Below are 56,027 nucleotides of genomic sequence, written 5' to 3'. Positions count from 1 at the left end.
GCTCGAATTCGGGCGTGGACCGCGCCAGATCGGTATCGTCGATCCGCAGCACGAACTGCCCCCCCTGCCCTTTCGCAAACAGCCAATTGACCAGGGCGGTGCGGACATTGCCGACATGCAACTTGCCGGTCGGGGATGGAGCGAAACGGACCTTGACGGACATAGGCAGACGACCTCGAAAGCGAGGCGCGTAGGTCGGTCAGCCGACGGGTGAAGTCAAGGCGCGGTCGAAAGACAGTCAGTCGTCGCGGTGGACGCGCTCTCGGCGCTCGTGACGTTCCTGCGCCTCGACCGAGAGAGTGGCGGTCGGCCGCGCTTCCAGCCGCCCCAGGGTGATGGGCTCGCCGGTTTCCTCGCAATAGCCGTAGGAGCCGTCCTCAATCCTCCGCAACGCTTCCTCGATCTTGGAGATCAGTTTGCGCTGTCGGTCCCGCGTGCGCAGTTCCAGAGCCCGGTCGGACTCGGACGACGCTCGATCCACCAGATCGGGATGGTTTTCCGTCTCCGCCTTCAGATTGACGACCGTCCCACGCGACTCGCGCAGGATGTCTTCCTTCCAGGACAGAAGCTTGGCCTTGAAATAGGCCAGCTGACGCTCGTTCATGAAGGGCTCGTCGTCCGACGGGCGATAGCCCGTCGAGTCTTCGGCCACCACTGACGCCAATGCGTTCATCGCACTCACGCTCATCCGTTCGCGCCCCCCAGTGACGCTGCGATGCCTATAGGCAGGGTCACGAGTCGCGGCAACAAAGCATTTGAGAACACGTCCCGGTTAAGCTTCATTAACGTGGGGCGCGTGACATTTCTCCATCACCTCCCCTATTCGGGGCATGATTTCAGCGCCGTTTCCGTGACTTATGTTGCAGTGCGGCGAACTTCTGCCTTGGCCAGTTCCACCGCCGCACGCAGTTCGATCTGGTCCAGAACTCCTGCCAGGTCGGGCTGGAGGTCGGTCGGCCGATCGTCCGAAATGCTCCGGGACAGTCGACCCAGAGCGGCCTCTCCTGCATCGCCCGCCAGCAGAGCCAGTTTCAGGTCGTCCAGGCGATCCAGCAGGCCAAAGCCCCGGCGCACCGCCCGTCGACGACGTTCGGTCGCATCCTCGACCCCCTGCAGGGCCATCAGGGCCGAAATGTCACCGACACCAGATGCCGGTGCACTGGCTGCGGCGGCACCGGCGGCACCTGTCGAACCCGCCTGAGGCAGAGCAAAGCCCGTTGCGCCACGGGCGGGGCCACGGACGCTCTGGGACGTGGGGGCTGCGGGCCCTGAGACCTTCATCAGCGTGAACTCCGGATCATGAGCCACCATCGACCGACGACCCTGAGTGTTTGGTTAACGCGCAGGCAAAACTTGCCGCCCATCGCATGGCGCGCCCACTGATCGGCATTGAAAGTTATAGGCTTTTTCTCGGCACGGTTTTGGCACCGCATCGTGGACCCCAGCGTTCGGATGCCCGGTCATGTCTTTTCGCCTCCCTGCCCTTCTCGCGCCTCTCGCCCTGGCCGGCGCGATCATCGGCCTGGCCGACAGCGCCAGCGCACAGTCGCGGATCAAGGATATTGCGGTGGTCGAGGGGGTTCGATCGAACCAGCTGGTCGGATACGGGCTCGTCGTCGGCCTGAACGGGACCGGGGACTCCCTGCGGAACTGCCCTCTGACGCGTCAGTCCCTGGAGGGCATGATGGAGCGCCAGGGCGTCAATATTCGCGGCGCCACGGCCAACACCAAGAATGTCGCCGCGGTGATGATCACGGCCGAACTGCCGGCCTTCGTCACGCCGGGCGCGCGGATCGACGTCACTGTCTCGACGCTCTGCGACGCCAAGAGCCTGCTGGGCGGCACGGTCCTGGTCACGGCGCTGCAGGGAGCGGACGGTCAGGTCTATGCGGTAGCCCAAGGCTCGGTTCAGACCGGCGCCGTGTCGGGCAGCGGCGCTTCCGGCTCATCGGTGACGCGGGGTGTGCCCACCTCTGGCAGGATCGCCTCCGGCGCCGTGGTCGAGCGCGAGACCGGCTATGATCTCGGCGCTCAACAAACCGTTCGATTGACCCTGCGCAATCCCGACTTCACGACGGCCCAGCGGGTCGCGGGCGCGGTCAACCAGCTCTACCCCAACACAGCTTTTGCCGAGAACGGCACGGTCGTGGCCCTGCGCCCCCCGCCCGGCGTCGGCATGGCCGGCTTCATCGGCCGCATCGAGAACCTGCCGGTCCAGGTTGATGCCCCGGCGCGCGTCATCATCGACGAGGTCAATGGCGTGATCGTGATGGGTGATGCGGTGCGTGTCTCGACCGTCGCCATCGCCCAGGGCAACCTGACCGTCTCGGTTCAGGAAACGCCCCAGGTCAGCCAGCCGGAGCCCTTCAGCCGGGGCGGCGAAACGGTCGTGGTGCCTCAGTCCAGCGTGACCATCGAAGAGGACGTTGGCACCCAGATGAGGATCGTCGGCGGCGGAACGTCCCTGTCCACCCTGGTGAACGGACTGAACGCCCTGGGCGTCAGCCCGCGCGACATGATCAGCATCCTTCAGGCCATCAAGGCGGCCGGCGCTCTTCAAGCCGATATCGAGGTGATGTGATGACCGATCTGACCCTGTCACCCGATCTGCTGCGCCCGACCCCCACGCCGGCCCTTCGCCAGGACAAGATGGCCGAAACCGCCCAGGCGTTCGAAGCCTCCTTCATTTCCCAGATGCTGAAGCCGATGTTCGAAGGCCTGTCGACCGAGGCCCCCTTCGGCGGCGGAGAGGCTGAGGCGACGTGGCGCAGCTTTCTGCTGGACGAAATGGGCAAGCAAACCGCACGGGCTGGCGGCATCGGCCTGGCCGATCAGGTGATGTCCGAAATGCTGCGTCTTCAGGAGGTAGGACAATGAGCCAGGCCGCCGCTGCCCTGAACGCCACGGCACGTCTGCGCCAGTTGCTCGACCTGACCCGGCGACTGACCGAGCGCCTGACCATCGAGCTGTCCGCGTTCGAGGCGCGCCGACCCCAGGATGTCGCTGCGGGCCTGGCGGAAACCCAGGAACTGGCCAACCTCTATCGACGGGAGTCCGCCCAGGTGAAGGCCAACCCCACGACCCTGGCCGCCGCCCCTGCATCCGAGCGCATGGCCTTGGTCGATGCGACCCGCGCTTTCGAGACCGTCCTGGCCCGCCACGCTCGCGCTGTCGAGGCGGCCCGGCTGATTTCCGAGGGTTTGGTAAAGGCCATAGCTGCCGAGGTGACGAGCCAGCGCGGCACACCGTCCGCCTATGGTGCAGCCGGACGCGCGACCCTGGCCGACGCGCGCGCGGTTGCCTTTAACCGCACGGCATAAACTTCCTCGTTAATCGTATTCATGCGGCGGTGATTTACTGATTGCGCTCACATTAGGGCCATGAAGATGAAATCCCGGCTCCTTGGGCTTGCATTTGCCTCTGCCGATCTCCTGCTGGAGATCGACGGCGAGCGACGCGTCGCCTTTGCCATGGGGGCCGGCCCTTCGCGCGGCATGGACCCCTCTGCAGCCTGGACCGGACGATCGCTCGACAGCCTGCTGGGCAAGGCGAGCCTGTCCGCAGTGACGACAGCGTTGGACGCCATGGCACCCGGCGTGCGATCGCAGCCCATCGATATCCTGGTTCACTGCGGCGATGGCCTGGTACGGCGGGCGCAGCTGCGAGCGTTCGAACTGCCTGATCTTGCACCTGCCGTGTCGTGCGCCATCACCTGGGAAGGTCCGGTGTTCACCTTGGCTCTCCCGCCGGTCAACGAGATGCTTGACGCTCAAGGCCTGCTGGGACGTGTACGCCAGGCCATGACGGGCCCGGAGGCACGCACCGACCTGGCCTTCGATTTTATCGACGTGCCCGGGCTGGACGGCACGGAAGAAGCGCATCGAAGGGCGGCGACCCGGATCGAAGCGGCCCTGCAGGCGGCATCCCTGGATGGATCGGGCGCGGCACGCCTGGCTCCCGAGCGCTTTGCCTTGGTGCGGACCGCCAGCGACGATCGCGACCTGGCCACCGACGTGCGCGAAGCGGCCGCGATCGAAGGGCTGACGGTCGAGGTCGCTTCTGCCCACACGTCACTGTCGGCCGGCGTGGTTCCGGGAATGGCCCTGAAAGCTCTGCGGTTCGCACTTGAGGGCTGTATCCGCGATGGTGCCCTGTCGCGGCCCGACGTCGCCTTCTCCGACAGCCTGCGCCGCACGATGCAGGACGCAGATCGCTTCCGCGCCATGGTGCGGTCGCGCGAGTTCCAGTTGCAATATCAGCCGATCGTCGATCTCAACACGCGAGTGACGCATCATTTCGAAGCCCTGGCTCGATTGGGCGGCACGACGGGGCCGGCTTCGACCATCCAGATGGCGGAGGCTCTTGGCCTGATCGAAGGCTTTGACCTTGCGGTGGCGGAAAAGGCCCTTGGCCAGATGCGCCGTCCCGGTTTTGGCCTGATCAAGATCGCCGTGAATGTGTCAGGGGCCTCGCTGGCGAATGACGACTATGTCAACGGACTGATGCGGCTGACGGCGGCCACCCCGGATCTGCGTCAGCGGCTGCTGGTCGAGGTGACCGAGACCTCGGCCATCACCGACATGGAGGCGGCCGATGACCGGCTTCGGGCATTGAGGCGCGCTGGCATCCGCATCTGCCTTGACGACTTCGGCGTCGGCGCGGCGTCGTATGACTATCTGCGACGCCTGTCGGCGGACACGGTCAAGATCGACGGCACCTTCATTGCCGATATCGTGACCAGCGAGCGGTCCCGCACCCTGGTCTCACATCTGGTCCAAACCTGCGCGGATCTGAAGATGACCACGATCGCCGAGATGGTGGAAAATGAGGCCCAGGCCAAGGCCGTCACGGCCTTGAAGGTCACGCACGGCCAGGGCTGGCTGTTTGGCCGCCCCACCAACGAGCCCGTCCTGGCGGCGGGACCGACAGCGCCGGCACGTCGTCTGGGCGAGGTGGTGGGCTGGGCCTGAACCGATCCTAGCGGTCGGCGCGGTTGGTCCGGCGTGCCCGCACGCGGATCATCTTCGGCCGGGGTGCATTCGCCAACACGAGGACAAGCATCGCCGCGGACACGGCAAACCCGATTTCCATAGCGCCGATGATCATCGTCCAGCCTCCAGTTCACGCGGTACATCATGAGGATGGGGTGACCATCGACCCCGCGCAAGAGTTTTCCCCTGTAGCCGGAATGACGAGGGCGTGAGATCCTCGGCGCCGGAGGACGCCATGCACCCCATCCGCTTCGTCACCGCGTTACTTGTCACTGCCAGCCTCGCAGCCTGCGCCTCCATGCCAGACATACCGTCTGCCCTGCCGGACTATTCGCCGATTGCGGGTGACATCGTCCCGCCGCAGGCGCGGCTGATCATCGACTGTATCGATGCCGCGACGTCGGCCGGCACCTACGATCGTGTCCAGAGCGACGACACCCGAATGATCCGCTTCTCCTGCTCGGGTCCTGTCGCCCGCGCCTTCTATGACGGACTGGCCGCACACAGCGCCGCCTTGGGGTCGCAGTTTGCGTTCGGCGGCCAAGTCTATCGTTCGACTGAAAAGGTGGAACGCGACCTGTTCGCCGTGGATCATTGCGTCATCGACCACACCGGATCGGCGCATTGCGTGATCAACCTGAATATCGGCAGCTTTCTGGCCTCCGTCCCGCAATAAGCGGCGTGCCTGCCCGGCCTTGAGCCTGCGGCGAATGTTCGCACAATGTTCTTGCTGAAAACGGCAAATTGATCCCCATATAGGCGGGTCTCGCGGGAGCCTGTCCCGCGTCCAGGCGTTCCCGGCACACAGTCACTTGGCAACATGACCGAAAAGCACAACTTCATCCGCGTGCGCGGGGCTCGCGAGCACAATCTCAAGGGTGTCGACGTCGACATTCCGCGCGAGAAGCTGGTGGTCATGACCGGCCTGTCAGGCTCGGGGAAGTCCTCACTGGCATTCGACACCATCTATGCCGAAGGCCAGCGCCGCTATGTCGAGAGCCTGTCGGCCTATGCCCGCCAGTTTCTGGAACTGATGGGCAAACCCGACGTCGATCTGATCGAGGGCCTGTCACCGGCCATCTCCATCGAACAGAAGACCACGTCCAAGAATCCTCGGTCCACCGTCGGCACGGTCACCGAGATTCACGACTATATGCGTCTCCTGTGGGCGCGGGTGGGCGTCCCCTATTCTCCGACAACCGGCTTGCTGATCGAAAGCCAGACCGTATCCATGATGGTCGACCGGCTGTCGGCACTGGATGACGGGGAGCGGATTCTTCTGCTGGCCCCGGTCGTCCGCGGACGCAAGGGCGAGTACAAGAAGGAAATCGCCGAGTGGCAGCGCTCGGGGTTCCAGCGGCTCAAGATCGACGGCGAATTCTACGCCATCGAAGATGCTCCGACGCTCGACAAGAAGTTTAAGCACGACATCGACATCGTCGTGGACCGGATCGTCACCAAGGCCGGGCTGGAACCGCGCTATGCCGACAGTCTCCAGACCGCTCTGAACCTGGCCGACGGCATCGCCGTGGCAGAATGGGCCTCGGCCCCCGAGGGCGAGGAGCCGCGCCGGATCCTGTTCTCGGAAAAGTTCGCCTGCCCCGTTTCCGGCTTCACGATCAGCGAGATCGAGCCTCGCCTGTTCAGTTTCAACAATCCGTTCGGGGCCTGTCCGGCCTGCGATGGCTTGGGGGTCAAGCTGGCCTTCGACGCCGATCTGGTCGTCCCGGACCGAGACAAGTCTCTGCATAAGGGAGCCGTCGCGCCGTGGTCGCGCGGCCCCTCGCCCCTCTATACCCAGACCCTGCAGGCGCTCAGCCGCCACTATGGCTTCTCGATGGACGTGCCCTGGCGCGACCTGCCGGCCCAGGCACAGAGCGTCATCCTGAATGGGACCAAGACCGAGAAAATCAAATTCGTCTATGACGACAACGCCAGAAAGTACGAAGTCTCAAAGGCGTTCGAAGGCGTTCTGCCCAATCTGGAACGCCGTTGGCGCGAAACCGACAGCGCATGGGTCCGCGAGGAACTGGGCCGGTTTCAATCCGAAACGCCTTGCGAGGCGTGCGGCGGAAAGCGGCTGAAGCCGGAAGCCCTGGCGGTCAAGGTCGACGGGGCCGACATCGCAGAGATCAGCTGGCTGTCGATTTCAAAAGCCTATCTGTGGTTCACGACCCTGTCGGAGCGGCTGACAGACAAACAGCTTGAGATCGGGCGCCGCATTCTGAAGGAAATTACCGACCGGCTGCGTTTCCTGAACAATGTGGGCCTGGACTATCTCAGCATGTCGCGATCGTCGGGCACGTTGTCGGGCGGCGAGAGCCAACGCATCCGGCTGGCCTCGCAGATCGGCTCGGGCCTGACCGGCGTGCTCTATGTGCTGGACGAACCGTCCATCGGCCTGCACCAGCGCGACAACACCCGTCTGCTGGAAAGCCTGCGGGGCCTGCGCGACCTGGGCAACTCCGTCCTGGTGGTCGAGCACGACGAGGAGGCGATCACCACCGCCGACTATGTCATCGACATGGGTCCGGCCGCCGGGGTTCACGGCGGCACCATCTGCGCCGAGGGCACGCCTGAAGAGGTCATGGCCAATCCCAACTCGCTGACCGGAAAATACCTGACCGGTGAGCGCGAGATCGAGCTTCCCGCCGACGGTCGCCGTCCGATCGACCGCAAGAAGATGCTGAAGATCAGCGGGGCCACCGGCAACAATCTGAAAAACGTGACCGGCGAGATCCCCGTCGGCCTGTTCACCTGCGTCACCGGCGTGTCCGGTGGCGGCAAATCGACCTTCACCATCGAGACGCTTTACAAGGCCGCCGCACGCCGCCTGCACAATGCGTCCGACGCCCCTGCCCCCTTCGACCGGATCGAGGGCCTGGAGCATTTCGACAAGGTCATCGACATCGACCAGAGCCCGATCGGCCGCACTCCGCGCTCGAACCCGGCGACATATACCGGAGCCTTTGGCCCCATCCGCGACTGGTATGCGGGTTTGCCGGAATCCAAGGCCCGAGGATACGGGCCGGGCCGGTTCAGCTTCAACGTCAAGGGCGGTCGCTGCGAAGCCTGTCAGGGCGACGGCCTGATCAAGATCGAGATGCATTTTCTGCCCGACGTCTACGTCACCTGCGACGTCTGCAAGGGCAAGCGATACAACCGCGAGACGCTGGAGATCGTCTTCAAGGGCAAGTCGATCAGCGACGTCCTGGACATGACGGTCGAGGAGGCCGGCCACTTCTTCAAGGCCGTGCCGCCGATCCGCGACAAGATGCTGACTCTGTCACGGGTGGGCCTCGACTATGTGAAGGTTGGCCAGTCAGCGACGACGCTTTCGGGCGGAGAGGCCCAGCGGGTGAAGCTGTCGAAAGAACTGTCGAAGCGGGCGACCGGAAAGACCCTCTACATCCTGGACGAACCGACCACGGGTCTGCATTTCGAGGACACGCGCAAACTGCTGGAAGTGCTGCAGGAACTGGTCGACGCGGGCAACACCATTGTGGTGATCGAGCACAATCTGGATGTCATCAAGGTCGCCGACTACCTGCTGGACTTCGGTCCGGAGGGCGGCGACGGCGGCGGCGAGATCGTGGCCAAGGGCACGCCCGAACAGGTCGCCGCTGACAAGGCCAGCTGGACCGGCCGCTATCTGAAAGAGGTTCTGGACCGCCACGAAACGCGCCGAAAGGCCCGCGTGGCAGCGCTCAAGAAACGCGCCTGATCGGAAATCCTCCCCCGCATCGCGGGGGAGTGATCAGGCCAGATCGGCTTCCACCGGGTGACCCTTGGTCCGAAACCGCACGGCCAGCACGACCGAACCGATCAGCAGGACGGCCGTGGTCACGACGCTGGCCTCGGGCCCGAAGGTGGCCCCCGTAACCCACCAGGGCACAGCCTGGGTGGTGGCAAGGTCGGTGATCAGGGGCGAGGTGTTGATCACCTGACCGGAGACTTCCAGACCGAAACCCAGTCCCAGCAGCCAGTTCCAGGCCGCATGCCAGCCACACACGCCCCAGATCGACCCCTCGCGCGCGGCATAGAGGCTGATGAAGACGCCGAACAAGGCGATGTTGACCAGGCCCAGAGCCAGTTCGCGCGACGGCTCGATGTTGCCGCCGTGAAGCAGGCCGAAAACCAGGGAGTTGATCACGATGGCCAGCACCAGCCCATGGCGCGAAGCGACCAGCTGCATCAGCCAGCCGCGCATGATGATCTCTTCGGTCGACCCCTGGATGATGAAGCCGAACAGCAGGATCGCGATGGGCAGAAGGGCCGCGCCGACGGCGGCCGTGGTGAAGGCCCCGCCCGCCTCGATCGTATAGCCGCCCATCGCCCAGATGATGCCGACGAAACCGCCCAGGAAGGCCAGACCGATCAGGAAGCCCCGCCCGAACCGCATGGCCCAGCGGCCATTCAGCCCAATCGTGGCCAGTGAGCGCCGCTCGAACAAAACCGTCCAGGCCATGGTCAGGGCCGACCCGGCCCCGAAACAGAAGACCAGTGTATAGGCCATCTGCTGCCAGCTGCTCATCGTTCCGCTGGGGTCGATGAAGCCGGTGGCCATGGCCGGGATGATGCCCAGTATCTGGCCCAGGAAGACGAAGACCACGGCCAGAACCACAGCGGCTGCCGTCCACGTCCGCCGATGGTTTGCCTTGCGCGGGGCGTAGAGTTCGATGCCAGCCATTCGGTGTCTCCTAAAACGGGGCTCAGCCCGCCTTGATGTCCCGATAGGCGGCGGAGAACGGCGCATAGATGACAGCCAGTTGCAGTGACGACATCACGGCCTGAACCAGGATCGAAACCGCCAGTGCCGGGCCCACCGCCGCGAGGATTTCAGGCAGGGTCATACCTTCCAGAGCCGTCCAGTCATTCATGGCCCCAACCGTCATCGTCAGGGGTAGGAAAATCAGACTGCCCAGCAGACTGACCACTACGGTCATGACAAAGGCGATGATGGCCATGCCGATGATGGGCCAGGTGCGGCCCTTGGTCAGACCCCACGAGTCAAAAATGGCGATCCGCTTTTCCGCCACGGTGATGGGGACGGCCAGGCTAAACCTTGCTGACAGCCACGCCATCAGGACCAGTCCGCCAATCGTTGCCGCAACGCCGACCAGAAGCAGCATCGGCATTTGCGCTGCTGCTGCGAAACCGAACACGGCGCCCACCAGCCCGAACACCAGCGCGGAGACGACGATGCTGAGGATCGTCAAAACCAGGGTGACGACCGCTGTGCGGACCTCGTCCATGCCGAGGCGCATGTAACCGAAAGCGTCCGACTGGGGCGAAACGACCGAGCGCACGATCGCGGCATTCATTACGGCACCGAAGATGATACCCAGCGGAAAGACGATCGGCATGATGGAGCCATAGGCCGCCCACATTGGCTGGAAATCGGTCATGTCCGGGGGCCCGCTCGACGCCTGTAGCGTCTGCATCGCCACCATCAGATTGACGAGCTGAGGAGCGATCAGCGCAAAGCCCACCGCCATCACCAGCAAATAGGACAATCCCCACCATACCAGGGCGAGCGGCTTGCGCCGCACGACCCGAAAGCCCTCAAATGCAGCCTCGGTTGCCGAGAATCCCATAGTCGCCTCCCAATCCCTCGACGCAGGCTAACGCACGGCCCAGCGCGCCGTCAGCGTAAATCGCGTTAATGTTTGAATCCGGGCTCTTCCGGCGTCCAGTATTCCAGCTGCCGATAGGCTCCGCACAGGCTGCCGACGGCGAACGGAGCCCATATCCAGGGCAGCAGGATCGCGATCAACAGCCGCGAAAGGGGGGACGGCACGACGCCTTCCAGAACGATCAGGCCCAGGATCACCGGTCCCGCCGCCAAAACGATCAGCAGCCCGAACAGGGGCCAGCCGCTGCCGGTCGCGATGGCCATACTGTCCAGCGACACGGTGCGTCCCCGACCGACGCTGGCCGCCGCGAAGAGCGACAGCCGGGTCAGCAGCAGGACCGGAACCGCCACGATGCCGAGGGTGAAGATGGCCAGCACCGCCTGTTTCCAGACCGGCCCCACCGCTGACCAGTCCCGCGCCTGGATCGCGGCAGCGTTCAGTTCGGCGATACCGAAGACGGCCAGCGTCATCAGCCCCAGAACAACCGCGATCAGACCCAGGAAGATGGCGATCAGCACGGTGGCCCAGATGATACGCAGTTCGGCGGCGCCGACCTGGAACCCCGCCGCCCCCAGACCGAGCGCCCGCGCGTCTTTCAGGCTTTGGCCGACCCCCAGACGAAGAAGAGCACCCACCGCAACCAGCGCCGTCAAGGACAGGCCCAGCCCGTGCAGGGCGCCGACTGCCCCCTCCATCGGCACGATCAGAGGCGCAGCAAACATCAGGGTCCAGAAGGCCAGAATGCCCCAGGCCCCCTGCGCGGCGCGCGGGATCGAGGCCCCGCCCTCGGCCAGGGCCCGGATTGGATTCAGCCTGCGTTGATCAGCCCGGTCCCGGACCATGCGCGCCCCCATGTCGCAGCAATCTTTACGGCCGGGAGGCTTCGCTCGCCAGTCCGTTGCTGACGAAGACGCAATGCGTGGCTAGAAAGCCGCGATGATCCCCTCACCCGCGAAGATTTCACCCATTCACGTCATTGGCGGCGGCCTGGCCGGTTCAGAAGCCGCCTGGCAGGCCGCCGAGGCCGGCGTTCCCGTGATCCTGCATGAGATGCGGGGCGTCCCCGGCGTAAAGACCGACGCCCATCATACCGATGGCCTGGCCGAACTGGTCTGTTCCAACTCCTTCCGCTCCGACGACTGGGAATACAATGCCGTCGGACTGCTTCATGCCGAGATGCGGGCGCTGGGCTCCGTCATAATGGCCAGCGCAGACATCAATCAGGTGCCGGCTGGCGGAGCCCTTGCCGTGGACCGCGACGCCTTTTCCCAGGCCGTGACCGCCCGGCTGGAGGCGCACCCGCTGATTACCGTCGTGCGCGAAGAGATCGCGGGCCTGCCGCCGGCGGACTGGGACAATGTCATCGTCGCGACCGGGCCGCTGACCTCCGCAGCCCTGGCCGACGCAATCCTGGGCCTGACGGACGAGGAAAGCCTGTCCTTCTTCGATGCCATCGCCCCGATCGTGCACGCCGACAGCATCGACTTCGACATCGCCTGGCGGCAATCCCGCTATGACAAGGAGGGGCCCGGCGGGGACGCCGCCGCCTACGTCAACTGTCCGATGGACAGGGCCCAGTACGACGCCTTCATCGATGCCCTGCTCAGCGGGCCCAAGGCCGAGTTCAAGGAATGGGAGAACGTCCCCTATTTCGACGGCTGCCTGCCGATCGAGGTCATGGCCGAGCGGGGCCGAGAGACCCTGCGCCACGGCCCCATGAAGCCCGTCGGCCTGACCAATCCGCGCGACCCGATGGTCAAGGCCCATGCAATCGTCCAGCTGCGTCAGGACAATGCGCTGGGCACCCTGTTCAACATCGTCGGCTTTCAGACCAAGCTGAAGCACGGTGCCCAGGCCGAGGTGTTCCGCATGATCCCCGGCCTACAGAACGCCCAGTTCGCGCGCCTGGGTGGCCTGCATCGCAACACCTATCTGAACAGTCCGAAGCTGCTGGACCGGCAGCTTCGGCTGAAGGCCATGCCGCGCCTGCGCTTTGCTGGCCAGGTGACGGGCGTGGAGGGCTATGTTGAGAGCGCGGCCATGGGCCTGTTGGCCGGACGACTGGCCGCCGCCGAGCGTCTGGGTCAGCCGCTTGATGCCCCGCCGCCCGAGACCGCACTGGGTGCCCTGGTCGAGCACATCACCGGCGGACATCTGGAGGGGTCCAAGTTCCAGCCGATGAACATCAACTATGGCCTGCTGCCGCCCCTGCCCGCGCCCAAGGTGGACGAGGCGGGCGTCAAGATTCCGATGAAGGAACGCGGCCGCGCCAAGAAGCGGCTGATGAGCCTGCGGGCAGTCGAGGCTCTGAACACCTGGCGGGGGGCAGCCTGATGCCCGGGTCGGAGGGTGAACTGGAGCGGCTGACGGCACGCCGGGTGACCCTGATCTATCGCCTGGACCTGATCGCCAAGGGAGCCCGGTTGACCTAAGACGACGGCTCGCCTGTCGATATGGCATCGGAGAAGGCGCGGCTGGAAGACGAGGTCGCCCGCCTGGACCGCAAGATCGCGGTCCTGGGCCCCGCCGCAGGGCAGGCCTGAAATCGCTGCCATGACCCATCCGCTGGAGTTCGCAAAGCGCGCCATCCGCCAGAGGATCAATGAGATCTTCAACGACTATGAGCGGGGTGAGCGTCCGGCTCTGCGGCGCGCGGACGCCCTGTTCGCGACGGACTCCATCGCCTGGCGGGTCAATGGCGACATCGTCACGATGATGATCGGCGGGGTGTCAGGTCTCCTGCTGCAGATGCTGCATCCGGCGGTGCTGGCGGGCGTCTGGGACCATTCGGACTTTCGCGCGGACATGCATGGCCGGCTGCGTCGCACCGCCAAATTCATCGCTGTGACGACCTATGACCACGCCTCGTCAGGACAGGCGGCCATCGAACGGGTGAGACGCATTCACGATCGGCTGGGTGGCACCCTGCCGGACGGCACGACCTATCGCGTCAGTGACCCGGCGCTGCTGGCCTGGGTGCATGTGACCGAGATCACCAGCTTTCTGGATGCCTGGGTCCGGTATGGCGACCCGGCGATGTCCGGGGCCGATCAGGACGCCTATATCGCCGAGATGGCCCGCATCGGCCTGGCCCTGGGGGCTGATCCTGTGCCGTACGACCGGGCCGGGGCCCAGGCCCTGATCCAGTTGATGCGCCCTGGTCTGAGGGCCGATGCCCGGACGAAGGAGGTCGCGGCCCTGGTCATGGGCCAGAAGATCGACGGACTGGCCGAGACCGCCGCCTCGAAGATCATCATGCGGGCGGGGGCCGATCTGCTGCCGGATTGGGCGCGGCAGATGCATGGCCTGCCTGCCGCCTCCCCCCTTGTCGTGGCCGGGGCCCATGCCATGGCGCGGACCCTGTCCTGGACCTACGACGGGTCGCCGAACCGCCAGGTCTGGCCGGACGAGGTCACGGCCTGGCCTCAGGGCTGATCGTCAGATCTGGCCTCTCAGCGTGGCCCAGGTCAGGCGCAGGCGCTTGACCGCTTCGGGCGCATCGGGACGCAGAAGGGCCGCGTGAGCCACGGCGGGAAATGCAGCGATGGGCAAGGCTTTCAGGGCCGCATTGGCGGATGACCGCAAGGCGTGCGCCTCTTCCAGGCGTCCCGTCTGAGACAGACCACGCACCCGCCCGGCCGTCACTGCGGCTTCGCCGTGGCCCGGTCCCGCCAGGACGTGGATCGCCGCCTGCATCGGACCGACATAGAAGGCATTCAGATCGTGGGGCATGTCGTGGATGCGTCCGACATGGGCCTCGATCAGCCGGTCGAAGACGCCACGATCCAGGCCGTGACGGGTCGCGACGTCGGTCAGGGCTTCCAGCACGGGATGTCCCCGCCTGGGCTCGGCCGCGAAGACGCCGTCCATCTGGTCGCGCCACCAGACGTAACGCATCTCGGCCAGCAGGGGCTGGGTGACGCGCGCCGGTATGGCCATCAGCTCGGCCTCGAACGCATAGAGGGCGATCAGGTCGGCGCGCGCCTGCGGGTTCGAAACGAACCGGCTGGACAGCCAGCGATCCGGGTCGGCGCGGCGGACCTGTGCGTCCAGAGTGTCTTCGGGATCAGCCAAACAGCGTCTGGTACATGGCCATGGACGCCAGCATGGGCAGGCTGAGGAGCAGGTTGGTGCGGCTGCCCAGCATCGCGATACGCGCCGCCTTGGCCTTCACATCGTCCTCAGCCGGGACGATGCCCAGGGCCCGCTTCTGGTTCGGCCAGATGATGCCCCAGACGTTCAGGAACATGACGATCGCCAGCCAGACGCCGACGCCCAGCAGGGTGAAGCCTTGATCGCCCTCGACCAGACCACCGGCGAAGCCGAAACTCATCACCTCGGCCGCATAGGCGTGGCCCCGGGTGAACATCACGGCCAGACCGAAGACAACGGTCGCCAGGGCGGCCCAGCGGAACCAGAACAGAGCCTCGGGCGCGATATGCTTGCCGACGGCCGGCTTCAGCTCGGCGGGGATGTTCGGCATCACCCGGATCTGGACGAAGTTGAAGTAGTACAGCAGGCCGATCCACAGGATGCCCGACACGACGTGACCCCAGCGGAAGGTCGCCTGCCAGAAGCCCAGGTCAAAGCCGCCCGGCGCAATCCGGCCAAAAGCGAAGATCATCACACCGGCCAGCACCAGGCTGAGGATGATCGTAGCGCGGAAGTTCGAAAGCAGCTTGCCCATGGTCCAGCCCTCCCCAGAGCGTCGATTCGTCTATGAAGCTTCACTATAGCCCTCCCTCCCCGTCATGGGGAGGGAGATAGAGTTTACGGCCGGGACGCCATGCCCAGCTTGATCGGCTTGGCATCCTCGACAGCGGCTCCCCGCTTGACGCCCCACAACAGGATGATCGGCGCACCGACATAGATCGATGAATAGGTGCCGATGATGATCCCGAACATCAGGGCGATCGAGAAGCCGAACAGAGCCTCTCCACCGAAGATAGCCAGAGCCGCCAGCACCATGACGGCCGTGATGCCGGTGATGATGGTCCGGGTCAGAGTTTCGTTGATCGACAGGTCGATGACCTCGCGCAGCGGCATGGTCTTGTACTTGCGCAGGTTCTCGCGAAGGCGGTCGAACACCACGACCGTGTCGTTCATCGAATACCCGATGACCGTCAGGATGGCGGCGACCATGTTCAGGCTGAATTCCAGCCGCATCAGCACGATCAGTCCGAACACCAGAATCACGTCGTGCAGCAGCCCGACCACGGCGCCAAAGCCGAACTGCGGCTCGAACCGGAACCAGATGTAGGCGAACATCAGTACGATGGCGCTGCCCAGGGCCAGAAGCCCGGACATGAACAGCTCACCCGAGACCTTGGAACCCACCACCGCCACGCCGGAATAGGTCACCTCGCCAACGGCCTGGCTGATGGCGGTCTCGACCTGCTGAACGACGGCCGTCTGATCGCGGCCCTCCGGAATCTGGAAACGCAGAACAGCGGTGGAGCCGTCATCGACCTGGCTGCCCAGGCGCGCAATGCCCTGCACCTGCACATCGCCCAGCCCCAGTTCACCGACCGCCGAGCGGGTGGCTTCCAGATCCAGGACCTGACCGGCGGGCTTGGCGACCTCCATCGAGGCCCCGCCCCGGAAGTCGATGCCCATGTTCAGGCCGGGATAGAAGACGCCCACGAGCGAGGCGATCACCAGCACCACCGAGAGGCCGGCGAAGTATTTTGCGAAGTCCACGAACCGCAGGTTCGTCTTGACCGGCAACAGTTTGATCAGGGGCCATCCACGCATCGCCATCACTCCGCGATCGGCAGTTTTTTGGGCTTGGCGACTTTCAGCCACCAGGCCAGACCCACCTGTGCGACCAGAACGGCCGACAGCATGGAGGTGAAGACGCCGATGGTCAGCGTCCAGGCAAAGCCCCGCACCGGGCCCGCGCCGAAGGCAAACATGATCAACGCCGCGACCAGGGTGGTCAGGTTGGCGTCGACGATGGTGCCCATGGCCTTGTTGAAGCCGGCGTCCAGCGAGGCGATGACCGAGCGTCCGGCTCGTGCCTCGTCCCGCATCCGCTCATAGATCAGCACGTTGGCGTCCACCGCCACGGCGAAGGTCAGGATCAGACCGGCGATCCCGGGAAGGGTCAGCGTCGCCTGAGTCAGCGACATGGCTGCGATGATCAAGAGGCCGTTCAGCAACAGGCCGATCACCGAGATGCCGCCGAACAGGAAACCGTAGGCCAGCAGCATGAAGGCCACGATGATGAAAAAGCCGATCGCGGTCGAAATGCCACCCGCGGCGACCGCGTCGGCACCCAGCTCGGCCGTCACGGTCCGGCGCTCGATCACGTTCAGAGGCGCAGGCAGGGCCCCCCCGTTCAGCAGATTCACGAACTCGGACGCCGACTGGATCGAATAGTTGCCGGTGATCTGACCGCTGCCGCCCGTGATCGCGCTCTGAATCGTCGGCGCAGAGATCACCCGCCCGTCCAGGATGATGGCGAACTGTTTGCCGATATTGGCGGCCGTCGTCTCGCCGAACCGGCGCGAGCCGATGCCGTCGAAGCGGAAGTCGATGGCCGTACGGCCCGTTTCGTCGCTGCCGACACGCGCACTGGTCAGGTTTTCACCCGACACCAGGACGCGGCGCTTGACGACATAAGGCAGGCCCTCGGCGTCATACAGCAACTCCGCGTCCGGGGGCACGATGCCCGCAACGGCGCTTTCGACCGAAGCGGTTTCATCGACCATCTGGAAGGTCAGCTGCGCCGTCTGGCCGATGACCCGTTCCAGCTGGGCCGGATCGCTTTCGCCGGGTGCCTGCACCACGATGCGTGTGGCTCCCTGACGGGTGATGGAGGGTTCGCGGGTGCCGAGGCTGTCGATCCGGCGGCGGACGACCTCGATCGACTGATCGACCGCGGTCGCGCCCATGCCGTTGATCGCCTGATCGGTGAAGGCCAGACGGATGCGATTACCGGACAGTCGCGTCACCTGACGCTCGGCAACGCCGGAGCTGTCGGGCTGGGCCAGCACGCGCAGGGCGGTCAGCGCGGCGTCCATCTGGGCCGGGTCGGCCACGCTGACGACCACACCACGATCGTCCGGCACGAAACCGGTGGTCGCAATGCGCGCCTCGCGCAGTGTCAGCCGGGCATCTTCGGTCGTGTTGACGATGCGCTTGGCGCGCATCTCGGCCACGTCGACCTCGAGCAGCAGGTAGGACCCGCCCTGAAGATCCAGACCCAGGTTCAGGGTGTTCTTGGGCAGCCAACCCGGCAAGGCCGCACGCTGGGCGGGGCTCAGCAGGTTCGGATAGGCGAACAGCACGCCGAATGCGAGCGACAGGACGAGAAGGATGACCTTCCAGCGCGACAGATGGATCATGGCGGAGACTTCCGGGGCCCGCAGGCCGAACTCAGACCTTGGCGCGGGTCGACTTGGCGCGGGTGGCGGCGGGCTTGACCTGCGACGGCGAGTCGTTGGCGGCCACGGCGGTGCGGTTGCGCACGTCGCTGATCATGGCCTTGATCACGGCGACATTCACGCCCTGTGCGATCTCGACCATGGCCTTGTCGTCCTCGACGCGGGTGACCTTGCCGATCATGCCGTTGGACAGGGTGACCTCGTCGCCGCGCTTGATCGCGGAAATCAGGGCCGCGTGCTCCTTGGCCCGCTTCTGCTGCGGACGGATCAGCAGGAAATAGAACAGCACAAAGATGCCGACGAAGGGCAACAGTTGCATGGCGATCGCGGCGATGCCGCCGTCAGGAGTGGCTGTCATTCTTCTTCCCCGGCACGGACGCACCCGTGCGCCCTGCCCTTCTAAAACGAGGCGCGGAAACTAGGGTGCGCCGCCCGTGATTGCAACGCGGCCCCATAATTCTCCCTTCCCTTCATGGGAGGGAGCAGCCTACCTGGGCAAAAGCGTCAGGGGATCGATCGCGCTGGGCTCGTCGCCGCGCATGCGCCAGACCTCGTAGTGGATCGACGGACGGCCATCGCCGGCGGTCAGGCCAACCGTGCCGATCGACTGGCCGGCGCGAACGTCGTCGCCATCGCGCACCGTGGCAGAGCCCAGGTGGCCATAGACGGTACGCCATCCGTCGCGGTGCACCACCAGCACAGTCAGTCCCTGACCTGCCAGATCGTCGCCCACATAGCCGACGCGCCCGGCGGCAGAGGCCCGGACCTCGGCCCCGGCGGGCGCTCCGATATTGATGCCGTTGTTGCGCTCGCCCAGGCCGACGGGGCCGAAACGGCGAAGGATGTCGCCGCGCACGGGCCAGTCCAGGGCAACCGTCGTCGCGGCGGAGCCATTGGGCCGGGCGGGCGGGGGCGAGGCGGGATTGCCCGAGGGAGGCGGCGGCGGGGGCGGCGGCGGAGCCCCCCGGTTGGGCACCAGAACTCCGGTCGGCGACGGGCCGGTGGCATAGGGGTCCGAGCCGGTGTCGACGGCGGTATCGGGCAGGATGATGCGCTGACCGGGCGACAGGGCTGCGCGGGGCCCCAGGGCATTCAGGTCGATCAACGTCTGGACCGGGGTCTGGAACCGTCGTCCGACCCCCGAAATGGTGTCACCGGGCTGGATCACATAGGCGGCACCGGTGATCGTCGAAGCCGGCCGCGAGGGTGGCGGCGGCGCATCTTCCAGGGACGGCAAGGCCCCGCCCTCGACTACGCCGACGGGCGCGGTCAGCGGCGGTGGGACCTCGTTGGCCGGATTGGTCGGGCCGACCACGCCCTCACCATAGGGGACCGGTGCCGGTGCCGGTGCTGGCGGAGCGGCGGGACGAGCCGGTTGGCGATCGGCATAGATCGAATAACGCGGCTCGGACGGATAGCTGGCGCAGGCGGCGGCGGTCAGGGCGACAGCCGCAATCACCATCCCCTTCATCCAGCGTTCGATCTCGACCATGCGGCCCTCCTGAAGTGTCATGACTGTTGGCTACGCCCGCTGCCGAACCAACCCGGCAAACGGCGCGAAAGTGGGGCGACGCGCGATCGCATCAAGCATTACCCTCCTTCGCCGTGCCCTCCACCAGCGGAACGAAGCGCACCTCCGCCAGGCTCTCGCGGCGGAATGAACCGTCCAGTTGTCCGGTATAGCGGTGCAGCATCTGGACCGAGGTGCGGCCGACGGGGGCCACCAGTATGCCGCCGGGCTTGAGTTGCTTCAGCAGTTCGGTGGGCTCCCCGGGCGAGGCGGCCGTGACCATGATGCGGTCGAACGGTGCCTGGTCGCGCCACCCCAGGCCTCCGTCGCCATGGCGGGTGATGACATTGTCGATGCCCAGCAGCCGCAGCTTGCCCTCAGCCTCTGTCAGCAGGGAGCGGTATCGTTCAACCGAATACACATAGCGGGCCAGCCGGCTGAGGACCGCGCACTGATATCCGCTGCCGGTGCCGATCTCCAGCACGCGGTGGCGGGGCTGGACGTCCAGCGCCTGGGTCATCAGGCCGACGATATAGGGCTGGCTGATCGTCTGGGCACAGTCGATGGGCAGGGCCTGATCCTCCCAGGCCTGATCCAGGAATTTCTCGTGCACGAAGACCGCGCGGTCGATCGATTCCATGGCCGCCAGCACGCGCGGGTCGGTGACCCCCTGTTGCCGCAAACCCAGGATCAACCGCCCGGCCCGATCGTCGCGCAGGTTCATTCCGCAGCCACCACCGCCTTCGGCGGCACCCCGCCCAGGACGCCTTTCAGGTCGTGCAGACTGGCCATGTGGGTCAGATCGATGTGCAGCGGCGTGACGGAGATCTTGCCGTCGTCCATGGCCCGCAGGTCCGTGCCCGGCGCGTGATCCTGTTTCGTGCCGCGAAAGCTCATCCAGTAGTAGTCGCGGCCGCGCAGGTCGGTGCGGCGCACGGCGTGCATCTCGCCCTGATTGCGGAAGCCCTGACGCGTGACCTCGATCTCGGTGACCTGATCCACAGAGCGAGCGGGAAAGTTCAGGTTCATGACCACGCCGGGCTGCCAGTCCTGGGCCAGCAGGCGGCTGATGATGGCGGGAGCATAGGCCTCGGCCGTTTCCCAGTGGGCCGTGACCTCGTCGTGGAACCGCTCCAGCGACTGGCTCAGCGCGATGGAGCGGATGCCGAAGGCCATGCCCTGCAAGGCCCCCGCCACCGTGCCGGAATACGAGCAGTCCTCGCCGACATTGTGCCCCCGGTTGACCCCCGACAGCACCAGGTCCGGCCGATGCTCGGCCATCAGGTCGTTGACGGCCAGGACGACGCAGTCGGTCGGCGTTCCGGTCACGGCAAAGCGCCGATCGTCGAACCGCTTGATCCGCAAGGGTTCCGTCAGGGTGATCCCCCGCCCCTTGCCCGACTGCTCCTCCTGGGGCGCAACGACCCAGATTTCATCGGGGCTGTCGTGCCCGGTGCGACTTGAGGCCGAAGCGTCGAGAAGCGCCTGCGCGATCCGCTCCAGACAGGCCAGGCCCTCGGCCTCGATCCCGTCGTCGTTGGTCAGGAGAATACGCATCAGACCTCTAGGCGACCGGCTTCATGTCGTCGGCCAGGATGACGACGGCCCCGCCGCAGTCATTGCGGATGACCGATCCCTCATGCTCGATCCGGGCACCGGACTGGTTGGCCGACCAGGGCGTGGTGCGGCCGGTGACCTGGACCTTGGTACCGGACAGTTCGCGGTACTGGCGCTGTTCGTCGCGCGGCAGGGCCCCGGACAGGCAGGGGCGAGAGAACGGCTGCAGCACCTGGTTCTCGTTGGCGTAAAGCTGGAACTCGTCCGACGTGAAACGAACCCAGCCGGTCCATTCGGAGCCGTTCGGATCGAAAGTGGCAACGGGTGCGGTGGCACAGGCCGACAGGGCAGCGGACGCAGCGGCGATCAGGATCAGGTTACGCATGGCTCAGGCTCCGACATGGGTGAGGCCACCCATATAGGGCAGCAATGCAGACGGAACGGCGATGCGCCCGTCCTGATCCTGATAGTTCTCCATGATCGCGACCAGGGTGCGACCGACGGCCAGGCCGGAGCCGTTCAGGGTGTGGACGAACTCGGGCTTGCCCTCTTTGGGCTTGAAGCGGGCGTCCATGCGGCGGGCCTGGAAGTCGCCGCAGTTGGAGACGCTGCTGATCTCGCGATAGGTGCCCTGGCTGGGCAGCCAGACCTCCAGGTCGAAGGTCTTCCTGGCCGAAAAGCCCATGTCGCCCTTGCACAGCAGCATCCGGCGATAGGGCAGTTCCAGCCGTTGCAGCACGACCTCGGCGCAGGTGGTCATGCGCTCGTGTTCCTCGTCGGATTTGTCCGGCGTGGTGATGGAGACCAGCTCGACCTTGTGGAACTGATGCTGGCGGATCAGGCCGCGCGTATCGCGCCCCGCCGACCCCGCCTCGGCCCGGAAACAGGGCGTCAGGGCAGTCAGGCGCAGGGGCAGTTCCTCCTCCGGCGTGATCTGCTCGCGCACGAGGTTTGTCAGGGAGACTTCGGCGGTGGGGATGAGCCAGCGGCGATCGTCGAAAACTTGGTCGATGAACTCATCGACCTGTCCGGCGATGTCATCGTCTCGCTCAATGCCACGCACATTGTCGATTGCGTCAGCAGGAAAACTCACAGCCTGAAAGAGGTCTTCGGCAAACTTCGGCAGCTGCCCTGTGCCGAACATCGCCTCGTCGCGGACGAGGTAGGGCGGATTGACCTCCAGATAACCGTGCTCGGTCGTCTGAAGGTCCAGCATGAACTGGCCGATGGCGCGTTCCAGACGGGCCAGGCCGCCCTTCAGCACGGCAAAGCGTGCCCCGCTCATCCGGGCCGCCGCCTCGAAATCCAAGAGCTTCATCGCCTCGCCCAGGTCGGCGTGGTCCTTGGCCGGGCCGGTGCGGCGCGGTTCGCCCCAGATCGAGACCTGGACATTGGCGTCCTCGTCCTCGCCGTCCGGCACATCGGCGGCGGCCAGGTTCTTCTGCGCGGCCAGCAGATCGCGCAGCTCGCGGGCCTTGGCGGTCTCGATCTCGCCCTGGGCGGCGATCTCGCCCTTCAGGGTTTCGACCTCGGCCTTCAGGCGGTCGGCCTCGGCCATGTCCTTGCGGCCCATGGCGGCGCCGATCAGCTTGGACGTCGCATTGCGCCGGCTCAGCGCCTCCTGCCCCGCCGTCTGGGCCGCCCGCAGTTCCACATCCAGCGCCAGCAGCCGCGCGACCAGGTCGGCCGCATCGGCCACCCCGCGCGCCGACCATCCGGCGACATAGGCGTCGGGTGTCTCTCGGATGGCCTTGATATCGTGCATGGGTGGTCTTCGGCGCAGGCTTCGGGGGAAGCCGCATGCTCTAGCGCCCCCCGGGGAGTCGGGCAAACCCCTCCCCCAGCCCGCGCTGCGGAAAGGCCCCCTCCACCGCTCCGCAGTCCCCCTCCCCGTCAAGGATGGGGAGGAGACGTGCACCGCCTGTCTCCTCCCTGCGCCGCAGGCGTGGGGAGGTGGCGCGGCGCGGCTGCGCGCCGTGACGGAGGGGGCTGTCTCAGCTCGCCCGCTGGCTGTCCCACCACCGCACGGCGTCGGCGTCGCGGGCGCTGAGGTCCGGGTAGGCCGGGTCGGAGCCGACGTCGGGGACACGGCGCCAGGAGCGGGCGCATTTGGGGTGGTCTGCCAGGTCGATGCGAACGGTGACGGCATCGCCGCCTCCGATCATCTCGACGCCCGAGGTGCGGAACACCTCGGCGGCATCCAGGCCGTCGAAGGCGGCCAGGGCCTCATCCGATCCGGTCACGGTCGGCCAAGCGTCCAGGGCCCCGCCGATGGTCTTTTCGCGGCGGGCCGCTTCCAGGGCATCATTGACGACTTCCAGCACCGACTGGACCTTCGCCCACCGCGCCGCCTCGGCCGCATTCGCCCACTGCGCAGGCGTCTCGGGGATCACCCGGGCGCAGTTGGAGCCGCCTTCCGGGAACCGCGTTCCCCAGGCCTCTTCCATCGTGAACGGCGTCAGCGGGGCCAGCCAGGCGGTCAGGCGCAGGAAGACGGCATCCATCACTGTGCGGGCAGCACGCCTGCGGATCGCATCGGGGCGGTCGCAGTACAGGCTGTCCTTCCTGATATCGAAATACAGGGCCGACAGGTCCCCGGCGCAGAACTCCAGCACCGGACGGACCACATCCTGGAACCGATACTCGGCATAGGCGGTGCGCACCTGGCCATCCAGTTCCCACAGACGGTGCAGGATGAACTGCTCCAGCGGCGGCATCTCGGCATAATCGATCCGCTCCGCCTCGTCGAAGTCGCTGAGCGCACCCAGCAGATAGCGGACGGTGTTGCGCAGCTTCCTATAGGCATCGACCGTGGTCTGCAGGATCTGCTTTCCGATCCGCTGGTCCTCGGCATAGTCCACCAGCGCGACCCACAGGCGCAGGATGTCGGCCCCGCTTTCCTTGATGACCGTGGCTGGATCGACCGTGTTGCCCTTGGACTTGGACATCTTCTCGCCGTTCTCGTCCTGGGTGAACCCATGGGTGAGAACCGCCCGATAGGGCGCGCGGCCGCGCGTGCCCGATCCCTCCAACAGGTTGGACTGGAACCAGCCGCGATGCTGGTCCGACCCTTCCAGATAAAGGTCCGCCGGCCAGTGCGAGGGCCGGTCGCCGGTGTAGCCGTGAGCCGGATCGCGCGGCTCCAGCGCAAAAGCGTGGGTGCAGCCGGAATCGAACCACACGTCCAGGATGTCGGTGATTTTCTCGTATTTGGCCGGGTCGTGCAGGCCCAGGAAGTCGGCGTCGGGCCGGTCGAACCAGGCGTCGGCCCCGCCTTCCTTCACCGCCGCCAGGATGCGGGCGTCCACGTCGGGGTCATGCAGCGGCTGACCGGTCTGCTTGTCGACGAACATGGCCAGCGGCGTACCCCAGGCGCGCTGCCGGCTGATCAGCCAGTCGGGGCGGCCCTCGACCATAGAGCGGATGCGGTTGCGCCCGGCTGCCGGATGGAAGGCGGTGGCGTCGATGGCATTCAGGGCCGTTTCACGCAGGGTGTCGCCCGACTTCAGCGTCGCATCCATGCGGATGAACCACTGGGGCGTATTGCGGAAGATGACCGGCGCACGCGAGCGCCAGCTGTGCGGATAGGAATGCTCCAGCCGGCCGCGGGCCAACAGATTGCCCGCCTCGATCAGCTTCTCCATGACCGCGCCGTTGGCGGGACCGAACTTGCCGGTCTTCTTGCCCTCGGTCTCCAGCACCTTGAGGCCGGCGAACAGGGGGACGTGATCGTAATAGGCACCGTCGGGATCGACCGTGTCCGGCACCTCGTGATGGCCGTGCGCCTTCCACACCTCATAGTCGTCGGCACCGTGGCCGGGGGCGGTGTGGACAAAGCCCGTGCCCGCATCGTCCGTGACGTGGTCGCCGGACAGCAGAGGCACCGAAAAGCCAAAGCCCGGCGACAGGGCCGCCAACGGATGGGCACATTCCAGGCCGGAGGGATCGATGGCGTCGATCCGGGTCCAGGTCGCGATCTTGGCTGCCTTGAAGACGTCCTCGGCCAGCTTGTCGGCGACGATCAGCCGGTCGCCCGGCTTGGCCCAGGGCTCGAACTCCAACCCCTGCTCCATCGACTGGACCTCATACAGGCCATAGGCGATCTCGGGGCCATAGCTGATCGCCCGGTTGGCCGGGATGGTCCAGGGCGTGGTGGTCCAGATCACGATCGACGGATTGGCATGGCGGAAGGCCAACAGGTCGTCGGGATGGCTGTCGGTTGCGCCGGTCACCGGGAACTTCACCCAGACTGTGGGCGAGACATGGTCGTGATATTCGATCTCGGCATCGGCCAGGGCCGTGCGCTCGACCGGCGACCACATGACGGGCTTGGACCCGCGATACAGCTGGCCGCTGTTCTTGAACTTGTGGAACTCGGCCACGATGGCGGCCTCGGTGCCGAAGTCCATGGTGGCATAGCGGTTGTCCCAGTCGCCCAGGATGCCCAGACGCGCGAACTGGGCCTTCTGCACCTCGATCCAGCCCGCCGCGTATTCGCGGCAGGCGGCGCGGAACTCGGCCTTGGACACCTCGTCCTTGCGGCGGCCCTTGGCGCGATACTGCTCCTCGATCTTCCACTCGATCGGCAGACCGTGGCAGTCCCAGCCCGGCACGAAATCGACGTCGTGACCCAGCAGGAAGCGGCTGCGGACGACGAAGTCCTTCAGCGTCTTGTTCAGTGCGTGGCCGATGTGGATGTCGCCGTTGGCATAGGGCGGACCATCGTGCAGCACGAACAGCGGTGCCCCTTGTGCCTGACGCGCCTTGCGCAGGTCGCCGTACAGGTCACCCCAGGCCTCAATGATCGCCGGCTCCTTTTGCGGCAGGCCGCCGCGCATCGGAAACGGCGTCTCAGGCAGGAAAACGGTCTCGCGATAGTCGCGGCCGGAAGCGGGGGAATCGGAGGCGTCGGCCATGTTCAGTCGTCCAGGCGTGTCTTGGGTGATCGTTCGCGAATGGGTGTTTCGATCCCGGCGAGCGCGGAGCCAGAGGCCCTGCGGCGCTACGCCGGGCGGCTAATCGAAATCGGGCGAAACACGCGGACGGTCATGTTGACGGCGGTTTAGCAGAGGCCTGCGGCCCTGCACAGTCAGGTCTCGACAGCATCCTCGCGGCCCCTTCCGGTTCAGGATGCCGCCCTCATCCGGAGTGACACCATGAGCCTCACCCTGTCGTTTGCTCTTGTCCTGTTTTCTCAGGACCCGGTCGGCTGCGAACGTCTGCCGCACGAAACCTATGCCAGCCAGGCACAGTTCGAGGTCAGCTGTTTTGTGCGCTGGATCTACAGCCCCGGCACCCTGGAAACCCTGACGCCCCTGGGTCGCGATGCCCCCGACCTGTTCTCACGCTCTGCACTGGACGCGATGGACAACGCTCGATCGCGAAGCGCGAACGGCCATCATCCGGCGTTCGAGGCCGACCCCGTGTGCCAGTGTCAGGATTCGGCCGGTCTGCGCCTGATCTCCTTGACGGTGCCGGAAGCCTCCGCACAAAGGGCTGTGGCCCATGTCGTGTTCGACTTCGGTCGCGGCGGCGGTGTGACGGGACCGGAAGACCACATCAATCAGACGCTGATTCTGACAAAGGAAGACGGCGAATGGCGGATCGATGATTTGATCGCCCGTGGCTCCAGCTTCCGCGCCGCTCTGGCCCAGGACTAGAGCGTCGCTGGCATGGCCGCGAGCGCGGACCGGGCCTGGCGGGCGTCCGCATCGATCTGAACCTTCAGCGCATCGAGGCCGTCGAAGTTCATCTCGCCGCGCAGAAAGGCCACCAGCTCGGTCTCGATCGTCTGGCCATACAGATCGCCGGCGAAGTCGAAGAGCCAGACCTCCAGCAGAGGTTCGGGCGCCTGGAACATCGGGCGGACACCCAGATTGGCGACCCCGTCGATCACCCGCCCGTCGGCCAGGCGGCTGCGCGTGGCATAGACCCCATAGGCGGGCCGCATATAGTCGCCCATCCGCACATTGGCCGTGGGTACACCAATGGTCCGGCCGCGCTTGTCGCCGTGGACCACTTCGCCCTCTATGGCGAAGGGGCGGCCGAGGATGGTCTGGGCGCGGGTCATGTCCCCTGCCTTGAGCGCCTCGCGGACGGCGCTGGACGAGAGCTTGAGCCCGTCCGGGTCATCGATTCGCGGGGTCACCGAGACGCTGAAACCGGCCTCGGCGCCGTAACGGGCCAGGGCCTCGGGTGAACCCGAGCGGCCCTTGCCAAATGTGAAGTCGAAGCCAACGGCCGCGTGACGGATGCCAAGACCTGCCCCAAGCACCTCCCGAGCGAAGGCCTCGTCGGTCATGCTCGCCATCTCGGCGTCGAATGCCAGCAGATACAGCCGCTCGACACCCAGCGGAGCCAGGGCGCGCGCCAGCTGGCCGGACTTCATCAGGCGAAAGGGCGCCGCGTCCGGCTGGAACCAGCGTCGCGGATGCGGATCGAAGCTGACCACGGCCAAGGGAGCCGCAAGACGGGCCGCGGCCTCGCGCGCAGAGGTGATCACCGCCTGGTGGCCACGATGAACACCGTCAAAGGCCCCCACTGCGACGGCGGCGTGCCGCAGGCTGTCGGGCAAATCCCGAAAGCCGCGGATGATCTGGACCGTCTCGGTCACTGCGGCTGTCAGCCCTTTTGCGGGCGACGCCGGCGCGGCACCCGGACCACGGCCACCCCGTCCATGATCTTCTTGCCCGCAACGAAGCCCTCGCAGTTCAGCTCGACCCGCGCGCTGTCCTGATCGACGCTGATGACGGTGATGCGGACATCGACGTCGTCGCCGATCCGGACCGGCAGGTGAAAGCCCAGGGTCTGGGAGATGTAGATCGATCCCGCGCCCGGCAGAATGGTGCCAACCACGGCCGAGCCAAAGGAGGCCGACAGCAAGCCATGCGCGATCCGGCCGCGATAGGCCGTCTTTGATGCGAAGGCCTCGTCCAGATGCACGGGATTGAAATCGTCGGAAGCCTCGGCGAACAGCCGGATGCGTTCTTCGGTGACATGGACGGTCTTGTCCGCCGCCATGCCCACACGGAGTTCGTCCAGAATATATCCGCCGGACGGATGAGCGGTGACCAGTTCGACCATGGGCCGGTGTTAGCCCCTGTCGAATGAATTGGCGAGCCTTACCAACCCAGGTCCAGCGCGGCGTATCGGGCGCGTGTCGTTTCTGCCGCCAACAGGCCCGCAGCGCGCACAGGATCCAGACCTCCATTGGACGCGCGCGCGGCATCGCCATGAATGCCCTGAGCGATGAACAGGCAGTCCAGCCCCTGCGCCTCTGCCCCCAGAACGTCAGTCACCACGCCGTCGCCGATGCACAGGACGCGAGAGCGATCCACGCCGCGGCCCAGCAGGCGCTCGGCCTCGGCCAGGGCCAGGTCATAGATCGGGGCGAACGGCTTGCCCGCCATCGTCACCCGCCCGCCCATGGATTCGTACAGGTCTGCTAGCGAGCCGGCGCAATAGATCAGGCGATCGCCGCGCTGGACCACCCGGTCGGGGTTGGCGCAGATCATCTCCAGGTTTCGCTCGACCGCCGGCCGGAAGCGTTCGCGATAATCTTCGGGCGTCTCCACCTCATCGTCGTCAGGGCCGGTCACACTGATGAAGGCGGCGTCCTCGGGGCCGGTGGCGATTTCCAGGCCGAGGCCCTCATAGAGCGGCTGGTCGCGATCGGGACCGATCAGCCAAGCCGGTCCGGGTGCGCGCTTGGCCAGCTCCATCCGCGTCGCATCGCCCGAGGTGACGATGGTGCGCCAGGCATCTCGGGGGACGCCCAGGCCGTCCATCTGGCCGATCACGCCATCGGCAGGACGGGGCGAGTTGGAGATCAGCACGACGTGGCCGCCCTGGCGGTTGAACCGGCTGAGGGCGTCGCAGGGGCCCGGCCAGCTTTCGCGTCCGTTGTGGATCACCCCCCAGACATCGCACAGCAGGATGTCATAGTCGGCGGCGACGGCCGACAGGCGGGGCAGAGGCTGAGGTAGGGTCATGGCGGACCTATATCGCGCTGCCCCTCGCCGTAACAGTCGTTACCAGCCCAAAGCCGCCTCGCCGCGCAGGATGGCCTCGGCCTGCAGCGTATGCTTGGCCCCGCTGCGGTCGTGCAGGACCAGGGCGGGCAACAGGCGCAAGGGGGCCCGGCCGGAACGCACCGCCTGGACCAGCACCCGCTTGGCCGGTTCGTCGGCAAAAGACTGAACGGGCCGGATGGCGAACGACCCGCACCGGGCGCCCAGAAGCGTCAGAATGTCCGCCAGCCGGTCGGCACGGTGGATCACGACGATCCGCCCGCCGTCGCGAACGGCCGCCGTCAGGAAATCGGTCCAGGCCGCCAGACCGTCGTCCGCTATCCAGGCCCCGCGCTTGGCCAGTGCCGGTGCGCGCAAGGCCCCCGGGTCGTCGAAATAGGGCGGGTTGGCGATGGCCCAATCGAAAGCTGGACGCTCCAGGGCTCGGAAACCCGCCGCGACGTCCCCCCTCACGATACTGGCCCGGTCCCCGAACCCGTTGATGTCGAGGTTCTGGCGCGCCAGATCGGCCGCGGCGGGATCGCGCTCAACTCCCATCAGGTGCACCGCCGGACATCGGGCTGCGACCTGGGTCAGCACCCCACCGACGCCGCAGCCCGCCTCGATCACCCGAGTCCCAGGTTTGGCCTCCACTGCAGCCGCCAGCAGGGCCGCATCCATGCCAGCCCGATAGCCCCCGATGGCTTGGCGCAGCCGGATGCGTCCGCCCAGAACCGTGTTCTCGGCGATGCCCTGCTGTCCGTTGCCGTCGGCTGCGACGGTCACGCGCCTTGACCCTGCATGTCCGGCTCACCATTGTGCAGTGCGTTGCCGCCGGGCAAGACACCGATTGCGCGATTCTGCGTTTCGCCTCTCCCTATACGCCTGCACACGAGTTTCTCCGTTGGACGCTGTCACCGTCGCCGCTCCCCGTCCCAAGGGTGACGTCGAGGCCCTGGTTCGCCTCGCGGGCCCCGACATGCGCGCGGTCGATGCCCTGATCCTGGCGCGGATGCAGTCCGACGTACCGGTCATTCCCATGCTGGCCGAACATCTGATCGCGGCCGGCGGCAAGCGGTTGCGGCCCATGCTGACCGTAGCGGCGGCACGGGCGTGTGGGGCGACCGGCGCGATCGACGCCCCGCTGAAGCTGGCAGCGGCGGTCGAGTTCATCCACACGGCAACCCTGCTGCATGACGACGTCGTCGATACCTCGGACCTGCGTCGGGGCAAGGTAGCGGCGCATTTGATCTGGGGGGCCCCGTCCAGCGTCCTCGTCGGCGATTTCCTGTTCGCGAGGGCGTTCGAGTTAATGGTCGAAACCGACCAGATGCGGGCCCTGGGCATCCTGGCCAAGGCGTCGGGCGTGATTTCCGAGGGCGAGGTGCTGCAGCTGACGCGCGCCCATGACCTGAACCTGGATCGCGATACCTATCTACAGATTATCTCGGCCAAGACCGCCGAACTGTTCGCGGCGGCCGCCGAGGCCGGGGCCGTGGGCGTGGGCGCGGACGAGGCGGCGGTGACGGCTCTGCGGGCCTATGGCCTGAACCTGGGCCTGGCGTTCCAACTGGCCGACGATGCGCTTGATTATGGCGGCGCGTCCGAGACCCTGGGCAAGAACGCTGGTGACGACTTCAACGAAGGCAAGGCCACCCTGCCCCTGCTGCTGGCCGTCGCCCGCACCCGGGGCCGCGAGGACGCCTTCTGGGACCGCACCATCAGCAAGGGCCAACGCACCCCCGACGACTTCCGCCGCGCCCGTGAACTGGTCATCGGTACCGGTGCCCTGGGGGCCACCCTGGACACCGCCGGGGAATTCGCCGACCTGGCCAAGGCGGCTCTGTCGGTCCTGCCCCCCAGCGACTGGCGCGACGCCCTGGAAAGCCTGGCCGACTTCGCCGTCAGCCGCGCGGCCTAGGCAACCGTCAAGACCGAGACTGGTTCAGTCCGGCCCCTGCAGCAGGACCATGAGTTCGCGTTCGAGGTCTGCCACGGTGGCAACGCTTCGGTCGAAGGCCCGCTGGCTGGCGGGGTCAGACAGTTTGATAGTGCCATTCTCGACGGTCCAGGAGCGGCTTCTGCTCAGGATCCCGAGCGCTATGCTCGTCTCGTTCAGGATGACTTCCCTCAGACCCATGATTTCATAGTCGATCGCTGCGACGCCCGAAACGAACGACCCGAACGACAGCGCCGCCTGCTCTTTCACGGCGGGATCGATATCCGCCTGCGCGAGACTTTCGCTGAACTTCGCCTTCTCGTCGGCCAGATACCGATCCATGGCACGTTGCCTCGCACGAGCCTGCTCGATCGCGGCGTAGGCCTTGTCGATCCCGTTTGACTGCCCCAGCGCCGCTGGAGCGAGCAGTTCGCTTCCCAGAACAAGCTCGTCGTTATTGGCAAAATCGATCTGCCGTTCCCTGACGCGGGCCTCGAACGGCGCAGCAAGCTGGGCGGCTTTCGCCGCGTCCATGATGCCGCTGGCGGATATGACAACAATCAGCGCTGGCACGACCCCGAGGAACGAAGCCATGGCGATAAAAAAGGCGTGAAAATCCAGCGTGCTCTGGGCACCCCTGCTCGACAGGACAAAGAACTGGACCAGTGACGTCAGGGCGAAGATCGAAAGCCCAAGGGAAACCAGCACGAATACTTTTTCAAACGCTGCCTCACCCTGGGCGGGTGATGGGGCGTGCACTGTCCACAACGATCCAAGCAAGGCCACGCCGAGAGCAATCAGGCAGGCAGCCAAGAGAAACCGCAAGGTGCGGGGCCTGGGTTTTCGATCCGAATCCACAGTCGACATCGTCATGACCCCGCAATCTGCCGATGGCCAAACCTGCCTTGAACCGGCTCGCACTCCGCCGCAGAAGAATGCAGGTCATGCGCGACGGCTCAAGCTGTTTCGCTGGTCGTGGGCCGGCCGATCTAGCGAAGCCCCGCGCAGAACCGCTGAATCCGTGTGCAGGCCTCTTCCAGCACGGTTTCGCTGGTGGCGTAGCTGATGCGGAAATAGGGGCTGAGGCCGAAGGCGGAGCCCTGGACGACGGCCACGCCCTCGGCGTTGAGCAGCTCGCTGGTGAAGGTTTCGTCGCTGTCGATGACGACCCCGCCCGGCGTCGTCTTGCCGATCAGGCCCTCGATCGACGGATAGACATAGAAGGCACCTTCCGGGTTCGGGCAGCGGATGCCGTTCGCCTGGTTCAGCATCGATACCACCAGGTCGCGCCGCGCCTGGAAGGCCTGCCCCCGTTCGGCGATGAAGTCCTGGGGCCCGTTCAGCGCCTCGACCGCCGCCCACTGGCTGATGGACGAGGGGTTGGAGGTGGTTTGGCTGGCCACCTTGCGCATCAGGTCGATCAGGGGCTTGGGCCCACCCGCATAGCCGATGCGCCAGCCGGTCATGGCATAGGCCTTCGACACGCCATTGATGGTCAGCACGCGGTCATAGAGGTCCGGCGCGACCTGGGCGATCGTGGTGTAGTCGAAGTCGCCATAGATCAGGTGTTCGTACATGTCGTCGGTCATCACCCAGACCTGGGGGTGACGACGCAGGACCTCGGCGATCGCCTCCAACTCGGCGCGCGTGTAGGCGGCACCGGTCGGGTTGGACGGGCTGTTCAGGATCAGCCATTTGGTGCGGGGCGTGATCGCGGCCTCCAGCACCTCGGGGCGCAGTTTGAAGCCATCCGCCTCCTGGCCCACCACCGTCACCGGCTCGCCGCCCGCCAGCAGCACCATGTCCGGATAGCTGACCCAGTAGGGTGCCGGCACGATCACCTCGTCGCCCGGCGACAGGGTGGCCACCAGGGCGTTGTACAGCACCGGCTTTCCGCCCGGCGCGACATGGATCTGGGCGGCGGTATAGGTCAGGCCGTTCTCGCGCGCGAACTTGGCCACGATGGCGGCCTTCAGCTGCGGGATGCCGTCGACGTCGGTATATTTGGTCTCGCCGCGCCGGATGGCGTCGATGGCCGCCGCCTTGATGTTCTCGGGCGTGTCGAAGTCCGGCTCTCCGGCCCCCAGGCCGATCACGTCGCGCCCCTCGGCCTTCAGCGCGCGGGCCTGGGCGGTGACCGCCAGGGTCGCGGAAGGCTTGACCCGGGCCAGGGCGGAGGATTGCAGCGTGCTCATGTCGGACTCATCGGCGTGTGCGTGGGAGAAGGTGCGGGGAGGCGCGGCCTTTCTTACGCAAGCGGGACAGGCGGGGCAAACGCCGTTCGTCCTTGATGGCCCCGCATCGCTCGCCCGATGCGCCGGAGGATGATAAGCGCGTCCGTGATGCGCCGTATCCTAGACTTCGTCCTGAACATGGAGGCCCGCCGGTGGAAGGCGGCGCTGGTGACGGCCCTGTTGCTGGCGGCCACGCTCGGCCTTCTGGCCTTGGGCAAGAGCCAGTTGGGACTGGCGGCAGAAGCCAATCTGGAGGCCTGGCTGCGGGGCTATGCCGGGTCGCCCCTGGCCTTTGTGGCCACGGTGGTGGTGTTCGTGGTCGCCGCCTTTGTCGGAGCGCCGCAGTTCATCCTGATCGCCGCCTGCGTCGTGGCGTTCGGGCCGTCGCTGGGCTTTTTCTACAGCTGGGCCGCGACGGTGATCTCGGCCGGGGCGACCTATTGGCTGGGGCGGGGCCCGACGGCGCGGCTGCTGGACCAGCTGGGCGGGCGCAGTCTGGACCGGCTGAAGCGGTTCGTGGGCAAGAACGCCTTCTATGCCAGCTTCATGATCCGCAATGTCCCCTCGGCCCCCTTCATCGTCGTCAATGCCGCCTTCGGGGCGACGAGGGCTGCCTTCTGGCCTTTCCTGGCGGGTTGCGCGCTGGGGGTCCTGCCCAAGACGGCGCTGGTGGCCTTCTTCGGCGGGGCGGTGGTGACGGCGGTCAGCGGCGACGGCATCTGGACCTCGCTGATCCTGGCCGGGGTGGCGGTGACTTGGCTGGGCCTTATGCTGGGCGTGCGCGAATGGGTGCGGCGACGCGAGCGGGCGGCAGGCGCAGCCGACTGACCCCCTCCATCGCCTGTGCGGCATGACCGGGCGCTCGCTTGCCTGCATCGCCGCCCCGCCGTAAGCCGGGTGACAGACCCCTGCCCTGTCGCTCTCTATCCCGGATGCCCGCCATGAAGACCATCCTCGACGAACTGGACAAGCGCCGCGCCCATGCCCGCCTGGGCGGCGGCGAGGCCCGCATCGCCAGCCAGCACGCCAAGGGCAAGCTGACCGCGCGCGAACGCATCGAGGTCCTGCTGGATGAAGGCAGTTTCGAAGAGACCGACATGTTCGTGGAGCATCGCAGCCACGAGTTCGGCATGGAGAAGCAGCGCATCCCCGGCGACGGCGTCGTGACCGGCCACGGCACCATCGGCGGGCGCCTGGTCTATGTCTTCTCCAAGGATTTCACCGTCTTCGGCGGCTCCCTGTCGGGGGCGCATGCGTCCAAGATCGTCAAGCTGCAGAAGGCGGCCCTGACCAATGGCGCGCCGATCATCGGCCTGTTCGACGCAGGCGGTGCGCGCATTCAGGAGGGCGTGGAATCGCTGGCCGGATACGCCGACATCTTCCTGCAGAACACGCTTGCCAGCGGCGTCATACCCCAGATCAGCGTGATCATGGGCCCCTGCGCGGGGGGCGACGTCTATTCGCCCGCCATCACCGACTTCATCTTCATGGTGAAGGACACCTCCTACATGTACGTCACCGGCCCCGACGTCGTGAAGACGGTCACCAATGAAGTCGTCAGCCACGAGGATCTGGGCGGCGCCCGCGTCCATGCGGGCAAGTCCGGTGTCGCCGATGGCGCGTTCGAGAACGATCTGGAGGCCCTGTCCGAGGTCCGCCGCCTGATCGGCTTTTTGCCCCTGTCGAACCGCGAAAAGCCGCCGGTGCGCGACAGCTATGACGACCCGGACCGGGACGAGGCGTCGCTGGACACCCTGGTGCCGGCCAATCCGAACCAGCCCTATGACATCAAGGAGCTGATCCTGAAGACGGTGGACGAGGCCGAATTCTTTGAGATCGGTGCCGATTTCGCCAAGAATATCGTCACCGGCTTCGGCCGCCTGGACGGCCAGAGCGTCGGCATCGTCGCCAACCAGCCCCAGGTCCTGGCCGGCGTGCTGGACATCGATTCCAGCCGCAAGGCCGCGCGGTTCGTGCGCTTCTGCGACGCCTTCGACATCCCCCTGGTGACCTTTGTCGATGTGCCCGGCTTCATGCCCGGCACGCGCCAGGAATACGGCGGCCTGATCAAGCACGGGGCCAAACTGCTGTTCGCCTATGCCGAGGCCACCGTGCCCAAGCTGACCGTCATCACGCGCAAGGCCTATGGCGGTGCCTATGACGTGATGAGCTCCAAACACCTGCGCGGCGACGTCAACTATGCCTGGCCCAGCGCCGAGATCGCCGTCATGGGGGCCAAGGGCGCGGTCGAGATCATCTTCCGCAAGGAAGCCGGCGACCCCGAGGCCCTGGCCGCCCGCGAGGCCGAATACAAGGAACGCTTCGCCAACCCCTTCGTGGCCGCAGGCCTGGGCTACATCGACGACGTCATCATGCCCCACGGCACCCGGCGCCGGCTGATCAAGGCGCTACGGACGCTGAAGAACAAGCAGCAGGAAAACCCGTGGAAGAAGCACGATAATATTCCGCTGTAGGGCTTGCGCGCCCGAGGGACGTTGGGGAACGATATGTGGAATCTATTCAGCAAGCCTCAAGTCTTCTGGTGGCTCATGCATAAGATGGACGACGATACGCCATCCGAATTTTATGAGGTCCGCCAGTTCCGTAGCCAGATTTGGGTTGCGGAAGGGGCGGTCAAAACCTTTGGCATGTCTCATACGATCAATGCGTCATCATCTAAAGCCGCTCGGCAAGAGATCGACCGGTTACTCGCTAAGAAGGGCGGCGCGGGTTTTGTTAAGTCAGCCGAAGGTTGCTATCGCCGCGGGTCTTTCGACTTCGGCGAACTCAAAGGTGCGGTAAAATCAGCTTCGCGCGCTTCATTCGACCTTATCCGTGCCAAGCATGCTGACCACAAGCTCTACGGCTTTGGCATCACCACGGATGAAGTGCCGATGACTCTCGGCGCGATGGCACAAACCGTCAAAGCGATAGCGGCCGAGACCGACGAAGCCCTGCGATCTGAAGCGGAGTGGAATCTTCAGGCTTGGCCTATCGAAGAGGGTGATGGATTTTTCGACATTCCCTACCGACTTCTTCTTCGTCAGAGCCGTGGAGACATCCCGTTCGAGCAGACCATCGCGGACGACGAGTTTGCCAACGGAGCTTTTGAGGCGTTCGTGAGTGCGCTGGAAGAACTGCGCAACGAGGGCGTACTCGCAGATGCACAGGGCGACGCGATCGTGCTGATGGTCCAACCATCGGACTTTGTTCCGATCGAAGGTATGATCGAACGCCTCAATGCTGATCCCGCGGTTGTGCAGCGATACTATGCTGAGAACGGCTGACGTCGGCAGTTAAGAGGGACGTTTCTGACCAACCTCCTCTTCCTCTGCTCCCGCAACCGCCTGCGCTCCCCCACGGCCGAGCAGGTGTTCGGGTCTTGGCCGGGCGTGGAGACCGCCTCGGCTGGTCTGGCACCGGATGCGGAGGAGTTGGTGACGGCGGACCATCTGGAATGGGCCGACATCATCTTCGTCATGGAGCGCGCCCACCGCGCCAAACTCCAGCGCCGGTTCAAGGCCCAGCTGAAGCGGGCCCGCGTCATATGCCTGGACATCCCCGACGACTACGATTTCATGCAGCCCGAGCTGGTCACCCTGCTGGAACAGAGGGTGCGGCGGCATTTGTGAGCGCCCCTCGGCTACCCGGGCGATCCCCCTTCCGCCACCTGCCGTCTTGCCCCATCCGGCGCATGGCCGTATGAGCGGGTGAGGCCGTCGAATTTCATCAGACGGTGAAAATAATGAGGGAGCCCGGCCCATGCGGAAAATCTTTCCCGACGCCAAGACGGCGCTGGAGGGTCTGACGTTCGACGGCATGACGGTGATGTCAGGCGGGTTCGGCCTGTGCGGCATTCCCGAGAACCTGATCGCGGCGCTGCGCGACAGCGGCGTGAAGGGGCTGACCGTCATCTCCAACAATGCGGGTGTGGACGGGTTCGGCCTGGGCCAGCTCTTGGAAACGCGCCAGATCGCCAAGATGATCTCGTCCTATGTTGGCGAGAACAAGGAGTTCGAGCGCCAGTATCTGGCCGGTGAGCTGCAGCTGGAATTCAATCCGCAGGGCACCCTGGCCGAGCGCATCCGCGCAGGCGGCGCGGGCATCCCCGCCTTCTTCACCGCCACCGGCGTCGGCACCCTGGTCGCCGAGGGCAAGGAGGTGCGTGAGTTCGACGGCCGCAAATATGTGATGGAGACCGGCCTGGTCGCCGACCTATCGATCGTCAAGGCATGGAAGGCCGACGCTGCGGGCAATCTGGTGTTCCGCAAGACCGCCCGCAACTTCAACCCAATGATGGCCACCGCTGGCAAGATGACGGTCGTCGAGGTGGAGCACATCGTACCCACCGGGACGATCGACCCGGACCACATCCACACACCCGGCATCTATGTCGACCGCCTGTTCGTCGGGACGTTCGAAAAGCGGATCGAACAGCGGACGGTTAGGCAGAGGGAGACCGCCTGATGACCGAGACGCCCAAACCCGACCTGTTGAAAGCGATCAACGACAAGCTGACCTGGGTGGTCATCCTGCTGGTGCTCATCATGTTCAACACCTGCTCGCTCGGCGACGACCTGTCCGATGCCGCACGCGACATTCGACGCGCAGCCGCCCCTGCCGAGAAAGGCTGAGACCCATGCCCCGCACACGCGATCAACTGGCCGCCCGCGCCGCCCGCGAACTGGAAGACGGCTTCTACGTCAACCTGGGCATCGGGATTCCGACCCTGGTGGCCAACCATATCCCGGTGGGGATCGAGGTGACCCTGCAGTCTGAAAACGGCATGCTGGGCATGGGCCCCTTCCCCTATGAGGACGAGGTGGATGCCGACCTGATCAATGCCGGCAAGCAGACGATCACCCAGATCCCGGAAAGCAGCTATTTCAGCTCTTCCGACAGCTTCGCCATGATCCGCGGCGGACACATCAATCTGTCGATCCTGGGGGCCATGGAAGTGGCCGAGAACGGCGACATCGCCAACTGGATGATCCCCGGCAAGCTGGTGAAGGGCATGGGCGGGGCCATGGATCTGGTGGCCGGCGTCAAGCGCGTGGTGGTGGTCATGGATCACGCCAACAAGCATGGCCAGTCGAAGGTTCTGAAGGCCTGTACCCTGCCGCTGACGGGCACGGGCGTGGTCAGCCGGATCATCACCGACCTGGCTGTGTTCGACGTCAAGCCGGATGGATCGGGCCTGGAGCTGATCGAACTGGCCGAGGGCGTGACCCTGGACGAAGTGGCCGCGAAGACCGAAGCGACCTACACCGTTTCCGAAAATCTGAAGACGCTGGCATAGTGCTCACTTAACCTGTCGTTAAGACGGGCGGGGTGGAGGGCGTGAGATGGCGGACGGGGGATATCGGCTGGGCGGCGGAGCGCCGGAGCCGGATCGGGCACGGATTGAGGCGATCGCGGCGACCTGGGGTGATCAGGACGACGGCGCGTTCGGCGCAGCACCGCACGGGGCCCTGTCCTCGACCCTGGACCGGACCCTGTCGGAAACCCGCAACGGCGACCTGACCGAGGCGTCTGCCCTGATCGCGCATCTGCGCAATGCACTGGATGGGCTGGCCCCGGCCTCGCTGGAACCACGCCGGGGGCTGGCCGGCCTGTTCGACAGCCGTAAGCGCCGATTGAAGGCCCTGCGCGCCCGATATCTGGCGGCCTCGCGGACCTTGAACGAAACCGGCATCGAACTGACAGACCGGGCCGACAGGGTCGAGCGCCGCAGCCGGGTGCTGGAAGATGTCTGGGCCGACATCCGCAACGTCGTCACCGACCTTGATGCCCATGTCGTCGCCGGGGCCGATCGGTGCCCGCCAGTGCCCGCAGCGGATGAGGGGGAGGCCATACCTGATTCAGCCGCTCCGCTGCGCCAGCGCCTGTCGCAACTGTCGTCGGCGCGGCAAGCGGGCATTCGCACCCTGCCCCTGATCCGCATGGCCCAGAATGCGGAGGTCAGCGCCCTCGCCTGCCTGCAACGCCTGCCCCAAGCTATTGGCGACTGGCGGGACGACTGGAAGGATGCCCTGGGCCTGATGGGCAAGCGGCCGCGCAAGGTGCGCCCCGACCCCGTTCGCCTGGCCCGTACCCGCGACGCCCTGCTGGCCGCCCTGGATCAGGCCGACGCCGCCATCGCTGCCGCCCGCACCCGCCGCGCCGAGATCGAGGCCCGGATGGATGCGGTGCGCAAGGCGGTCTGACGCCTAGTTGCCGGCGGCCTGGTCGGTCCAGGCGACAATCTGGCCATTCAGGTCGCGGCTGGCCAGGTCATAGGCTTCGACGATGGCGCTGATGGTGTTGGCACGAGCGGGCTGCACGACGGTGAAGGTGCGTTCCGCCTCGACCGTGCGTTCCGGAAGGGCCATCAGCCGGGTCCGGGCCGCGATCACCACCGAGGGCACGCCGCCCGGTGAGTCATAGCGGGTCTCGAACGTCCGCACGTCGATATCGAGGGACGAGTCCCCTCGCGTCAGCTCCCGCGGGCCGATCAGGCGAACCCGGCGGGCCTGCCCCGCAAACGCGACCTCCAGGCTCTCGCTATAGAGATCGGCTGCTGGCGAAACCCAGCGCGCGCCGCCGATGTAGGCGGCTTCGGTGCCGGTAATGCCCAGAAGACGGTCGCCCCGCGCGCTTTCGGGGAACTCGACACGGCGCAGAGTGACCTGGACGGGGCTGGCGATCGGATCGGCGGGCAGGGCCTGAGCCGCCACGCCAAAACGATACATCTGGATCGGATCAGGGCTGGACAGCAGGGCACAGGCCGACATCAGACCGGCAGCGGCCAGGACGGCGGCCGAACGGATCAGGGTTGTCTTTCTCACGGCTGAACCTCCAGTTCCCGGGACGCCGGGCGTCCGATGAAGTCACGCGGGCTGGAGCGCACTTCGTCGACCAGGGTCTCCAGCGACCGTGTTGCGTCTTCCAGGCCCTGAATAGCCTGTTCCAGCTGCGGCAGGCCCGTGGTGGCAAACTCGCCCAGCGGCTGCTCCAGATTGCCGACCGTGCGATTGATCGAGGCGACGGCGGTGCGGGCCTCGGCCGTGGCGGCGTTGATGTTGGCGATGGCCTGACGTCCGTCCGTCTCGACCAGCTGGCGCGCGCTGGCCCCCAGGCCTTCGAACTCGGCGATGGCGGCATTGGCTTTGATCAAGGCCTGCTCCAGCTCGGCCAGCATCCCCTTGCGGGCCTCCAGCTCGGTGCTGAACGATTCAAAGTTGGTCAGGCTGGTCGAGAAGGAGCGGATGTTGTCGTCCGACAGGACGCGGTTGATCCGGTTCAGCGCATCCACCGTCTGGGCCAGCACCGTGCCCGAGCCGCTGAGCAGTTCGGCGATCGGCGAGGGCTGGCTCTGGATAACCGGCGTGATGCCGTCGGCATACTGGGCCTTCAGCAGGGCGCTCTGAGGATTGCCGGCGGTGATCTGAATATAGTTCAGGCCCGTGATCCCCTGCGGCTCCAGCTGGGCGCGGGACGTCACGCGCACGGGCGTGGTTGCATCGACACGAATCCGGGCGATGACCTGATCGCCCTTGTTGGGGTCCAGCTTCAGGTCCGTGACCTCGCCTACGCGAATGCCATTGAAATGGACCTCGCCCCCCTCCGACAGGCCACGCACGGGGCCATAGAAGACGATGTCATAGACGTCGTACTCCTCGTTGAAGGACAGGCGCGCCAGCCATAGCGAGAAGACGGCAAGGGCCACCATCAGGGCGACGGTGGCGATGCCGACGGCGGCGTAGTGGGCGTCTCTTTCCATTGCTCCGCTCTCCTCAGGCGGCCTTGTTGGCGGCACGGCCGCGCGGTCCAAGGAAGTATTCTTTGATCCACGGATGGTCGGAACGCTCAAGTTCCTGAACCGTCGCCTTTTCCACCACATGCTTGTCGGCCAGGACGGCGACCTGGTCACAAATGGCGTAAAGGCTGTCCAGATCGTGGGTGATCATGAAGACGGTCAGACCCAGGTCGTCGGACAGGGTGCGGATCAGGTCGTCGAACGCCGCCGCACCGATGGGGTCCAGCCCCGCCGTCGGCTCATCCAGAAACAGCAGTTCGGGATCCAGCGCCAGGGCACGGGCCAGGCCGACCCGCTTCTTCATGCCGCCGGACAGCTCGGCCGGTTTCAGATGATGGCTTTCCGGCTTCAGGCCCACCATGGCGATCTTCATCTCTGCCAGTTCGCGGATCATGTCGCGGGGCATCTTGGTATGCTCGACCAGGGGCGAGGCCACATTGTCCAGCACGCTGAGCGAGGAATAGAGAGCCCCCTGCTGGAACAGCACGCCGGTTCGGCGCTCGATGTCGGCGGCCTGCTCCTTGGTCATGTCGGAAATGTCGTGGTCGAAGATGCGGATAGATCCGCCCTCCGGCTCCTTCAGGCCGATGATGGAGTTCAGCAGCACGGTCTTGCCCGTGCCGGATCCGCCGACGACGCCCAGCACCTCGCCGCGCCGAACATCCAGGTCCAGGTTCTCGTGGATAGTGCGCTCGCCGAACTGACTGAGCAGTCCGCGCACCTGGATCAGCACCTCGCGATCGTCGGTCGTCGGGGAGGTCACCGGGTCGGTCATATGTCCAACTCCAGGAACAGCATGGCGAAGACCGCATCCAGCAGGATGATGGCAAAGATCGCCTGGACGACGGCGGCCGTCACGCGTCGGCCCAGGCTTTCGACGTCGCCGGCCACGGCCATGCCCTGACGACAGCCGATCGCAGCCACGACCACAGCAAAGACGGGTGCCTTGATCATGCCGACCATCAGGTGATTGCCCATCAACGGATCCTCGCTGATGCGCTGCACGAAGAAGGCTGGCCCGTAGCCGAGCAGGCTCCAGGTCACCAGCAGACCGCCAAACAGGCCGGCGATGATGCCGATGAAGGTCAGCAGTGGCGTCATCACGACCATGGAGGCCAGACGGGGGATGACCAGGGCCTGGAACGGATTGACGCCCATCACCTGCATGGCATCGACCTCCTGGTTCATGCGCATCGAGCCGATCTCGGCCGCGAAGGAGGAAGAGGATCGACCCGCCAGAAGGATGGCGGTCAGCAGCACAGCCAGTTCGCGCAAAACGGCAACGGCCACCAGCTGGACGGTGAAAACCCCCGCCCCGAACTGCGTCAGCAGATTGGCCCCCAGAAAGGCGATGACGGCCCCGATGAAGAAGTTGGTGGTGGCCACGATCGGAATGGCATCCAGACCGGCGCGTTCGGTCTGGCTGAACCAGGCCGCCCAACGGATGCGGCCGGGATGGCGCAGGGCCACGCCCACAGCGACCACCAGACGGCCCAGGAAGGCCAGCGACAGGGTCGCCTCAGCTCCGATATCGTAAACGCCCCGTCCGATCTTGGCGAAGGTGCGGGTGAAGGCATCGGCACGGCGCGGCGGCGGGGCCGACTCGCGCTCCAGCTTGTCGACCATGGCATAGATGCGACCAGCCTCCGGCCGCGCGGCCCAGGCATCGGCCGGCAGTTGGCAATTGGAAGCCTGAACGATGGACAGCGCCCCTGCCGTGTCGAACCGCCCGAGTTCACTCAGATCGACGGCTGTGATGCAGCGCCCCTCGACCGCCCGGTCAAGACGGTGAGAGATCCTGCCCAGACCCGTTGTGGTCCAGTCGCCGGTCAGGCGAAGGGTCAGGTTACTGCCCTCGGCCTCCTCGATCTGAAAGTCTGCTGCGGCCATGCCCTTACCTAAATTGCGCCGCGCATTTTGCCCATGGGCAAGGCCGAAGCGGGGCAATAACGCCGCCCAAGCGTATTGGTTCGGACACGGTCGATATCAAATCATGGCCGCGACGCGCCGCAAATCCTCAATGAAACGTGCCTGTTCCGCTATACGCGCCGCCTCGTCCGGCAGACGCAGCAGATAGGCGGGATGGACGGTCAAGACCGCGATCGATCCATCGGCCAAGGGGATCGGCTGGCCTCGCTCGGCCGTCACGGTCACCTTGCGTCCCAGGACGGCGGAACCCGCCGTGGCCCCCAAGGCCAGCACGACCCGCGGACGGACCAATCGGCGTTCGTGATCCAGCCACCAGCGGCAGGCGGTGACTTCGCCGGCGTTCGGGGTCTTGTGCAAGCGGCGCTTGCCCTGCGGTTCGTGTTTGAAATGTTTGACGGCGTTGGTCAGGAAGACACTCGCGCGATCAATTCCGGCCTGCGCCAGTGCCTGATCCAAGACATTCCCTGCGGGTCCGACAAAGGGCCGCCCGGCCAAATCCTCCTGGTCGCCGGGCTGTTCGCCGACAATCATCAGGCGGGCCTCGGGCGGCCCCTGCCCCGCCACGGCCTGTGTTGCGTCGCGCCACAGGGGACAGCGGCGGCAGCCCTGGATGACCGACGCCGCCTCGGCCAAGGTGTCAGGGACCGCATCGTCTGCCTGGCCCGCCGGGGCGACATCGGGCGCGACGGCATGGGCAAAACGCGGGTTGGGCACGGCGGCGGGCGCGGCGACCATCTCGGCGGTGCGCTGCGACGACTGTGCGATCAGCTGCGGGATCAGGGACGCCTCGGGCAGGTTCTTCCAGTATCGGCGCGGCATCTCGCCCTGCATGGTCCTGGTCTTCAGCCGCGCAGGATTGAAGGTCGAGGCGTAGTAGGTCTTCCAGAACTCCTCGATCTCGTCTTCGGCGGGCGCCATGTCGCGCGTGGCGGGCGGGCCGAACCGCAGGGTCTCGGTATCCCAAAAGGCGCTGCCGTCCGGCGTCAGGATCGACCAGCGCATGGCCGTAAACCGCCGCTGAAAGAAGGGAGCCGTGCGTTCCAGCACCCGGTGCGCCGGCTCGAACCAGGCCACCCAGGCCTCTCCGCGATCGTCGTGCACCTGCCGAAAACGCACGAAAGCCTTCATCTTGTGACTGGCGCGCGAGACATTCTTAGCCCGGTCCAGGGCATCGGCAACGTCGGGGTCTGACACGATCCGCATCAGATTGGGCGCATCCTGAAGCCGCCACAGAAGCCGATACATCAGATCGAACCGGTCGACCGAACGGTGCAAGATGACGTCCTGGGCCAGATCAACGAAGGCCTTGGGGACGGTGAACGGGCTCCCCTCCCCGGCTTCTGAGGCTGCGGTGACGCTCGCGAAATCGGCAGAGGGTGCCGTGTCGAACAGGCCGCCCTGCGCCCCCTCCCCGGCCACGCGGAAAACAGCCTGGCTTGGCGACACCCCCGCCGCACGCAGGGCCCGGGCCCCGCGTCGCCAGCCGTCGAAGTCGGTCGGATGATCCAGTTCGGCCACCCGCATCAGAACAGGCTCAGTTGCTCCGGCGCAGCGGCCGGAGCCAGGCGGGTGCGCAGGTCAATGGCATCGGTCAGCCCGCCGGGCGTCCAGTCCAGAGCAACGATGAAGGGACGCACCTTGTCTATGCCTCGGCACAGGCGCGCGACATCCTCCAGCCGCAACATCTTCCATCGCCGAACCTGCAGGATCCGGTTGACGCTTTTCACGCCCAGCCCCGGCACACGCAGAAGCATTTCGCGCGGGCCCGTGTTCACGTCGACGGGAAACTGCTCGCGTCGGCCGAGGGCCCAGGCCAGCTTCGGATCGATGGCCAGGTCCAGCATACCGCCCACGGTGGCCGCCCCGATCTCTGGCGCACTGAACCCATAGAACCGCATCAGCCAGTCGGCCTGATACAGCCGGTGCTCGCGCATCAGCGGCGGCTTTGACAGCGGCAGCGTCGCACTGGCATCCGGGATGGGGCTGAAGGCGGAATAATAGACCCGGCGCAGGCCATAGCCGCCATAGAGGGACGAACTGCGGGCCAGGATTTCAGCGTCGGGCGCACCGTCCGCCCCCACGATCAACTGGGTGCTTTGGCCAGCCGGCGCGAACTTGGGCGGGCGGGCACGGTCTTTCTTCTGCGGCTTGGCCGCCTCGACCTTCAGCCGCACATCGGCCATGGCCTTCTTGATGACAGCGGCGTCCTTCTGCGGCGCCAGCCGGTGCAGGGCCTCGTCGCGCGGAAGTTCGATGTTGGCGGACAGGCGATCAGCATACAGGCCCGCCTGCTCGACCAACAGCGGATCCGCTTCCGGGATCAGCTTCAGATGGATGTAACCGCGGAAGTTATGATCGACCCGCAGACGGCGCGCCACCTCGACCAATTGCTCCATCGTGTAGTCGCCTGAGCGGATGATACCCGACGAGAGGAACAGACCCTCGATATAGTTGCGCTTGTAGAAGTTCAGCGTCAGCTCGACGACCTCATCCACGCTGAAGCGGGCGCGCGGCACATTCGACGACACCCGATTGATGCAATAGGCGCAGTCGTAGATGCAGAAGTTCGTCAGCAGAATCTTGAGCAGGGAAACGCAGCGCCCGTCCGGCGTATAGGCATGGCAGATGCCCATGCCCTCGGTCGAACCGATCCCCTTGCCCCCGACGGAGTTGCGTTTCGACGTCCCGGACGACGCGCACGATGCGTCGTATTTGGCCGCGTCCGCCAGAATGGAAAGTTTTCGCCTGAGATCGAGCTGCGCCATATGTTGCCATTATGTTCCAATGGCCGGACCGGGTCCATGGGCATTTTGTCACGCACGATCAATCAGTTCAGAAAGTTGAGCAGGGACACCTGGCGCAGCTGGTTGATCACTTGGGCCGACGCCTGGATCGCCACCTGTGACAACTCCAGATCCGTCAGGGCCTGGGCCAGATCGGCGTCGGTGCGCCCCGCCACCAGCTCGTCCAGCGAGGTCTTCTGCGCCTCCTGGGACTTGAGGACCGACTCGACGCGGTTCTGAAGCGATCCGTTCAGGGCCGCCTGGTTGGTGATGGCTTGATACTGCTCATCGAATTCCTTGAGCCGTTCCGTCAGAAAATCCTTCATCGCCTGATCCGGCTGGCCCGTTACAGGCGTGACGGCGTGAAAGTTCTGGATCTGGCGGAAGACCTCGAATAGGGCTTCACCCACCTCGTCGGCCAGGAAGCCGGTCTCGACCGTCGTGCCCTCGTCCAGGCGCGAAACCTGTTTCAGCGTGCCGTTGGCAAAGACGTCGGCCCCAGCCGTCAGCGACAACTCGGCCAGAGTTCCCACCTGGACCGGAGCATCACCGACATTGCCTCCGCCGAACAGATACTGACCCTGATGCTTGGTATTCAGGCCTTCTTTGGCGATCTGGAAATGACCTTGAAGTTCCAGCATCAGGCCGTCGACCCGGCCGGACGCCAGGGCATCGGCGATCGCCTGGCGCGCGCGGTCGGCACCTTGGGCTACGCGCTCGAAGGCCAGATCCTGGGCGGACAGGCGGGCGGCGACGGCATCCCCGGTGTCCATGAAACCCTGAATGCGGCTCTGGGCCGATTTCAGCGCGGTCAGGGCCTCGGAACTGCGGCCGAAACCGGTCAGGTCGGTCGCAACCTTCTGAGTCGAAACCCGCTCCTGGGCCTCTTGGGCGCGCGTCTGGGCGCTCATCAGGTCAAGCAGGGCAGACTGATAGTTGGCGGCGGTCGAGACGCGGGTCATCACATCATCCCAAGAAGCGTGTCATACATATCCTTGGCCGCCTGGATCAGACGGGCCGAGGCATTGAAGGCCTGCTGATAGGTGGTCATCAGCACCAGTTCCTCGTCCAGGTTCACGCCCTCCTGGGCCTTCTGCCGAGCGGTTGCCTCTGTAAACAGAGCCTGGGCGCTGGACTGGCGGTTCTCAGCCAAAGAGGCCTTGCCGCCGATGTCGCCGGCCAGTTCGGACGCATAGCGCGAGACCGAGATCGATCCACCGACCAAGTCGCCCGCCGCCTGGAAGGCGGCCGAGGCCTGACCGGCATCAGCCAGCCTGAGAGCCCCGCGACCATCCCCGGCCGACAGGGCCGAAGCCCCGACCAGGGCGGCGGCGTTCAACTGTCCCAGGGCCAGTTTGGACGGATTCTGACGGATGTCGGTGCGAAGCGAGAACCCATCGGCGCGCGAGGCCCGCACGCCCGATCCGATGCCGAACAGCTCGGTCACCGAGACGCCGGACGGCACCTGGGTGGTGCGATCTTCCAGCACCGACAGGGCCGGGGCCGGGTTGCCATAGCCGGTGAACGCCAGATTGCCGGACCCGTCCAGATCGAACCGACCAAAGCGACCAATCCCCGTCGCCGGATCGTTCAGGGCAATCAGCAGGTCCTCGACCCTGGACCCGGCCGGCACCGCCACCGTTAGGTCGCGCAGGCGCGCACCCGTCTCGCCGCTGAACCGGAAGGTCAGGGTCTGGCCCGCCGTGAACCCGTGCGGGGACTCCAACTTCAGCCCCGTGTCGTACAGGGCAACACGGTCGGTCGAGACCAGATCGTTCAGGCCGAAATAGTGCGAGAAACCGCGCCCGGACTTGTTGCTGGGCGAGTTGGCGTCATCGGCAATGGCCACGCCGTTTCCAGCCGCGCCTGACAGCGTCAGCACGCCATTGCTGAAGCTGGCAGTCGCCGTGCCGCCCAACTGGGCATTCAGCTGGGCCAAGAAGGTGGTGGCGTCGGCGGCGGGCACCGCATTGTTGATCGTCATTGCCCCGCCCGCAAAGTCGATCACGGCCCGCGCTTGAACCACGCCCGCCGCATTGGCCACGGCGATGGTGGTGCGGCCGTTGAAGCCGGCGATCGCACTCTCAAATGTCTGGCCCGTGTTACGACCGGTCAGGGTGGCGGGCGCGGGAGAGGCGGCATTGGCGTTGTGCGCGCGGTTCAGTTCGTCCGCGACGCGCGTCATCAGTTCGGCCAGACGCTCGGCCGTCGCCGGGGCCTCCTTGTCGCGCAGTTCGATCAGGCCCTTGATCTCACCCGAGGTGATGCTTTCCAGCAGGGCCCGTTTCTGGCCGCCGGGCTCGGTCACCCAGATCTCGTTGAAGGCCGTCTCGCTGGTGACCGTGCCGGCGCGGTTGTATTCCAGCGTGGCATGCCCCTGCCCGGCCAGCAGGACACCCGCCCCCGTCCGGATCGAGACCCCGCCAACGGGCCGGACCGAGACCTTGACGTCCATCAGTTCCGACAGCTGACCGACCAGGGCCGCCTGCGCCGTCTCCGCCCCCGAGGCATCGCCTCCGGCCACGGTGGAGCGAGCGATTTCGGCGTTCAGGCCCTCGATCTGCTGCAACAGGACATTGGCCCGCTCGACCGCGCTCTGGAGCCGGCCATCGGCGTCCTCGCGTACGGCCTGGATCTGGGTCGAGACGCGCGAGGATTCATCGAACAGCGCCTGGACGCGGAACAGAGCTTCCTGACGACGCGGCGACGACGTCGGGTCCTCGGCCGCGGCGGCGAAGGACGAGAAGACCTGGTCGACCTGGGCAAAAAAGCCGCTGTTGCCGCCGGGATCGCCAAACAGCGACTGGATGCGGTCATACAGCTCATAGCGCACGGTCTGGCGCGAGGCCTCGGCCCCGGCGTTCAGGCTGGCCGCCTGCAGAAAGCGATCGGTGGCCAGACGGATGCGGCTGACTTCGACGCCTGAGCCGACGCCCTGGCTGACCAGGGTCTGCTGCTCGGCGATCTTGCGGACATAGCCGGGGGTATTGACGTTGGAGACGTTGTCCGAGACCACGCGCAACTGCGTCTGGGCCGCCGTCAGCCCCGAGGTGGCAGTGTTGAAAATGGCGTTCAGCGACATGCCATACCCCCCTCGCCCGGCAAGGCCTGCCCGTACACGCGCGCTTTTTGCCCGGCAGTGCCGTCAGGCCGCTCGCGCAGCCCCTTGAATTTCAACGGATTTGACAATCGGACCCTGGTCATGACCGGCAAGGGGCGCAAAGGCCGGGCCAGATGCAGGCCCGCAGCAACTGCCGGGCAAAAACCGACCGCGGCGCGGCAAGATTCGACCCCGGCCTCTCTTCGGCCCTTGGCTCGCCGACGCGAAAAATGCCCGCTGTGACTGGACGAAAGCCGCATTGGCACAGTTGGCCCACGACTTGCGACGAGGACGGCGAAGCCATGGGCGCAGCAGGCGCCGATCCGTCCCGTCCCCTTGTCTCTGCGTCTGGCGTCCCATGTCCGCTGCCGACATCCTGTCCGTCCTGTCCCCTCCGGTGGCACCCGCCGCAGGGGCGACCGCGCCTTCAGACGGCGGTGGCGATGTGGCGGCCGCCTTCCAGGCCCTGTTGAACGCAGCGGTCACGGCTGCGACCGGAGGCGTCGCCACCGGTGTGCGCATCGAAACGCGCGCGGGCCGAAACGCCGAAGCGCCCGTCGAGGGGACTGCCGCCGAAGACACTGAGACCCCTGCCGTCGATGGCACCCAGGGCGTGATCCTGCCCCTGTCGACCTCGCCGCTGTTGCCCGAGCCCAAGATTCCGGCCGACGACAAGGGTTCGACCAAGACCGGGGCCCAGCCGAACGGCCCCTGGGTCCTGCCGCCCACGCCGCCCGGCGGCCCGGCCGTCGACGCCAACGGCAAGCCCGTCGTGGACGACAGCCAATCACCCCCGGTCCTGCCGCCCGCTCCGCCGACCGATGCCAATACGGTGGACACCAAGACGGCGGGCCCGCTGGTCCTGCCTCCCGTCCCGCCCGGAACCTCTCCGCGTCCCGGCTCGGAAGCTCCGCCGAAGGACGCCAAGGGGCCCGGCACCAAGCCATCGACGGACAGTGAACAGCCGCAGATCAACCCCGGCCCTCCGACGACCAGTCTGGCCGAGGCGAACCGGTCGGGTTCCCCTGCGCCACACCCCGCCGGCCCCTCTCCGACCGGCCCGGCGGCTGAGCCCGCCGCGGCTGCCGTCACGGACGTGACCGCCGAGGCCGTGCCGGATCCGCTTCAGGGCAGCGAGACCGCATCGGCCCGCGCCAATGACAGCGCCGTTCAGGTGCGCGAGACCAGCTTGTCGTCCCTGTCGCGCGCCACGATCGAGACCACCGCCCAGATCGCCGCCCAGATCACCAAACGGCTTGAGGGACGCTCCACCCGCTTCGAAATGGCCCTGACGCCCGAGGGCCTGGGGCGTGTCGACGTCAGCCTGGAGATCGGGTCCGATGGTCAGCTGGCCGCGCGTCTGGCCTTCGACAACCCCGCCGCCGCCGTGGATCTGCGCGGCCGCGCTGACGAACTGCGCCGTCAGCTGGAGGCCTCGGGTTTCCAGATCGCCCAGGACGGGCTGGAGTTCGCCCAGCGTGACCCCTCCTCCGGCCAGGGCGGCTTCGATGGTCGCCGCGAACGGGCCTTCGCCCGTGCCGACCGCCTGAACCTGGATGCCGATACTGCCGTGCCGCCCGCCGGGCGCTGGCTGTCCCTTTCCCTGACGCCTGACCGCGTCGACATGAAGGTCTGACCCATGGTCGATGCCGTCACCACCAGCACAGCGGCGAACCGGATCAGCGCCGGTTCGAGCACTCTGTTCTCGAATTTCGAGACCTTTCTGAGCCTGCTGACCGCCCAGCTGAAGAACCAGGACCCGCTGTCGCCAGTCGATTCCAACCAGTTCACGGCCCAGCTGACCCAAATGGCAGGGGTCGAGCAGCAGCTGCTGACCAACGACCTTCTGACCAGCCTGCTGGCGGCCCAGCAGGGCGGCGGTCTGGCCGGGGCTTCCAACTACATCGGCAAGGAGGCGACCGCCGTCTGGTCTGCGACCGAGCTGGCGGATGGAAAGGCGACCTGGAGCTATGAACTGGCCAAGGACGCCACCTCCGCCACGGTCCAGGTTCTGGATGCCTCCGGCAAGGTGGTCTGGTCGGGCGATGCGCCGGATCGCAGCACCGGCGTGCACGACTTCACCTGGGACGGCACCACCACTGGCGGCGGCCAGCTGGAAGACGGCGGCGTCTATACGCTGAAGGTCACTGCCAAGGACGGCAACGGCGCGACGATCGACAGCCAGGTCCTGATGCGCGGCCGCGTCACCGGCGTCGAGATGTACGATGGCCAGCCGTATCTGACGGTCGGCAACTCCATCCTGCCCCTGTCCAGCGTGATCGCGCTGGAAGAACGCGCAGCCGCAGCGACCACGCCTGACACGGAGGAGGACGCCAGCCTGCTGTCCTCCCTGAACCCTCTCAAACTGTTCTCGTAAGGAGCCCACGCCATGAGCATCAACAGCGCCCTTCTGGCCGGCGTGTCCGGACTGACCGCCAACTCGGCCGCCCTGGCCGCCATTTCGCAGAACATCGCGAACGTGAACACCATCGGCTACAAGCGCTCGTCGGCCGAGTTCCAGACCGTCATCAACAGCCAGGCCAGCGGTGCGGGCTATTCGGCTGGTGGCGTCCTGGCCTCGGCCCGCCACTACGTCAGCCAGAACGGCCAGCTGCAACGCACCCAGTCGTCGACCGACCTGGGCATCGCGGGCCAGGGTTTCTTCGTCGTGACGGAGAAGCCTGAGAACCTGCAGGTCACCGACAGCCGCCTGTTCACCCGCGCCGGGGCCTTCAGCGTCGACAACCTGGGCTATCTGAAGAACACCGCCGGCCTTTATCTCCAGGGCTGGCCCGTGGATGCCGAGGGCAATATCGCCACCGACCCGTCGGACCTGAACCGGCTGCGTACCATCAACGTCGGCTCGGTCGGCGGCACGGCCGAGGCCACGACTCGGGTTCAGCTGAATGCCAACCTGAAATCCAGCCAGACGGTCTCTGCCGAGGCTCTGGATGCCGCCGCCGTTCCGGTGGGGGCCAACGCCTATAATGCTGCGACCAACTCCATGGCCCAGTGGAACGCCGAGACCGGCGCGGGTGTGAAACCTGATTTCGAACTGACGATCCCGGTGTCCGATTCCAAGGGCGGCCAGCGGACCATCGCCATCTCCTTCCTGAAGAGCACCACCCCGAACCAGTGGTTCGCCGAAATCCGTGCCGTGCCGGCCAGCGACGTTGTTGCTGGGGCAGGTCTGTCCTCCGGCCAGATCAGGACCGGTATGGTCGCCTTTACCCAGGACGGTCGCCTGGACGCCGCCGCCATGGAAGCCCTGGGTGCCGCAGCCCTGTTCCAGGACGTGAACAATGCCTCGCTCAGCTTCGCCTCCTCCAGCTCGGGCGCGCCTGGCGCGGGCGAGGTGAAGTGGGCCGACGGCCTGGGTATCGACGAGCAGGACCTGTCGTTCGACCTGACGGCGGCGACCGGCGGTCTGACGCAGTACGACAGCGGCTCGGTGGTCCAGGCGGTGCTGACGAACGGCACGGCGTTCGGCAATCTGTCAGAGGTCAAGATCGACGAAAGCGGCTTCGTCACCGCCATTTTCGACAATGGCGTGACGCGCAAGATCGCCCAGATCGCCCTGGCCACCTTCCCCAGCCCCGACAGCCTGTCGGAGAGCTCGGGCAATGCCTACCGGGTCACCCAGGGGTCAGGCACCTATAACCTGAAAGCGGCGGGAACCGGCGGAGCGGGCACCATCGGTGCCTCTCAGCTGGAGGCCTCGACGGTCGATCTGTCGGCCGAGTTCACCGGCCTGATCACCACCCAGCGCGCCTATTCGGCATCGTCCAAGATCATCACCACCGCCGACGAAATGCTGGCGGAACTCATCAGCATCAAACGATGATCGGTGAGTAACGTATCGTTAGGATGAATGAATCCTTTCGCGAATACTGAGACAGGATGCCCTGTGGACGGATCGAATTTTATCTTTTCCTTCACCACGCCGCTTAAACGGCCCTTAGCGGCACCGCGCTACCTTCGCGTCAGTGATTGTGGTGGTGAACAAGGCTCGAGACCATGCTTCAAGATCGGCGAATGAACGGCCAGGGCGAGCAGTATGTGGTCGGCCCCACGGGCACACCGCTGACGCTGCGCGACCTGCCGCCCAGCAATACGGACCGCTGGGTGATCCGCCGCAAGGCCGAGGTTGTCGCCGCCGTCCGCGGTGGCCTGCTGTCGGTCGAGGACGCGCTGGATAAATATGGTCTAACCGCCGAGGAGTTCCTGGCCTGGCAGAAGGCCATCGACAAATGGGGCATGCAGGGCCTGCGCACGACGCGGATTCAGCACTACCGGGGCTGATCTTCCGCCTTTGAGACCACGACGGCCGCATCCGGCGACGGGTGCGGCCGTTGTCTTGCCCGCCCCACCTCGAAATCGCCGCCTGCGCGCGCTATATGCCGCCGATGACGCTGCTGGAGCCCTCCTGTCCCATTCCCGACATCGCCCGACCCGACATGGACGGGGCGATTGAGGCAGCGCGGCTGGCGGTTGGCCTGCCGGTCGGCTCGCGTGTGGTCGCCGCGATGTCGGGCGGTGTGGATTCCACCGTCGTGGCGGGCCTGCTGCACAAGGCGGGCTATGAAGTCGTCGGCGTCACTCTGCAGCTTTATGACCACGGCGCGGCCCTGAAGAAGAAGGGGGCCTGCTGCGCGGGTCAGGACATCCACGACGCCCGGCTGGCGGCCGAGACCCTGGGCATTCCCCACTATGTGCTGGATTACGAAAGCCGGTTCCGCGATGCGGTGATCGACCAGTTCGCCGACTCCTATCTGCGGGGCCAGACGCCGGTGCCGTGCATCCGGTGCAATCAGACCGTGAAGTTCCGCGACCTGCTGGACGTCGCCCGCGACCTGGGGGCCGCCGCCATGGCCACGGGCCACTATGTCCGCCGCTCGGTCAGCCCGGACGGCCGCGCCCAGATGCGCAAGGCAGTCGACCATTCGCGGGACCAGTCCTATTTCCTGTTCGCCACCACGCGCGAGCAGCTCGACTACCTGCGCTTTCCCCTGGCCGATCTGGAAAAGCCCCAGGTGCGGGGCGTGGCGGCCGAACTGGGTCTGAAGATCGCGGCCAAGCCGGATAGCCAGGACATCTGTTTCGTGCCCAGCGGCGACTATCGCACCCTGATCGACCGCTTGCGGCCGCAGGGGCGCGAGGCCGGCCAGATTGTGCACATGGACGGCCGCGTCCTGGGCACTCATGCCGGGATCACCGACTATACGATCGGCCAGCGCCGGGGCCTGAACGTCGCCGTGGGCGAGCCGCTGTTCGTCACGAAACTGGACCCCGACCAGCGCCGGGTCATCGTCGGCCCGCGCGAGGCCCTGCTGACGGCCTCCCTGACGCTGGACGAGACCAACTGGCTGGGCGACGAAGCCTTGATCGAGGCGGCGGCCGAGGCTGAAAAGCCGGTGCTGGCTCGCGTCCGCTCGACCCGCCCCCCCTCGCCCGCGCGTCTGACGCTGAACGACGGCATCGTCGGCATCGCCTTCCAGACCGGCGAGGAGGGCGTCGCCCCCGGCCAGGCCTGCGCCCTTTACGATCCGACCGATCCGGACCGGCTGCTGGGCGGCGGCTTCATCCAGACGACCACCGCCGTTGTCTGATCCGGCGGACGATCCGCTTTCGCTGGCGGTGCGGACCGGCCTGCCGGTCGAGATGCGATACCTGCTGGACGCCTTCCCGCGCGAGCGCTGGCCAACGGCCGGGATGGCCGGCACGGCGGCCTTCTGGCTGCAGATGCATGCCGGGTTCCGCGCCCAGCAGGTGCGGATGCAGGCCGTCACCGACCAGTGGCGATCGGGACGGATCGACCTGCGCCAGCTTCACGGCGGCTTGCTGCCCCTGCTTCAGAACTTCTTGGGCCATCTGGACGGGCACCACCGGATCGAAAGCGGCCAGTATTTTCCGGCCTTCAGCCGAATGGAGCCGCGCATCGAAGCCGGGCTGGCCCTACTGGATAAAGACCACGACGCGATCCATGCCCATCTGGAAGCGCTTTATCGCAACGGCCTGGCCTTTCATCAGGCGATGGCGGCTGGTGCCACCGGCACGACCGACGCCGCCGCCCGTCTGGCCGAAGTGCTGGACCAGGCCGCTGCCCCCCTCGCCCGGCATCTGGACGACGAGGAAGAGATCGTCATCCCCCTGATGGCCCTGCGCGGCGATCCCCACGGCTGAGGGCGGCGTTCATCAAGCGCGAGCCAGGCGGCGTCAGGGGCATGATACGCGTTCCTTGCCGGATGCCCGATCGTTAGCGGGCACGCGCTTTGGGTGCCGATGCACGCCCTAAGGCTGGTCAAGACATCACACGGGGTGTATGCCCGCGCCTCCAAAGACGAGCGACCCATGTTTTCCAACCTCGCACCTGCGTATCTGCCGATGCCCCGCGACCGCCAAATGGTCGAGGGTGGTGGCGCGTGCGTGGAGGCGATGTAGGAACAGACGGTCGAACGACTTTGGTTTTCCAGCAACCCCTCCCGCTACCGGCCGGAGGGGTTTCTTGTATCCGCAAGCGACATCTCTCCTGCCGGTCCGTGAGGATCATCGACAGAAAAGGAGACGTCGGCCATGCGTGGCTATGACGTAATCGACAACCTGGACCATGCGCCCATCAAGGCCTGGACCCGGGGCGTGCCCATCGAGGATGTGGCGCTCAAACAACTGAAGAACGTGGCCTCGCTGCCGTTCATCCACTCTCACCTCGCGGTCATGCCCGACGTGCATTGGGGCATGGGGGCGACGGTGGGATCGGTGATCCCGACCGTGGGAGCCATCATCCCGGCCGCCGTGGGCGTGGACATCGGCTGCGGCATGATGGCTGTCAGGACCTCGGTCCGTGCCGAACATCTGCCTGACGACCTGTCAGCTATCCGTTCCGCTATCGAGGCGGCCGTTCCGCACGGCCGGACCGACAATGGCGGGCGCAATGACAAGGGTGCCTGGGCCGATGAGCCGCCCGCTTCGGCGGTCACGCGCTGGGCCGAACTGAAGGCCGGGTATGACGCCGTGGTCGAGGCTCATCCCAAGGCGGCACACCCCCGTGGTTTCGGCCACCTGGGCACGCTGGGCACGGGAAACCATTTCATCGAGCTGTGCCTCGATGAGGCGGGGGACGTGTGGGTAATGCTCCACTCCGGCTCTCGCGGTG

At 66.1% G+C, this 56,027-nt stretch carries 57 protein-coding genes (2 of these 57 cut by a window edge); 25 read left to right on the top strand and 32 right to left on the bottom strand.

Annotation, left to right across the window (positions count from 1 at the left end):
- The 3 genes from gltX to JIP62_RS14785 all read right to left on the bottom strand — a co-directional run.
- Window positions 1-163, bottom strand: the 5' end (the start) of a protein-coding gene (gene gltX / locus JIP62_RS14795; protein WP_201102903.1) for a glutamate--tRNA ligase. 1,187 nt of this gene lie to the left of the window's left edge; only the first 163 of its 1,350 coding nucleotides appear in the window; the start codon lies at window positions 161-163; its stop codon lies beyond the left edge, outside the window.
- Window positions 164-238: 75 nt separating this feature from the next.
- A complete protein-coding gene (gene dksA / locus JIP62_RS14790; RefSeq protein WP_201104795.1) occupies window positions 239-673 on the bottom strand; it encodes an RNA polymerase-binding protein DksA in 435 nt (144 codons plus the stop codon).
- Between the two features lie 182 nt (window positions 674-855).
- Window positions 856-1,281, bottom strand: coding sequence for a flagellar assembly protein FliX (locus JIP62_RS14785; RefSeq protein ID WP_201102902.1), 426 nt, complete (start codon window positions 1,279-1,281; stop codon window positions 856-858).
- Window positions 1,282-1,462: 181 nt separating this feature from the next.
- On the opposite strand from JIP62_RS14785, the gene JIP62_RS14780 reads away from it, so the two are divergent.
- The 4 genes from JIP62_RS14780 to JIP62_RS14765 are packed head-to-tail and all read left to right on the top strand — an operon-like array spanning window position 1,463 to window position 4,970.
- Entirely contained in the window at window positions 1,463-2,581 is a 1,119-nt protein-coding gene (locus JIP62_RS14780; RefSeq protein ID WP_201102901.1) for a flagellar basal body P-ring protein FlgI, read from the top strand.
- Window positions 2,581-2,877, top strand: coding sequence for a rod-binding protein (locus JIP62_RS14775; RefSeq protein ID WP_201102900.1), 297 nt, complete (start codon window positions 2,581-2,583; stop codon window positions 2,875-2,877). Before JIP62_RS14780 ends, JIP62_RS14775 begins: the two co-directional genes overlap by 1 nt.
- Entirely contained in the window at window positions 2,874-3,320 is a 447-nt protein-coding gene (locus JIP62_RS14770) for a flagellar basal-body protein FlbY (RefSeq protein WP_201102899.1), read from the top strand. The genes JIP62_RS14775 and JIP62_RS14770 overlap by 4 nt, the downstream gene beginning before the upstream one ends.
- A gap of 60 nt (window positions 3,321-3,380) precedes the next feature.
- Window positions 3,381-4,970 carry an EAL domain-containing protein gene (locus JIP62_RS14765; protein WP_201102898.1) on the top strand — a complete coding sequence of 530 codons (1,590 nt, stop codon included), beginning with the start codon at window positions 3,381-3,383 and terminating at the stop codon, window positions 4,968-4,970.
- 7 nt (window positions 4,971-4,977) lie between these two features.
- Here JIP62_RS14765 and JIP62_RS15275 read toward each other — a convergent pair whose 3' ends face one another.
- Window positions 4,978-5,106, bottom strand: coding sequence for a hypothetical protein (locus JIP62_RS15275; protein WP_269145460.1), 129 nt, complete (start codon window positions 5,104-5,106; stop codon window positions 4,978-4,980).
- Window positions 5,107-5,199: 93 nt separating this feature from the next.
- Here JIP62_RS15275 and JIP62_RS14760 point away from each other — a divergent pair, with 93 nt between their 5' ends.
- The gene (locus tag JIP62_RS14760; protein WP_201102897.1) at window positions 5,200-5,667 is read left to right on the top strand and encodes a hypothetical protein; all 468 of its coding nucleotides are present in this window, start codon (window positions 5,200-5,202) and stop codon (window positions 5,665-5,667) included.
- Between the two features lie 144 nt (window positions 5,668-5,811).
- On the top strand, window positions 5,812-8,715 hold the full coding sequence (gene uvrA / locus JIP62_RS14755; protein WP_201102896.1) for an excinuclease ABC subunit UvrA: 2,904 nt from the start codon (window positions 5,812-5,814) through the stop codon (window positions 8,713-8,715).
- A 33-nt stretch (window positions 8,716-8,748) separates the two neighbouring features.
- Here uvrA and JIP62_RS14750 read toward each other — a convergent pair whose 3' ends face one another.
- From JIP62_RS14750 to JIP62_RS14740, 3 genes are all read right to left on the bottom strand, one after another.
- On the bottom strand, window positions 8,749-9,681 hold the full coding sequence (locus JIP62_RS14750; protein ID WP_201102895.1) for a CPBP family intramembrane glutamic endopeptidase: 933 nt from the start codon (window positions 9,679-9,681) through the stop codon (window positions 8,749-8,751).
- A gap of 22 nt (window positions 9,682-9,703) precedes the next feature.
- Window positions 9,704-10,588 (bottom strand): hypothetical protein, encoded by an 885-nt coding sequence (locus JIP62_RS14745; protein WP_201102894.1) that lies wholly within the window; start codon window positions 10,586-10,588, stop codon window positions 9,704-9,706.
- A gap of 65 nt (window positions 10,589-10,653) precedes the next feature.
- Window positions 10,654-11,481, bottom strand: coding sequence for a hypothetical protein (locus JIP62_RS14740; RefSeq protein WP_201102893.1), 828 nt, complete (start codon window positions 11,479-11,481; stop codon window positions 10,654-10,656).
- An 82-nt stretch (window positions 11,482-11,563) separates the two neighbouring features.
- On the opposite strand from JIP62_RS14740, the gene trmFO reads away from it, so the two are divergent.
- Complete coding sequence (gene trmFO / locus JIP62_RS14735; RefSeq protein ID WP_201102892.1) at window positions 11,564-12,961, top strand: methylenetetrahydrofolate--tRNA-(uracil(54)-C(5))-methyltransferase (FADH(2)-oxidizing) TrmFO; 1,398 nt, start codon at window positions 11,564-11,566, stop codon at window positions 12,959-12,961.
- 219 nt (window positions 12,962-13,180) lie between these two features.
- Window positions 13,181-14,062 (top strand): oxygenase MpaB family protein, encoded by an 882-nt coding sequence (locus JIP62_RS14725; RefSeq protein WP_201102891.1) that lies wholly within the window; start codon window positions 13,181-13,183, stop codon window positions 14,060-14,062.
- A 3-nt stretch (window positions 14,063-14,065) separates the two neighbouring features.
- Here the strand turns inward: JIP62_RS14725 and JIP62_RS14720 are convergent, their stop codons facing one another.
- The 11 genes from JIP62_RS14720 to ileS all read right to left on the bottom strand — a co-directional run bounded on the left by JIP62_RS14720 (window position 14,066) and on the right by ileS (window position 25,998).
- Window positions 14,066-14,701 (bottom strand): squalene/phytoene synthase family protein, encoded by a 636-nt coding sequence (locus JIP62_RS14720; protein ID WP_201102890.1) that lies wholly within the window; start codon window positions 14,699-14,701, stop codon window positions 14,066-14,068.
- Window positions 14,694-15,314 (bottom strand): hypothetical protein, encoded by a 621-nt coding sequence (locus JIP62_RS14715; protein ID WP_201102889.1) that lies wholly within the window; start codon window positions 15,312-15,314, stop codon window positions 14,694-14,696. The genes JIP62_RS14720 and JIP62_RS14715 overlap by 8 nt, the downstream gene beginning before the upstream one ends.
- 83 nt (window positions 15,315-15,397) lie before the next feature.
- Window positions 15,398-16,387, bottom strand: coding sequence for a protein translocase subunit SecF (gene secF / locus JIP62_RS14710; RefSeq protein ID WP_201102888.1), 990 nt, complete (start codon window positions 16,385-16,387; stop codon window positions 15,398-15,400).
- Entirely contained in the window at window positions 16,387-17,976 is a 1,590-nt protein-coding gene (gene secD / locus JIP62_RS14705) for a protein translocase subunit SecD (protein WP_201102887.1), read from the bottom strand. The genes secF and secD overlap by 1 nt, the downstream gene beginning before the upstream one ends.
- A gap of 31 nt (window positions 17,977-18,007) precedes the next feature.
- A complete protein-coding gene (gene yajC, locus JIP62_RS14700; RefSeq protein WP_201102886.1) occupies window positions 18,008-18,373 on the bottom strand; it encodes a preprotein translocase subunit YajC in 366 nt (121 codons plus the stop codon).
- A gap of 129 nt (window positions 18,374-18,502) precedes the next feature.
- Window positions 18,503-19,507 carry a M23 family metallopeptidase gene (locus JIP62_RS14695; RefSeq protein WP_230974781.1) on the bottom strand — a complete coding sequence of 335 codons (1,005 nt, stop codon included), beginning with the start codon at window positions 19,505-19,507 and terminating at the stop codon, window positions 18,503-18,505.
- 91 nt (window positions 19,508-19,598) lie between these two features.
- Window positions 19,599-20,249: a protein-L-isoaspartate(D-aspartate) O-methyltransferase gene (locus JIP62_RS14690; protein ID WP_201102884.1), complete on the bottom strand. Its 651-nt coding sequence runs from the start codon at window positions 20,247-20,249 to the stop codon at window positions 19,599-19,601.
- Complete coding sequence (gene surE, locus JIP62_RS14685) at window positions 20,246-21,082, bottom strand: 5'/3'-nucleotidase SurE (RefSeq protein ID WP_201102883.1); 837 nt, start codon at window positions 21,080-21,082, stop codon at window positions 20,246-20,248. The genes JIP62_RS14690 and surE overlap by 4 nt, the downstream gene beginning before the upstream one ends.
- Before the next feature lie 7 nt (window positions 21,083-21,089).
- Window positions 21,090-21,467, bottom strand: coding sequence for a hypothetical protein (locus JIP62_RS14680; RefSeq protein WP_201102882.1), 378 nt, complete (start codon window positions 21,465-21,467; stop codon window positions 21,090-21,092).
- Between the two features lie 3 nt (window positions 21,468-21,470).
- Window positions 21,471-22,847 carry a serine--tRNA ligase gene (gene serS / locus JIP62_RS14675; protein WP_201102881.1) on the bottom strand — a complete coding sequence of 459 codons (1,377 nt, stop codon included), beginning with the start codon at window positions 22,845-22,847 and terminating at the stop codon, window positions 21,471-21,473.
- Between the two features lie 229 nt (window positions 22,848-23,076).
- Complete coding sequence (ileS, locus tag JIP62_RS14670; protein WP_201102880.1) at window positions 23,077-25,998, bottom strand: isoleucine--tRNA ligase; 2,922 nt, start codon at window positions 25,996-25,998, stop codon at window positions 23,077-23,079.
- Between the two features lie 240 nt (window positions 25,999-26,238).
- Here ileS and JIP62_RS14665 point away from each other — a divergent pair, with 240 nt between their 5' ends.
- On the top strand, window positions 26,239-26,742 hold the full coding sequence (locus tag JIP62_RS14665; protein WP_201102879.1) for a DUF3828 domain-containing protein: 504 nt from the start codon (window positions 26,239-26,241) through the stop codon (window positions 26,740-26,742).
- On the opposite strand, the gene JIP62_RS14660 is transcribed toward JIP62_RS14665, so the two are convergent.
- The 4 genes from JIP62_RS14660 to JIP62_RS14645 are packed head-to-tail and all read right to left on the bottom strand — an operon-like array spanning window position 26,739 to window position 29,877.
- Window positions 26,739-27,695 carry a bifunctional riboflavin kinase/FAD synthetase gene (locus JIP62_RS14660; protein WP_201102878.1) on the bottom strand — a complete coding sequence of 319 codons (957 nt, stop codon included), beginning with the start codon at window positions 27,693-27,695 and terminating at the stop codon, window positions 26,739-26,741. The genes JIP62_RS14665 and JIP62_RS14660 overlap by 4 nt on opposite strands.
- A gap of 8 nt (window positions 27,696-27,703) precedes the next feature.
- Window positions 27,704-28,165 carry a MaoC family dehydratase gene (locus JIP62_RS14655; protein WP_201102877.1) on the bottom strand — a complete coding sequence of 154 codons (462 nt, stop codon included), beginning with the start codon at window positions 28,163-28,165 and terminating at the stop codon, window positions 27,704-27,706.
- 38 nt (window positions 28,166-28,203) lie between these two features.
- Window positions 28,204-29,073: a TIGR01459 family HAD-type hydrolase gene (locus JIP62_RS14650; protein WP_201102876.1), complete on the bottom strand. Its 870-nt coding sequence runs from the start codon at window positions 29,071-29,073 to the stop codon at window positions 28,204-28,206.
- A gap of 39 nt (window positions 29,074-29,112) precedes the next feature.
- Window positions 29,113-29,877 carry a tRNA1(Val) (adenine(37)-N6)-methyltransferase gene (locus JIP62_RS14645; protein WP_230974780.1) on the bottom strand — a complete coding sequence of 255 codons (765 nt, stop codon included), beginning with the start codon at window positions 29,875-29,877 and terminating at the stop codon, window positions 29,113-29,115.
- Window positions 29,878-29,995: 118 nt separating this feature from the next.
- On the opposite strand from JIP62_RS14645, the gene JIP62_RS14640 reads away from it, so the two are divergent.
- Entirely contained in the window at window positions 29,996-31,012 is a 1,017-nt protein-coding gene (locus JIP62_RS14640; protein WP_230974779.1) for a polyprenyl synthetase family protein, read from the top strand.
- A 24-nt stretch (window positions 31,013-31,036) separates the two neighbouring features.
- Here the strand turns inward: JIP62_RS14640 and JIP62_RS14635 are convergent, their stop codons facing one another.
- On the bottom strand, window positions 31,037-31,903 hold the full coding sequence (locus JIP62_RS14635) for a hypothetical protein (protein ID WP_201102875.1): 867 nt from the start codon (window positions 31,901-31,903) through the stop codon (window positions 31,037-31,039).
- 116 nt (window positions 31,904-32,019) lie between these two features.
- Window positions 32,020-33,225, bottom strand: a complete 1,206-nt coding sequence (locus tag JIP62_RS14630) for a pyridoxal phosphate-dependent aminotransferase (RefSeq protein WP_201102874.1) — start codon at window positions 33,223-33,225, stop codon at window positions 32,020-32,022.
- Window positions 33,226-33,372: 147 nt separating this feature from the next.
- On the opposite strand from JIP62_RS14630, the gene JIP62_RS14625 reads away from it, so the two are divergent.
- The 8 genes from JIP62_RS14625 to JIP62_RS14590 all read left to right on the top strand — a co-directional run bounded on the left by JIP62_RS14625 (window position 33,373) and on the right by JIP62_RS14590 (window position 39,470).
- The gene (locus JIP62_RS14625; RefSeq protein WP_230974778.1) at window positions 33,373-34,092 is read left to right on the top strand and encodes a TVP38/TMEM64 family protein; all 720 of its coding nucleotides are present in this window, start codon (window positions 33,373-33,375) and stop codon (window positions 34,090-34,092) included.
- A gap of 113 nt (window positions 34,093-34,205) precedes the next feature.
- Window positions 34,206-35,738, top strand: coding sequence for an acyl-CoA carboxylase subunit beta (locus JIP62_RS14620; RefSeq protein WP_201102872.1), 1,533 nt, complete (start codon window positions 34,206-34,208; stop codon window positions 35,736-35,738).
- A 75-nt stretch (window positions 35,739-35,813) separates the two neighbouring features.
- Entirely contained in the window at window positions 35,814-36,551 is a 738-nt protein-coding gene (locus tag JIP62_RS14615; RefSeq protein ID WP_201102871.1) for a DUF4303 domain-containing protein, read from the top strand.
- A 105-nt stretch (window positions 36,552-36,656) separates the two neighbouring features.
- A complete protein-coding gene (locus JIP62_RS14610) occupies window positions 36,657-36,896 on the top strand; it encodes a phosphotyrosine protein phosphatase (RefSeq protein WP_230974777.1) in 240 nt (79 codons plus the stop codon).
- 130 nt (window positions 36,897-37,026) lie between these two features.
- Window positions 37,027-37,731 carry a CoA transferase subunit A gene (locus JIP62_RS14605; RefSeq protein WP_201102870.1) on the top strand — a complete coding sequence of 235 codons (705 nt, stop codon included), beginning with the start codon at window positions 37,027-37,029 and terminating at the stop codon, window positions 37,729-37,731.
- Complete coding sequence (locus JIP62_RS14600) at window positions 37,731-37,898, top strand: hypothetical protein (RefSeq protein ID WP_201102869.1); 168 nt, start codon at window positions 37,731-37,733, stop codon at window positions 37,896-37,898. Before JIP62_RS14605 ends, JIP62_RS14600 begins: the two co-directional genes overlap by 1 nt.
- A gap of 5 nt (window positions 37,899-37,903) precedes the next feature.
- The gene (locus JIP62_RS14595) at window positions 37,904-38,563 is read left to right on the top strand and encodes a 3-oxoacid CoA-transferase subunit B (protein ID WP_201102868.1); all 660 of its coding nucleotides are present in this window, start codon (window positions 37,904-37,906) and stop codon (window positions 38,561-38,563) included.
- Window positions 38,564-38,609: 46 nt separating this feature from the next.
- Complete coding sequence (locus JIP62_RS14590) at window positions 38,610-39,470, top strand: toxic anion resistance protein (protein ID WP_201102867.1); 861 nt, start codon at window positions 38,610-38,612, stop codon at window positions 39,468-39,470.
- 3 nt (window positions 39,471-39,473) lie between these two features.
- Here JIP62_RS14590 and JIP62_RS14585 read toward each other — a convergent pair whose 3' ends face one another.
- From JIP62_RS14585 to flgK, 8 genes are all read right to left on the bottom strand, one after another.
- Complete coding sequence (locus JIP62_RS14585; RefSeq protein ID WP_230974776.1) at window positions 39,474-40,091, bottom strand: ABC-type transport auxiliary lipoprotein family protein; 618 nt, start codon at window positions 40,089-40,091, stop codon at window positions 39,474-39,476.
- Window positions 40,088-41,026 (bottom strand): MlaD family protein, encoded by a 939-nt coding sequence (locus JIP62_RS14580; protein ID WP_201102866.1) that lies wholly within the window; start codon window positions 41,024-41,026, stop codon window positions 40,088-40,090. Before JIP62_RS14580 ends, JIP62_RS14585 begins: the two co-directional genes overlap by 4 nt.
- A gap of 13 nt (window positions 41,027-41,039) precedes the next feature.
- Window positions 41,040-41,837 carry an ABC transporter ATP-binding protein gene (locus JIP62_RS14575; protein ID WP_201102865.1) on the bottom strand — a complete coding sequence of 266 codons (798 nt, stop codon included), beginning with the start codon at window positions 41,835-41,837 and terminating at the stop codon, window positions 41,040-41,042.
- Entirely contained in the window at window positions 41,834-42,952 is a 1,119-nt protein-coding gene (locus JIP62_RS14570; RefSeq protein ID WP_201102864.1) for an MlaE family ABC transporter permease, read from the bottom strand. The genes JIP62_RS14575 and JIP62_RS14570 overlap by 4 nt, the downstream gene beginning before the upstream one ends.
- A 96-nt stretch (window positions 42,953-43,048) precedes the next feature.
- Window positions 43,049-44,515: a UdgX family uracil-DNA binding protein gene (locus JIP62_RS14565; protein WP_201102863.1), complete on the bottom strand. Its 1,467-nt coding sequence runs from the start codon at window positions 44,513-44,515 to the stop codon at window positions 43,049-43,051.
- Complete coding sequence (locus JIP62_RS14560; protein WP_201102862.1) at window positions 44,515-45,756, bottom strand: putative DNA modification/repair radical SAM protein; 1,242 nt, start codon at window positions 45,754-45,756, stop codon at window positions 44,515-44,517. The genes JIP62_RS14565 and JIP62_RS14560 overlap by 1 nt, the downstream gene beginning before the upstream one ends.
- A gap of 62 nt (window positions 45,757-45,818) precedes the next feature.
- A complete protein-coding gene (locus tag JIP62_RS14555) occupies window positions 45,819-46,736 on the bottom strand; it encodes a flagellin (protein ID WP_201102861.1) in 918 nt (305 codons plus the stop codon).
- On the bottom strand, window positions 46,736-48,856 hold the full coding sequence (gene flgK / locus JIP62_RS14550; RefSeq protein WP_201102860.1) for a flagellar hook-associated protein FlgK: 2,121 nt from the start codon (window positions 48,854-48,856) through the stop codon (window positions 46,736-46,738). Before flgK ends, JIP62_RS14555 begins: the two co-directional genes overlap by 1 nt.
- Before the next feature lie 376 nt (window positions 48,857-49,232).
- Here flgK and JIP62_RS14545 point away from each other — a divergent pair, with 376 nt between their 5' ends.
- The 7 genes from JIP62_RS14545 to JIP62_RS14515 form a co-directional block, all read left to right on the top strand.
- Window positions 49,233-50,510 carry a flagellar hook-length control protein FliK gene (locus JIP62_RS14545; protein ID WP_201102859.1) on the top strand — a complete coding sequence of 426 codons (1,278 nt, stop codon included), beginning with the start codon at window positions 49,233-49,235 and terminating at the stop codon, window positions 50,508-50,510.
- Window positions 50,511-50,513: 3 nt separating this feature from the next.
- Complete coding sequence (locus JIP62_RS14540; protein WP_201102858.1) at window positions 50,514-51,251, top strand: flagellar hook assembly protein FlgD; 738 nt, start codon at window positions 50,514-50,516, stop codon at window positions 51,249-51,251.
- Window positions 51,252-51,263: 12 nt separating this feature from the next.
- Entirely contained in the window at window positions 51,264-52,718 is a 1,455-nt protein-coding gene (flgE, locus tag JIP62_RS14535) for a flagellar hook protein FlgE (RefSeq protein ID WP_201102857.1), read from the top strand.
- Window positions 52,719-52,891: 173 nt separating this feature from the next.
- Window positions 52,892-53,176, top strand: coding sequence for a CtrA inhibitor SciP (sciP, locus tag JIP62_RS14530; protein WP_201102856.1), 285 nt, complete (start codon window positions 52,892-52,894; stop codon window positions 53,174-53,176).
- A 104-nt stretch (window positions 53,177-53,280) separates the two neighbouring features.
- Window positions 53,281-54,483 carry a tRNA 2-thiouridine(34) synthase MnmA gene (mnmA, locus tag JIP62_RS14525; RefSeq protein ID WP_201102855.1) on the top strand — a complete coding sequence of 401 codons (1,203 nt, stop codon included), beginning with the start codon at window positions 53,281-53,283 and terminating at the stop codon, window positions 54,481-54,483.
- A complete protein-coding gene (locus tag JIP62_RS14520) occupies window positions 54,476-55,057 on the top strand; it encodes a hemerythrin domain-containing protein (RefSeq protein WP_201102854.1) in 582 nt (193 codons plus the stop codon). Before mnmA ends, JIP62_RS14520 begins: the two co-directional genes overlap by 8 nt.
- Window positions 55,058-55,447: 390 nt before the next feature.
- Window positions 55,448-56,027, top strand: partial view of an RtcB family protein gene (locus JIP62_RS14515; protein ID WP_201102853.1) — the 5' portion only. The gene runs 641 nt beyond the window's last position; 580 of the gene's 1,221 nt are visible here — the first part of the coding sequence; its start codon is at window positions 55,448-55,450; the stop codon falls past the right edge of the window.

The organism is Brevundimonas vitisensis (assembly GCF_016656965.1).
Taxonomy (GTDB): Bacteria; Pseudomonadota; Alphaproteobacteria; order Caulobacterales; family Caulobacteraceae; genus Brevundimonas; species Brevundimonas vitisensis.
The sequence above is the reverse complement of the archived record's forward strand: the minus strand, read 5'-3'. Positions and strand labels throughout refer to the sequence as shown.

Coding starts and splice junctions, on each gene's coding strand:
- dksA (WP_201104795.1), bottom strand. CDS start 673: ATGAACGCATTGGCGTCAGTGGTGGCCGAAGACTCGACGGGCTATCGC.
- JIP62_RS14785 (WP_201102902.1), bottom strand. CDS start 1,281: ATGAAGGTCTCAGGGCCCGCAGCCCCCACGTCCCAGAGCGTCCGTGGC.
- JIP62_RS14780 (WP_201102901.1), top strand. CDS start 1,463: ATGTCTTTTCGCCTCCCTGCCCTTCTCGCGCCTCTCGCCCTGGCCGGC.
- JIP62_RS14775 (WP_201102900.1), top strand. CDS start 2,581: ATGACCGATCTGACCCTGTCACCCGATCTGCTGCGCCCGACCCCCACG.
- JIP62_RS14770 (WP_201102899.1), top strand. CDS start 2,874: ATGAGCCAGGCCGCCGCTGCCCTGAACGCCACGGCACGTCTGCGCCAG.
- JIP62_RS14765 (WP_201102898.1), top strand. CDS start 3,381: ATGAAGATGAAATCCCGGCTCCTTGGGCTTGCATTTGCCTCTGCCGAT.
- JIP62_RS15275 (WP_269145460.1), bottom strand. CDS start 5,106: ATGATCATCGGCGCTATGGAAATCGGGTTTGCCGTGTCCGCGGCGATG.
- uvrA (WP_201102896.1), top strand. CDS start 5,812: ATGACCGAAAAGCACAACTTCATCCGCGTGCGCGGGGCTCGCGAGCAC.
- JIP62_RS14750 (WP_201102895.1), bottom strand. CDS start 9,681: ATGGCTGGCATCGAACTCTACGCCCCGCGCAAGGCAAACCATCGGCGG.
- JIP62_RS14745 (WP_201102894.1), bottom strand. CDS start 10,588: ATGGGATTCTCGGCAACCGAGGCTGCATTTGAGGGCTTTCGGGTCGTG.
- JIP62_RS14740 (WP_201102893.1), bottom strand. CDS start 11,481: ATGGGGGCGCGCATGGTCCGGGACCGGGCTGATCAACGCAGGCTGAAT.
- trmFO (WP_201102892.1), top strand. CDS start 11,564: ATGATCCCCTCACCCGCGAAGATTTCACCCATTCACGTCATTGGCGGC.
- JIP62_RS14725 (WP_201102891.1), top strand. CDS start 13,181: ATGACCCATCCGCTGGAGTTCGCAAAGCGCGCCATCCGCCAGAGGATC.
- JIP62_RS14715 (WP_201102889.1), bottom strand. CDS start 15,314: ATGGGCAAGCTGCTTTCGAACTTCCGCGCTACGATCATCCTCAGCCTG.
- secF (WP_201102888.1), bottom strand. CDS start 16,387: ATGGCGATGCGTGGATGGCCCCTGATCAAACTGTTGCCGGTCAAGACG.
- secD (WP_201102887.1), bottom strand. CDS start 17,976: ATGATCCATCTGTCGCGCTGGAAGGTCATCCTTCTCGTCCTGTCGCTC.
- yajC (WP_201102886.1), bottom strand. CDS start 18,373: ATGACAGCCACTCCTGACGGCGGCATCGCCGCGATCGCCATGCAACTG.
- JIP62_RS14695 (WP_230974781.1), bottom strand. CDS start 19,507: ATGGTCGAGATCGAACGCTGGATGAAGGGGATGGTGATTGCGGCTGTC.
- JIP62_RS14690 (WP_201102884.1), bottom strand. CDS start 20,249: ATGAACCTGCGCGACGATCGGGCCGGGCGGTTGATCCTGGGTTTGCGG.
- surE (WP_201102883.1), bottom strand. CDS start 21,082: ATGCGTATTCTCCTGACCAACGACGACGGGATCGAGGCCGAGGGCCTG.
- JIP62_RS14680 (WP_201102882.1), bottom strand. CDS start 21,467: ATGCGTAACCTGATCCTGATCGCCGCTGCGTCCGCTGCCCTGTCGGCC.
- serS (WP_201102881.1), bottom strand. CDS start 22,847: ATGCACGATATCAAGGCCATCCGAGAGACACCCGACGCCTATGTCGCC.
- ileS (WP_201102880.1), bottom strand. CDS start 25,998: ATGGCCGACGCCTCCGATTCCCCCGCTTCCGGCCGCGACTATCGCGAG.
- JIP62_RS14665 (WP_201102879.1), top strand. CDS start 26,239: ATGAGCCTCACCCTGTCGTTTGCTCTTGTCCTGTTTTCTCAGGACCCG.
- JIP62_RS14655 (WP_201102877.1), bottom strand. CDS start 28,165: ATGGTCGAACTGGTCACCGCTCATCCGTCCGGCGGATATATTCTGGAC.
- JIP62_RS14650 (WP_201102876.1), bottom strand. CDS start 29,073: ATGACCCTACCTCAGCCTCTGCCCCGCCTGTCGGCCGTCGCCGCCGAC.
- JIP62_RS14635 (WP_201102875.1), bottom strand. CDS start 31,903: ATGACGATGTCGACTGTGGATTCGGATCGAAAACCCAGGCCCCGCACC.
- JIP62_RS14630 (WP_201102874.1), bottom strand. CDS start 33,225: ATGAGCACGCTGCAATCCTCCGCCCTGGCCCGGGTCAAGCCTTCCGCG.
- JIP62_RS14625 (WP_230974778.1), top strand. CDS start 33,373: ATGCGCCGTATCCTAGACTTCGTCCTGAACATGGAGGCCCGCCGGTGG.
- JIP62_RS14620 (WP_201102872.1), top strand. CDS start 34,206: ATGAAGACCATCCTCGACGAACTGGACAAGCGCCGCGCCCATGCCCGC.
- JIP62_RS14615 (WP_201102871.1), top strand. CDS start 35,814: ATGCATAAGATGGACGACGATACGCCATCCGAATTTTATGAGGTCCGC.
- JIP62_RS14605 (WP_201102870.1), top strand. CDS start 37,027: ATGCGGAAAATCTTTCCCGACGCCAAGACGGCGCTGGAGGGTCTGACG.
- JIP62_RS14600 (WP_201102869.1), top strand. CDS start 37,731: ATGACCGAGACGCCCAAACCCGACCTGTTGAAAGCGATCAACGACAAG.
- JIP62_RS14595 (WP_201102868.1), top strand. CDS start 37,904: ATGCCCCGCACACGCGATCAACTGGCCGCCCGCGCCGCCCGCGAACTG.
- JIP62_RS14590 (WP_201102867.1), top strand. CDS start 38,610: ATGGCGGACGGGGGATATCGGCTGGGCGGCGGAGCGCCGGAGCCGGAT.
- JIP62_RS14580 (WP_201102866.1), bottom strand. CDS start 41,026: ATGGAAAGAGACGCCCACTACGCCGCCGTCGGCATCGCCACCGTCGCC.
- JIP62_RS14575 (WP_201102865.1), bottom strand. CDS start 41,837: ATGACCGACCCGGTGACCTCCCCGACGACCGACGATCGCGAGGTGCTG.
- JIP62_RS14570 (WP_201102864.1), bottom strand. CDS start 42,952: ATGGCCGCAGCAGACTTTCAGATCGAGGAGGCCGAGGGCAGTAACCTG.
- JIP62_RS14565 (WP_201102863.1), bottom strand. CDS start 44,515: ATGCGGGTGGCCGAACTGGATCATCCGACCGACTTCGACGGCTGGCGA.
- JIP62_RS14560 (WP_201102862.1), bottom strand. CDS start 45,756: ATGGCGCAGCTCGATCTCAGGCGAAAACTTTCCATTCTGGCGGACGCG.
- JIP62_RS14555 (WP_201102861.1), bottom strand. CDS start 46,736: ATGACCCGCGTCTCGACCGCCGCCAACTATCAGTCTGCCCTGCTTGAC.
- flgK (WP_201102860.1), bottom strand. CDS start 48,856: ATGTCGCTGAACGCCATTTTCAACACTGCCACCTCGGGGCTGACGGCG.
- JIP62_RS14545 (WP_201102859.1), top strand. CDS start 49,233: ATGTCCGCTGCCGACATCCTGTCCGTCCTGTCCCCTCCGGTGGCACCC.
- JIP62_RS14540 (WP_201102858.1), top strand. CDS start 50,514: ATGGTCGATGCCGTCACCACCAGCACAGCGGCGAACCGGATCAGCGCC.
- flgE (WP_201102857.1), top strand. CDS start 51,264: ATGAGCATCAACAGCGCCCTTCTGGCCGGCGTGTCCGGACTGACCGCC.
- sciP (WP_201102856.1), top strand. CDS start 52,892: ATGCTTCAAGATCGGCGAATGAACGGCCAGGGCGAGCAGTATGTGGTC.
- mnmA (WP_201102855.1), top strand. CDS start 53,281: ATGACGCTGCTGGAGCCCTCCTGTCCCATTCCCGACATCGCCCGACCC.